This is a genomic window from Arthrobacter sp. N1 (assembly GCF_048288285.1).
In the GTDB taxonomy this organism is placed as follows: Bacteria; Actinomycetota; Actinomycetes; order Actinomycetales; family Micrococcaceae; genus Arthrobacter_D.
On sequence record NZ_CP102608.1, the window covers coordinates 1 to 57,489 of the forward strand.

A 57,489-nucleotide genomic window follows, 5' to 3' on the forward strand; every position below is an offset into this window, starting at 1 on the left:
GTGGGTACAGATGAGGTAAACGACGTCGGGAGTTCCTGGCGCAAAGTCATCCGGACCCTCGAGCAGGACGATCGTGTCACTCCCCGGCAGCGGGGCTTCATGGTGCTCGCCCAGGCCCAGGGGCTCATCGGCACCACCATGCTCATCGCTGTTCCGAACGAACTCACCCGTGAAGTCCTGCAGACGCAGTTGAAGAGTGCGCTCGACGAGGCCCTGCACGACGTCTTCCGTGAGGACATCCAGTGCGCCTTCGTCATCGATCCGGAGCTGACCCCCGTCAGGGAGGAGGAACCGGATCCCGAACCGGAGGAATCCTCCCCGGAACCCAAGGGCGAGACGAAGCCGTCACCGACGCCACCGAGCAACTCGCACGAGTTCGGCCGGCTGAACCCGAAATACATCTTCGACACCTTCGTCATCGGATCCTCCAACCGCTTCGCCCACGCTGCCGCCGTGGCCGTCGCCGAAGCACCGGCAAAGGCCTACAACCCCCTGTTCATCTATGGCGACTCGGGCCTCGGGAAGACACACCTCCTGCATGCCATCGGGCACTACGCCCGCCACCTGTACACGGGGATCAGGGTCAGGTACGTGAATTCGGAGGAGTTCACCAACGACTTCATCAACTCGATCCGGGACGACGAGGGGTCGAGCTTCAAGCAGACCTATCGCAACGTGGACATCCTCCTCATCGACGACATCCAGTTCCTCTCCGGCAAGGACCGGACGATGGAGGAGTTCTTCCACACCTTCAACGCGCTGCACAACCACAACAAGCAGGTCGTCATCACGTCGGACCTGCCGCCCAAGCAGCTGATCGGGTTCGAGGAGCGCATGCGGTCCCGCTTCGAATGGGGCCTGCTGACCGACATCCAGCCACCCGAGCTGGAGACCAGGATCGCGATCCTGCGGAAGAAAGCGATCAGCGACAGCCTGAGCGCACCCGACGACGTCCTCGAGTACATCGCCTCGAAGATCGCCACGAACATCCGGGAACTCGAGGGGGCCCTGATCCGGGTGACGGCGTTCGCCAGCCTGAACCGGCAGCAGGTCGACGTCAACCTGGCGGAGATCGTCCTCAAGGACCTCATCTCCGACGACGGCGCCCGGGAGATCACGTCGACGGTGATCATGGCGCAGACGGCTGATTACTTCCAGATCAGCCTGGAGGAACTGTGCAGCAAGTCGCGGACGCGCACCCTCGTCACGGCGCGGCAGATCGCGATGTACCTGTGTCGGGAGTTGACGGACATGTCGCTTCCGAAGATCGGTGCCGAACTCGGCGGTCGTGACCACACCACGGTCATCCATGCGGACCGGAAGATCCGTGAACTCATGGCCGAACGCCGTGCGATCTTCAATCAGGTCACGGAACTGACCAACCGGATCAAGCACAAACAACGCGAAGCCTGAGCACCGCGGACGAGTTCGGCCGCATCCCGTCGGTAATTAACAGGTGTGGACACAGCTGTGGATAAACCCCTCCCTCAGCACGGTCATCCTGAGGACAAACCCCCCTCGCCCTGTGGATCGCCGGAATCACGAGGATCTTGCCCACAGGGGACTCCTGCCGGCCGTTCCGCCGACCCACACCTTGTCCACAGGTCACTTCGGTGCAACCCCGCGGCCGCAGTGGGTTATCCACAGAATCCACAGCAGTTATTAACACTACGAACCTTAAACTTCAAAAGTTCTTCAGATAACATTCCACGTCCCGCTCCGCACCGATCCCCTAGACCTCCGCCCCGCTTCGCGGACCCGATGTCCGGCTAAGCTTTCACCCAGTAGGGTTGTAGTTCCCCGTGCCCGGGCACCTCCGTGGACGACGTTGGACCCATCACCCGCCGGCTCCGCCGGTGGCTGTTTTTTTGAAAGGCGGCACTGCTCCGTGAAATTCAGAGTTGAGCGGGATGTACTGGCAGAGGCTGTCTCCTGGACCGCACGCTCGCTGTCTCCACGGCCGCCGGTGCCCGTTCTCGCAGGACTGCTGATCAAGGCCGAGACAGGAACACTCAGTCTTGCGAGCTTCGACTACGAGATCTCCGCGCGTCTCGAGATCGCGGCCGATGTCCTGGAAGAAGGCACGATCCTCGTCTCAGGCCGACTCCTCGCCGACATCTGCCGTAGCCTTCCGTCCGCTCCCGTGGAAGTCGCCACCGACGGCTCCAAAGTCACCCTCACCTGCAGGAACAGCCGCTTCAATCTCGCCACCATGCCGGAGGGTGAGTACCCGGAGCTACCGAAACTCCCCGACGTCAGTGGTGTCGTCGACGGCGACGCGTTCGCCCAGGCCGTCTCCCAGGTGATCATCGCCGCCAGCCGTGATGACACCCTGCCCATCCTGACCGGCGTCCGCATGGAGATCGAGGACGATCTCATCACCCTGCTCGCAACGGACAGATACCGCCTGGCGCTCCGTGAAGTGTCCTGGAGACCGACCACTCCCGGAATCTCGACCAGCGCGCTCGTCAAGGCGAAGACACTCAACGAAGTAGCGAAGACACTCGGTGGGGCCGGAGACCTCAATATCGCCTTCTCTGCGGACTCGGAACTGATCGGCTTCGAGTCAGGCGGTCGACGGACCACCTCGCTGCTCGTGGATGGCGACTACCCGAAGATCCGTTCGCTCTTCCCGGAGAAGACCCCGATCCACGCGACGGTCCAGACCAGCACGCTGGTCGAGGCTGTACGTCGTGTCTCCCTCGTCGCCGAGCGGAACACCCCGGTCCGTCTCGCGTTCACCGATGGTCAGGTCACGCTCGACGCCGGCACCGGCGAGGACGCACAGGCATCCGAGGCCATCGAAGCGACGTTGGACGGCGATGACATCACCGTCGCCTTCAACCCGCATTACCTGAGTGAGGGTCTGGGTGCCTTCAGCAGCCCGTACGTGCGTTTCTCTTTTACCTCACCTCCGAAGCCTGCGGTCATGTCCGCCCAGGATGACGTCACGGGTGAGGACAGGGAAGACTACAGGTACCTGCTGATGCCCGTGCGGCTTCCCAACCAGTAGGCCGCCCCCAGGCACAGCGATCGGCCCCACCCTCGGCCGAACTCACCGTCAGAAGGAGAATCTCATGCATATCGGCCTCATCGGACTCGGAAAAATGGGTTTCAACATGAGAGGTCGGTTGCGGGAGAAGGGCGTCGAGGTCACCGGATTCGACCGGAGTCCGGACCGCACCGACGTGCCGAGCCTCGAGGAGCTCGTCGCGGTGCTCCCCACCCCGCGGATCATCTGGGTGATGGTTCCTGCGGGGCAGATCACCGATGCGGTGGTGAAGGACCTCTCCGAACTCCTGAGCCCGGGCGACCTGGTGATCGACGGCGGCAACTCGAAATTCACGGACGATCAGATCCACGCGACCCTGCTCGCGCAGAAGGGCGTCAGGTTCCTGGACTGCGGTGTGTCCGGCGGGGTGTGGGGCCTGGAGAACGGCTACGGACTCATGGCCGGAGGCACCCAGGAGGACATCGAGCTCGCCATGCCGATCTTCGATGCGCTGCGTCCCGAGGGTGAGCGTTCCGAGAGCTTCGTCCACGTCGGGGACGTCGGTGCCGGTCACTACGCCAAGATGGTCCACAACGGGATCGAGTACGGACTCATGCAGTCCTACGCCGAGGGCTACGAGCTGCTCGAGGCCAAGGACATCGTCAAGGACGTCCACGGCACCTTCGCCGCATGGCAGAAAGGGACCGTCGTACGGTCCTGGCTCCTGGACCTCCTCGTCAAGGCGCTGCAGGAGGACCCGGGACTGTCGAAGATCGCCGGCTACGTCGAGGATTCGGGCGAGGGACGCTGGACGGTCGAGGAAGCCATCGCCAACTCCGTCCCCGCACCCGCCATCACGGCCGCCCTCTTCGCCCGCTTCGCCTCACGGCAGGACGATGCACCGGCCATGAAAATGGTCGCAGCACTCCGCAACCAGTTCGGCGGCCACGCCGTGAAGCCCGCCCAGCCGACAGCGGAGTGAGAGGTGCCCGGTGTACGTTGAGCACCTCTCGCTCACCGGGTTCCGCAGCTACCCCCAGCTCGACGCGGAGATAGGCCCCGGGACGACGGTCTTCGTGGGACCGAACGGTGTCGGCAAGACCAACATCGTCGAGGCCGTAGGGTATCTGGCCTCGCTCTCCTCCCATCGGGTCAGTACCGACCGGCCCCTGATCTCCTTCGGCGAGGACAGGGCGATCATCCGCGGACGGCTGGTCCGTGGGGACCAGCGGACCACCGTCGAGGTGGAGATCAATGCCGAGACCGCGAACCGTGCCCGGATCAACCGTTCCAACCCGGTAAGGGCACGTGATGCCGCCGGGATCCTGAAGACCGTGCTCTTCGCACCGGAGGACCTCGCACTGGTGAAGGGAGACCCTTCCGGCCGACGACGGTATCTCGACGACGTCATGGTCTCCCTGCTTCCCCATCAGTCGGCCCTCCGCGCCGATTACGAGCGTGTCCTGAAACAGCGGAACGCCCTCCTGAAATCGGGCCGGACCGCCGGGCGGTTCTCGGCCGCCCACGAGTCGACCCTCGACGTCTGGGACCAGCACCTCGCCGAGGCGGGGGCACGCCTGCTGTCCGCGCGGCTGGTGCTCGTCGGGCAACTCCGACCGCTCGTCCAGCGGGCCTATGCGGAGTTGACGGACGGATCGAAGACCGCGGAGCTCGCCTATGCCTCGAGCGTCTCCGTCTCGCCGATGGGCGACTCCGGCGCCGACGACGACGTCCCGATCGCCGTACCCGGTGACGGAACGGAGAACACCCTGCGGGGGCTGGACGCCCCCGCACTGACCCAGCTGTTCGTGGATACCCTGCTGCGGCACCGGAAGAAGGAACTGGAGCGCGGACTCTCCCTCGTGGGACCGCATCGCGATGATCTCGGCCTGGTGCTCGGAGCCGTGCCCGCGAAGGGATACGCCTCCCATGGCGAGACCTGGTCCATGGCACTCGCCCTGAGGCTTGCCTCCTACTACCTGTTGTTGCAGGAGGACCGGACACCCGGGGGTGGTCCCGTCCTGATCCTCGACGACGTCTTCGCGGAGCTGGACGCCGAGCGGCGCCACAGGCTCGCATCGATCGTGGCGCCCGCCGAACAGGTGCTGGTGACCGCCGCCGTGGGCGACGACATCCCCGATGCACTGGTCGGTCGACAGATCCGCGTCGTGTCCGGCAGGATCGATGCAGGGGACGCCCGCCGTGCGTGACCCGGAGGCCGCTAACGATCCCGAGAACATATCGCCGTCGGCATATTCCGATACAGGCATGTCTCTCGGTGATCCCGGCGCTTCGGCCGATGTCGGTCCGGGCGTTGGATTCCCTGAACAGGATGCCCCCCAGGCACTGCTCAATCGCCTGCGGAACGCCTCCGCTTCGCGTGGTACTCCTCGCGAGCCCTCCACGCGGAAACCGGCGAAGACGGCCCGGAGGCGCTGGTCCCCGGACCCGGTCTACGGAGGGCGTGATCCGGAGGGACTGGGGAACGTCTTCTCCCGCATGCTCGCCGAGCGGGGGTGGAGGTCTCCGGTCGCCATCGGATCGGTCCTCTCACGCTGGGACGAGATCGTCGGTGCGGACATCGCGGCCCACTGCGTGCCGGAGAGTTTCGACGCGGACACGGTCCTCGTGAGATGCGATTCGACGGCCTGGGCCACACAGTTGCGCCTCATCACGCCGCAGGTCCTGCAGCGGTTCGAGGCGGAGCTGGGACCCGGGGTCGTCACGCGCCTCTCCGTCGTCGGGCCGGCAGCGCCCAGCTGGCGCAAGGGCGGGCGGACTGTGAAGGGCCGCGGCCCGCGCGACACCTACGGATGACACGCGGCGAGTTCTGCGTCCTCTGAGCGGGCTGTAGGGCAATCGGGGGTGCCTCACCGGTATCGGTCCTCACGGGACGACCCGCTGTTCGCTCTGACGCCCGTTCAGTGGCCGATGAGGGCCTGTTCGTGCGCGATTGTAGCCCTCCTGAGGGTAGAATGGGGTGAGATTGTTGTTGTCCACCCAGTTGAGGAGCCGTTTGCGCCTGTGGCACACGAGAACGAGTTGAACGCAAGTGATGTGGTGATCGGCGAGGGTGAGTCCCCGATCCTGGAGGCAGCGACGGAGCACGCGTACGGCGCGAGCGAGATCACGGTCCTCGAGGGCCTGGAAGCCGTGCGGAAGCGGCCTGGGATGTACATCGGCTCGACCGGTCCGCGGGGGCTCCACCACCTCGTGTACGAAGTGGTGGACAACTCCGTCGATGAGGCACTGGCCGGGTACTGCGACCACATCGAGGTCACCCTGCAGGCCGACGGCGGCGTGAAGGTCGTGGACAACGGCCGCGGGATTCCCGTGGATATGCACCCTACGGAGGGTCGTCCGACCGTCGAGGTCGTCATGACCATCCTGCACGCCGGCGGGAAGTTCGGCGGCGGCGGCTACGCCGTCTCCGGTGGTCTGCACGGCGTCGGCATCTCCGTGGTCAATGCGCTGTCGAAGCGCGTCGAGACCGAGGTCCGGCGCCAGGGACACGTCTGGCGCCAGACCTTCGCGGACGGTGGGAAGCCCGTCGGCGAGCTGCGCAAGGGCGAGGAGACGAACGAGACGGGGACCACGCAGACGTTCTACCCGGATGCTTCGATCTTCGAAACGACCGAGTTCGACTTCGAGACCCTCCGGGCGCGCTTCCAGCAGATGGCCTTCCTCAACAAGGGCCTCCGTATCACCCTCACGGACGAGCACGCCGACGAGGTCGAGGACGAGGTCACCGCCGAGACCGGCGAGGACGCCACGCCCAAGCACCGCGAGGTCCAGTACCTGTACGAGAACGGCCTACTCGACTACGTGCAGCACCTGAACTCGTCGAAGCGCGTCGAGGTGGTCCACCCCGATGTGATCGCGTTCGACACGGAGACCGCTGACCGCACCATGTCCGTGGAGATCGCTCTCCAGTGGACCTCGGCGTATTCCGAGAGCGTCCACACGTACGCCAACACGATCAACACGCACGAGGGCGGGACGCACGAAGAGGGCTTCCGTGCTGCCATGACCACCCTGATCAACCGGTATGCGCGCGAGAAGAACATCATCAAGGAGAAGGAAGACAACCTCACGGGTGACGACATCCGCGAGGGCCTGACGGCCGTCATCTCCGTCAAGCTCTCCGAGCCCCAGTTCGAGGGCCAGACCAAGACCAAGCTCGGGAACTCCGAGGTGAAGGGGTTCGTCCAGCGCGTGGTCACGGATCAGCTCGGGGACTGGCTGGAGCGCAACCCCGGCCCGGCCCGCGACGTCATCCGCAAGTCGATCCAGGCTTCCCAGGCACGGCTCGCTGCCCGGAAGGCACGGGAGTCCACACGCCGGAAGGGGCTCCTCGAGTCCGGCGGGATGCCGGGCAAGCTCAAGGACTGCCAGTCCAAGGACCCGTCGCGGTCCGAGATCTACATCGTGGAGGGTGACTCGGCAGGCGGTTCCGCGGTCCGGGGGCGCAATCCCGAGACCCAGGCCATCCTGCCGTTGCGCGGGAAGATCCTCAACGTCGAGCGTGCGCGCCTCGACAGGGCGCTCGGCAACAGTGAGGTCCAGGCGATGATCACCGCGTTCGGCGCCGGTATCGGTGAGGACTTCGATGTCGCGAAGGCCAGATACCACAAGATCGTGCTCATGGCGGATGCCGATGTCGACGGGCAGCACATCACCACCCTGCTCCTCACCCTGCTGTTCCGCTACATGCGCCCGTTGATCGAGAACGGATTCGTCTACCTCGCGCAGCCGCCCCTGTACCGGATCAAATGGTCCAACGCGAAGCACGACTATGTCTTCAGCGACCGGGAGCGCGACGAGGTCATCAAGATGGGCCTGGCGCGGAACCAGCGTCTCCCGAAGGACAACGGGATCCAGCGGTACAAGGGTCTCGGCGAGATGGACTACACAGAACTGTGGGACACCACCATGGATCCTGATCACCGGACGCTGCTGCAGGTGACCATGGACGACGCCGCCGCAGCCGACCAGGTGTTCTCGGTGCTCATGGGCGAGGACGTCGAATCGCGACGCAACTTCATCCAGCAGAACGCCAAGGACGTGCGTTTCCTCGATATCTGACGGGTCGCACCGGCGTTCTGCCGGCGCAACGACCTTCGCTCGTTCCTCGCGAAGATCACAGCGCCTCCACGGAACGCCGGGCCACCCTCGCTCGGATTCGCCAGTACTGCGGGTAAAACATGACGAACGGAACTGATTCATGAGTGACGACATCACCGGCAACGGACCGGACGAGCCCATCGAGGGTGAGGTCCTGACGGACCGCGTGGAGCAGGTCGACCTGCAGACGGAGATGCAGCGGTCCTACCTGGACTACGCCATGGCCGTCATCGTCGGCCGGGCCCTGCCCGACGTCCGGGACGGACTCAAGCCCGTCCACCGTCGCGTGCTCTACGCGATGTTCGACGGTGGCTACCGGCCGGACCGTTCGTTCAACAAGTGTGCCCGCGTGGTCGGTGAGGTCATGGGGCAGTACCACCCCCATGGCGACTCCGCGATCTACGACGCCCTCGTCCGGCTCATCCAGGACTGGACCATGCGCTATCCGTTGGCGCTCGGGCAGGGCAACTTCGGTTCGCCGGGCAACGACGGCGCCGCCGCGCCGCGGTACACCGAGACGAAGATGGCGCCGCTCGCCATGGAGATGGTCCGCGACATCGACGAGGAGACCGTCGACTTCCAGGACAACTACGACGGCAAGAACCAGGAACCGACGATCCTCCCGTCACGGTTCCCGAACCTGCTCGTCAACGGGTCCTCGGGGATCGCCGTCGGCATGGCCACCAACATCCCGCCGCACAACCTGCGCGAGGTCGCGGATGGCGTGCAGTGGTATCTGGAGAACCCCGAGGCATCGAAGGAGGAACTGCTCGAAGCGCTGATCGCCCGGATCAAGGGCCCCGATTTCCCGACCGGTGCGCAGATCCTCGGTCACAAGGGCATCGAGGACGCCTACCGGACCGGCCGCGGCTCCATCACGATGCGCGCCGTCGTCAATGTCGAGGAGATCCAGAACCGCACCTGCCTCGTCGTCACGGAACTCCCCTACCAGGCCAACCCGGACAATCTCGCCATCAAGATCGCCGAGCTGGTCAAGGACGGTAAGGTCAGCGGGATCGCGGACCTGCGGGACGAGACGTCGGGCCGTACGGGGCAGCGCCTCGTGATCGTGCTCAAGCGCGACGCCGTGGCGAAGGTGGTCCTGAACAACCTCTACAAGCACACGCAGCTGCAGGACAACTTCAGCGCCAACATGCTGGCCATCGTCGATGATGTGCCGCGCACGCTGAGCCTCGACGCCTTCATCCGGCACTGGGTGACGCACCAGCTCGAGGTCATCGTCCGTCGCACGCGGTACAGGCTGCGCAAGGCCGAGGAGGAGGCGCACATCCTCCGCGGGCTGCTCAAGGCACTCGATGCGCTGGACGAGGTCATCGCCTTGATCCGTGCGTCGTCGACCACCGAGGAGGCCAGGGACGGACTCATGGGTCTGCTCTCGATCGACGAGCTCCAGGCCACGGCGATCCTGAACATGCAGCTCCGCCGCCTCGCGGCCCTGGAACGGCAGAAGATCCAGGACCGCCATGCGGAACTCGAACAGATGATCACCGAGTTCAACCGGATCCTCGCCTCCGAGGACGTCCAGCGCGGGATCGTCAGCACCGAGCTGTCGGAGATCGTCGTCAAGTTCGGCGACGACCGCCGCACGGAGATCCTCATGGGCTATGACGGTGACATGAGCATGGAGGACCTGATCCCCGAGGAGGAGATGGTCGTCACCATCACCCGCGGTGGATACGTCAAGCGCACGCGCAGCGACAACTACCGTCAGCAGGCGCGCGGCGGCAAGGGGATCAGGGGAGCCCAGCTGCGAGGTGACGACGTCGTCGAGCACTTCTTCGTCACCACGACGCACCACTGGCTCCTGTTCTTCACCAACCTCGGCCGCGTCTACCGCGCCAAGGCGTACGAACTGGTCGAGGCCGCGCGGGATGCCAAGGGTCAGCACGTGGCGAACCTCCTGGCCTTCCAGCCCGACGAGACGATCGCGCAGGTGCTGGACCTCCGGGACTACCAGCAGTCGCCCTACCTGGTGCTGGCCACCAAGCGCGGACTCGTCAAGAAGACGCGGCTCGAGGACTACGACACCAACCGGACGGCCGGAGTGATCGCCATCAACCTCCGGGACAACGACGAACTCGTCTCGGCGCAGCTCGTCTCCGGGGACGATGACATCATGCTGGTTTCCCGCAAGGGTCAGTCGCTGCGGTTCACGGCGGACGACGACGCCCTGCGGCCCATGGGACGTGCCACCTCCGGAGTGACCGGCATGAAGTTCCGCGATGACGACGACCTGCTCGCAGCCAACGTCGTGAGCGACGACTCCTTCGTGTTCATCGTGACCGAGGGAGGATTCGCCAAGCGGACGAAGGTCGAGGACTACCGCGTGCAGGGCCGCGGAGGCCTCGGGATCAAGGTCGCCAAGCTGGCCGAGGAGCGCGGTGACCTCGTCGGTGCCCTCGTCGTCCAGGAGGAGGACGAGGTCCTCGTGGTCATGGGTGGCGGCAAGGTGGTGCGTTCGGCCGTGGCGGGTGTTCCCGCGAAGGGCCGCGACACCATGGGGGTCATCTTTGCGAAGCCGGACAAGACCGACCGCATCATCGCCGTCGCGAGGAACAGTGAGCGGAGCGTCGCGGTGGAGGAAGGGTTGGTTGACGATCCGTCCGAGGCGAGTCCCGATGTCGACGTGATCGATACGGTGACGCCCCAGGAGGAACCTGCGCAGTTCACAGCCGATGAAGTACGGTTGTCGACAGAGGAAACGGCTGAGCCTGACGCTGAGTCGCCCGAACACGGAGGTAGCGAGTGAGCTCGGCCAACACCAACCCGCGCTCGTCGAGCGGACAAGTCCGCACGTCCGGGGCGCCGCCACGGGTGAACGCCCCGGCGCGTCCGACACAGCGTCCAGCCTCCGCAGGCAGCCAGCAGAGCAGGCCGCCGCAGCGTACCGGGTTGGTCAGGCCGGCCCCGAAGGCCAAGGCCCGCAAGGCTCGGCTCCTCGTCAGCAAGGTGGATCCCTGGTCCGTCCTCAAGATGTCCTTCCTGCTCTCGGTCGCGCTCGGTATCGTCACCGTCGTGGCGTCCTTCGTGATCTGGACCGTCCTCGACCTGACCGGGATCTTCGACGGCGTGAACGAGTTGCTGCGTGAGATCGCCGGCTCGGAGAGCGGTGGGTTCGATCTGCGGCAGTTCGCTTCGCTACCCCAGGTGCTGTCCTTCGCGACCATCATCGCGGTGGTGAACGTGGTGCTCCTGACGGCACTCGCCATGCTCTCGGCCGTGCTCTACAACATCTCCTCGACGCTGGTCGGTGGCATCGGTGTGACCCTGACCGACGACTGAAGTACCGGCCTCTTCGGACCCCCGGGTGCGATTTGAAGAATGCCGAGACACTACTGTAAAGTCGTATCTCGGCCCGAAGAGGTATCGGGGCGTATAGCTCAGGCGGTTAGAGCGCTTCGCTGATAACGAAGAGGTCCCAGGTTCAAGTCCTGGTACGCCCACGGATCCACCACTCGCAGGGAACTGCAAGGAGATTGTCGTGAAGAAGGTGCTGATCGCAGCAGCAGCTGCAGCCGGTCTTCTCGTGTACAAGCGCTGGCAGGATTCGGAAAAGAGCAAGAGTGTCTGGAGCAACGCGACGGACGATGTGATGTAGAACCGCCGGAGGGCGCGACCGTAGAGGTCCACACTCCGATTCGGGGGCATGGCGCAATTGGTAGCGCACCTGCTTTGCAAGCAGGGGGTTCGGGGTTCGAGTCCCCGTGCCTCCACCGAAGGAAAGTCCCGGTCCATGACCGGGACTTTCTGCGTGGAGGGGTCAGGAGCGACGGAGCATGCGGTCATCGGAGCACGTCCGGTGCCATAGTGTTGCCGGGTGATCATCTTCCTCTCGATCCTGGGCGTGATCGGTGTGTCCGCATCCGGCCCGATCATGGCCGCTACGGCGGCGCCCGTCCTCGCCATCGCGTTCTGGCGGAACCTGATCGGCGCGGTCCTCATGGGTGGCCCTGCTGCCGTCTCGAAGCGGGCGGAGTTCGCCGCACTACGGGGTCCCGACGTGCGTCGGCTCACGATCGCAGCTGTCGCCCTCGCTCTCCACTTCGTCTGCTTCATCTCCGCCCTCAAGCTCACCTCGGTAGCGGCCGCGACCGCCCTCGTGTGCCTACAGGTCGCATGGATAGCCCTGTTCAACGCCCTGCTCGGCTCCCGGCCGCAGGGCGCCGTCGTCGCCGGGCTGGGCGTCGCATTCCTCGGCGTCGTGATCATCACCGGCTTCGATCTCTCCCTGTCTCGGGACGCCCTGCTGGGTGACCTCCTGGCGCTGGCAGGAGGAGCACTCGCAGCCGTCTACCAGATGGCCGGCGCAGCAGCCCGGAAGACCATGTCCACGGGAACCTACACCAGCCTCTGCTATGGTGCCTGCGCCGTGATCCTCCTGGTCCTGTGCGCAGTCACGGCGCAGCCGGTCACAGGGTTCAGTCCAGCTGCGTGGGCGGGAATCCTGGGGGTGACCCTCATGGCGCAGATCATGGGTCACTCGGTCTTCAACCACTTGCTGGCCGTGATGAGTCCCCTGGTCGTCTCCATGATCATCCTGCTCGAGATTCCCGGTGCCGCCTTCCTCGCCGCTGTATTCCTGGACGAGAAACTACCCGCAGGGACGTATGGCGGGCTCGTCCTGATCCTCGTGGGGTTGGCGGTGGTCATCAGAGGTCAGCAACGACGCCGGGGGCGTCGTCCGGTCTCCGGATCGACCATCGAGACGCAGCCTCCCGCACTCGGCGGTGATTAGTGTCCGACCTATTTATGTCCAAGAAGGAATGTAACGGAAGGGCACGAAAAAGCCCCCGGGTCTGACCGGGGGCTTCTGCGTGGTGGGGTCTGGATCAGGCCTTGGGCTCATCCGTCGACTTCGCCGCATGCTTGGCAGACTCGGTGACGTCCTTCGCCTTGTCGGCGACCTTCTCGGCGGCTGCTGCCGTGCCGGTCGTCGCCTTCGCCGTCGCGTCCGAGCTCGCGGCACGGTCAGCGGCTTCCTTGATGGTCGCGACGACCTCCTTGGCCTCCTGCGACTTCTGGCTGGAGACGGGAGCGGGAGTTGCCTTGATCGGAGCAGGTGTCTTCCATGGATCCTCGACCGGCTTGGACGCGCGCCACGCGGCTACTCCGGCCACGACGGCGGCTGCGAGGATGCCGAAGATGAGCCAGCCCTTACCCGACCTGCGGGACTGGTTCTTCCTGAGCTCCTTCGATGCCTGGAGAGTGGCGGCCGCGAGTCGCTTCTGGGCCTTCTTCACCGCCTTCTTGTCGCCGGTCACCTTGGTGACGGCCTTTTCCACGACGGGGGGCACGGAAGCGGCCGCGAGGGACCGGGAGGCTGTATCCGCAGCCTCACCGAGACGGTGGGAGAGGGCCGGCAGGTAGCCGTCGACGACCTTCTCCTTCGCCGAGGTGAGTGCAGGGGCTGCCTTGTCCAGCGTTCCCTGAATCTTCGGCGTGGTGTCGTCGATGACCTGCGTGATGCGTGGTCCGACCTTGTCGAGTCCGTCCTGGATCTTCGGGGTCACCACGGCGATGCCGCCCGAGATCCCCTCCGCGGCCTTACGGTAGGTGTCCTGAAGAGCGGGACCAGCGGTCTCCACACCCTTCTCCCAGCGGGGCTTCGCCCAGTCGTAGGCGTGGGCGACGTGGGGAGTGGCCCAGTCGCGGGCGGCCGCTACTCCCGCAGCGACATTCTCCTCGAGCTCGTGGGTGACGCGTTCGTTCTTCTTCACAAAAACCTCCAGGGGATGGTTACTCGTTTTCCTCAGCCTACGTTGCGTGGCGCGGCGGATGCCATCCACGGGCTCGGCACGGGCCGGTTTGACCGCGCGTTTCACTGTGCGCGGAATGCGTCTCCCCCAGCTTATTGTCAGTACCCGCGTGGAAGAATGACGAGATGACTGCAATTCCGACCGCAAAAGCGACCATCCACACCAACCAGGGCGACATCGAGGTGAACCTCTTCGGTAACCATGCTCCGAAGACGGTGAAGAACTTCGTCGGTCTCGCCACGGGCGAGATCGCCTGGACCCACCCCCAGACGGGTGAGGAGTCGAACTCGCCCCTGTACAGCGGCACCATCTTCCACCGCATCATCAAGGACTTCATGATCCAGGGTGGGGATCCCCTCGGCCAGGGGATCGGTGGGCCGGGCTACAAGTTCGACGACGAGATCAACCCCGACCTCTCCTTCACCGAGCCGTACAAGCTGGCCATGGCCAATGCCGGCCTGCAGGGCGGCCGTGGGACCAACGGATCCCAGTTCTTCATCACCTCGGTCCCCACCACCTGGCTCCAGGGCAAGCACACCATCTTCGGTGACGTCACGGACGAGGAATCCCGCAAGGTCGTCGACAAGCTGAACTCGATCCCGACCGACATGAGGGACAAGCCCCTCGACGACGTCGTCATCGAGAGCATCACCGTGGAACAGCTCTAACCGGATGTCCTACGGAGTCCCCGCGCCCGACGCCGGCAGCCAGCAGGCGCCGGTGTGTCCCCGCCATCCTGATCGCATCAGCTACGTGCGGTGCCAGCGGTGCGGACGACCGGCGTGCGCCGATTGCCAGAGGCCTGCACCCGTAGGCTTCCAGTGCGTCGACTGCATCCGCGAACAGGCAGCCAATGGTCCTGTCCGCAGGAATGCTTTCGGAGGCATCGCGCGCGGGGGCTCACCCATCGTGACCTACACCCTGATCGGTGTCTGTCTGGTGGTCTTCCTCCTCCAGCTCGTCGTTCCGGGCGTCACCCGGGCCTTCTCCTACGCGCCGATCTACACCGCGGGGGCCGGCGGGATCATCCCCGCGGAACCCTGGCGCATGGTGACCGCCGCATTCCTCCACTCGCCGTCCTCCCTCCTGCACGTCGCCTTCAACATGTACGCGCTGTACATCCTCGGGAAGGTGCTCGAGCCATCGATGGGGCGGGCGAGGTTCCTTGCGCTCTACCTCGTCTCGGCCGTCGGCGGTTCCGTCGGGGTCCTGCTGCTCAGCAATGTCCAGCAGTCGGTGGTCGGGGCCTCCGGGGCCGTCTTCGGTCTCTTCGGGGCCCTGTTCATCGTCCAGCGCAAGCGCGGCGGTGACGTACGCCAGATCGTCGTCCTGGTCGCCCTCAACGGCGTCCTGGGGTTCGTGGTGCCCGGCATCGCCTGGCAGGCACACCTGGGCGGGCTCCTCACGGGCGCTGCCTGTGCCGCTGTCATCGCCTATGCCCCGAAGGGCGCCCGGCAGGCGGGGCTCCAATGGGCGGGCCTGGCGGGTGTCGTGGTACTCCTGGGCGTCCTGACCTTTGTAGGGGTCACGCTTCTTCCCGCGTGAGGACAGCAGGACGAGGAAGGGCCGATGCTGCAGCATCGGCCCTTCCTCCTTGTCCACAGGACTTATCCACAGCGGGGATAACTTACACACATGTAATTCCACAGCTGTGGATAAGCGTGGCCCGGATTTCCGGGCTCTTCCGTGAATCATCAACAATTCTGTGCACACCTGTGGATAACGTCATGCACACCGTGTGTACAGCCGCCGGAGATCTCGGACGGCAGGTCAGCTGTGGGTGGAGCAGACGGGATCTGCCCCTCGTCGACGGGGGAGGGCCAGGGAACAGCGGCGATCGCGATCGCCCCCTGACGCAGCATCGCCGCGGACCCGGGTCCGCGGCGATGCTGCTCTGCCCGATGATCGCGGGCCACTGCTCCTCCTGGGTGTCAGCGCCACCTGGTGGTCATCAGGAACCCGATGATCGCGATGCCGAACCCGACCAGGATGTTCAACGAACCCCAGGCCTCCACGGGCAGGGTGGACTCGGAGATGTAGAACGTGATGATCCAGAGCAGGCCGACGATCATCAGGCCGAACATGACGTACTTGTACCAGGCCGGATTCGGCTTGGGCTGCGAGGACTTCGCGGCAGGCGCCGTGGTGCTGGCTCTCTTGCGGGGCTTCGACTCGGGCACGGCTTCTCCTCGACGGGGCGCAGCCGCGGATCAGCTGCACCGATGGTCTCGCTGGCCGCCCGAAGGTGCCGGGCCCCGCAGGATACCCTGAGGGAGCAGCGACACCCGGCGGCCCGGTTCTCCGACGATTCTAGCCAAGAACCGTGGCCGATCAGTGCATCCCGAGCGGCAGGAGCGGCAGTGGCCAGGTCTACGCTCGACGCCGCTCCCGTGGCCCGTACCGATCGCGGATCCGTGCGCCGTCGTCGTTCGCCCGTGCAGCTGGTCGTCCAGATCGTCGGTGAGCTGCTCATCACGGCCGGGCTGGTGCTGCTGCTGTTCGTCGCCTGGGAGGTGTGGTGGACGAACATCGACGCGGACATCAAACAGGACCAGGCGCTCGAGGAGTTCTTCTCGGAAATCCCGGTCCCGCCCGCATCGAGCGGACCTGCCCCGTCGACCGGTTCCGTGCCTCCGACCGGTGAGGACTTCGGGGAGCCCGCCGTGCTCGAGCCGGACGCCCTCACGGGGACGTTCGGCGTGGCCTACATCCCCCGCTTCGGGGAGGACTATTCACGCCCCATCACCGCGGGCGTGGGGACGGATGTGCTCGACAACCTGGGATTGGGCCACTACCCGGGAACCGCCGCTCCCGGCCAGGTGGGTAACATCGCCCTTGCCGGGCATCGTCAGACGCACGGTCAGGTGCTCGACCAGATCCACACCCTCGTCCCCGGGGACCGCATCTACCTGCAGACCCGTGCCGGGTACTACACCTACGTGTTCCGCAACACCGAGATCGTCCTCCCGGACCAGGTCGACGTGATCGCCCCGGTACCGACGGAGCCGGGCGCCGAGCCGGTGGACCGGATCCTCACGCTGACCAGCTGCAATCCGCGTTTCGGGGCGCAGGAGCGTATCATTGCCTACTCGGTGATGGAGTCCTGGCGTCCGACGGAGGCAGGTCCCCCGCCCGAGATCGCGGAGCAGGTCACCCGCACCGCAGGACGTGGATAGGGCTCATGTACGGACTGATCTTCCGGGCACTCCCCGGACCGCTGTGGATGCGCATCCTGCTGTCGGTGATCCTCGTGGTGGCGGCTGTCGCCGCACTCATGGTCTTCGTCTTCCCCTGGTTCTCGCAGTTCAACCCGCTCACGGATTCAACGATTGGTTCCCCGTAACTCATGGCTGACACCACCCGCATCCTCGTCGTCGACAACTACGACAGCTTCGTCTACACGCTGGTCGGCTACCTCCAGGAACTGGGCGCCGAGACCACCGTGGTCAGGAACGACGACGTCACCCTGGCGGAAGCCGAGGACATGGCGGCCTCACGTGATGGCGTGCTCATCTCGCCGGGCCCCGGCACGCCGTCCGAGGCGGGCGTCTGCGTTGACCTCATCCGCTGGTGCGGCGAGCAGGCGAAGCCGATGCTCGGCGTCTGCCTGGGCCATCAGGCACTCGCGGAGGCGTACGGAGGCCGGGTCACCCATGCGCCCGAGCTCATGCACGGGAAGACGTCGCTGGTCGAGCACGACGGTACGAGCGTGTTCCGCGGCCTGCCGTCGCCGGTCACGGCTACGAGGTACCACTCCCTCGCTGCCGTCAGTGACGACGTCCCGGCGGACCTCGCCGTCACGGCCCGGACCGCCAGCGGCATCATCATGGGCCTCGAGCACCGGACAGCTCCCCTGACGGGTGTGCAGTTCCACCCCGAGTCCGTCCTCACGGAGGGGGGCTACCAGATGCTGGGAACCTGGCTGGAGTCCCTCGGTCTCGAGGGCGCCGCCACCCGGGCCGCAGGGCTCAGTCCGCTCATCGCCCGTTAGGGGCGCAGCGGTCTAGGTGCCGTCCTCCGTGCGGCGGGTCTCGGATCCGCCGTCGTCCGGCCCCTCCGTGGGTTGCCCGCTGGGCTGATCCGTCGGAGTGGGACGCGGTTCCGTCGGTTCCGTCGGTTCCGCCGTCGGGGCGGGGGGCGCCGTGGCAACGGTCAGGATGATCTCCGTCCCCTGGTCCACCTGCGACCGGGCCTCGGCGGACTGCTCCGTGACGATGCCCGGCGCCACCACGCTGTTCTCGGCCTCACGGACGGTGAACGGCAGCTGGACAGCCGGATCCGCCAGAAGGGCCTCCGCCTGCTGCACGGTCAGGTCGGTGAGGAGCGGCACCACCACCTTGCCGTTGGAGAGCACCAGGTCCACGGCACTACCTGCCGGTACCATCTGTCCGGCCTGCGGACTCGTGGTGAGGACCCGGCCCTGCGCGACCTCCGCGCTCGTCTCCTCCGTCACAGTGCCACCCCGCAGGCCGAGCTCCTCGAGCTGGTCACGGGCGGAGGCTTCGGTCAGTCCGGCGAGCGAGTCGGGTACCGCGATGTTCGCGGGTCCCTGGGAGACCGTGATGTTCACGCGTGACTCCGGATCCACGGAGGCGCCCCCGGACGGATCGGACGAGATCACGGTGCCGGCCTCCACCGTGGCGTTGTACTGCTCGTCCGAGGAGGGCACCAGCCCGGCATCGACGATGGCGTCCGTCGCGTCCTCCTCCGTCATCCCGACGAGATCGGGCACGACGACGGTGGTGGCAGTCGGTTCTGTGCGATTCTCCGAGATCGTGGTGAGCAGGGCGTAACCGCCGGCGAGCACCAGCAGCACGGCGACGAAGAATACGGTGAACCACGCGGCCCGGGAGGACCGACGTCGGCGGTCCCCGTGGCGGTCGGGGTCGTTCCCCCGGTCCAGGACGTCGAAGTGATCGTCCTCGGAGTCCTCCACGGTCGCGGTGCGGTCGGGAAGGCCGCGCTCGGCGGGAATGCGGTGCAGGGTCCGGGTCCGCGGGTCAGGGGTGGCCGCCGATGCACCCGCGAGCGACGCTGCGCCGGGACCGGCGGCGGTCGCCGTTCGTCGGGTGACGTCGAGGGCTTCGGTCCGCAGAGTGCCGGTCGCCGCGAGGACGATCCCCCGGCCGGCGTCCAGCAAGGCCCTGCGGAAGGCGGCGGCATCCTGGAACCGGTCCTCCCGGTTCTTCTGCAGTGCCTTCGCCAGGACGGAGTCGAGGGCAGGCGTGAGAGCGGGGTTGAAACTGCTCGCCGCGGGTGCCTCCTCACGGACGTGCTGGTACGCCACGGAGACCGGACTGTCACCGACGAACGGTGGCCGTCCCGTGAGCATCTCGAAGAGCAGGCACCCCGCCGAGTACAGGTCGCTCCGCGTGTCGACGATCTCCCCGCGAGCCTGTTCGGGTGAGAGGTACTGGGCGGTCCCGAGGACCGCCTGGGTCTGCGTCATGGTGGCCTGGGAATCAGCCATCGCACGGGCGATCCCGAAGTCCATGACCTTCACGTCGCCATCGGGCGTGATCATGACGTTGGCCGGCTTGATGTCGCGATGCACGATGCCGGCCTTGTGGCTGTACTGCAGTGCGCCGAGCACACCGGCGAGATACGTGATGCTGTCCTCGGGCGTGAGGTCGCCGGCCTTCACATGGTCGCGGAGGGTCCGGCCCTGCACGTACTCCATGACGATGAACGGCACCCGGACCTCGTGCTGCGGTCGGTCCGGGATCTCCTCCTCGCCGGTGTCGTACACGGCGACGATGCTCGGGTTGTTCAACCCGGCGACCGCCTGCGCCTCCCGACGGAACCGCGACTGGAACAGCGGATCCCGCGCGAGGTCCTTGCGGAGCACCTTGATCGCGACGGACCGCCCGAGCCGCAGGTCGCGGCCGAGGTGGACGTCGGCCATGCCGCCGCGGCCGATCAGCTCGAGCACCTCGTAGCGCCCGTTCAGGATCCGGTGATCGGTCATGAGCCGCCGTCCTCCCGGCGACGGTCCGCGGAACAGGTCATGATCCCGAGGCCGCCGTCTCCGTCGGAGCCGGCGTCGAGGTGCCCGGCGCCGGTGTCGTCGGAGCGGGTTCCGGCGCGGCCGGGGGGCCGTCCGAGACCACGTAGTCGACCTGCGTACCCGGATCGAGGGCGGCTCCCGCGCCCGGATCCAGGCGGAGCACGGTACCCGCCGGCTGCTGCGATTCCTCGCTGCCGACGTTGACGGGCCTCAGCCCGAGCTCGACGAGGATGCTCTCGACCTCCGCGGAAGGACGACCCTGCAGGCCACCGGGGACAGTCACCTGTTCGACCGGCTCAGGACCTCGGGAGACGGTCAGGGTGATGTCCGTCCCGGGTCGCTGGAGACCACTGGGGTTGATGGCGATGACGGTACCGGGGTCCTGGTCGGCAAATTCCTCCTCGACATTGACGCCGAATCCGAGAGCGATGAGGCGCTGTGTGGCGTCCTGCTGGGATCGTCCGAGGAACTCGCTCGGCGAGATGGTCACCGCTTCGTCGGCCTCGGCCGTACTGGGAGAAGGGGACGCAGAGGTGGTGCTCGGTGTCGCCGACGGGGACCTGCTCGGCGTCCGCGCGGGCGTGGCGCTCGCCGACGTACTGGTGGTCTCGGCGGGGACGTTCTCGGCATCGTCCCCGGCCAGGATGGGCTGCAGGACGAGGAACGCGATCGCTGCAAGGGCGAGCAGCAGCAGGACGATGAGCGGGATCAGCCAGGGGCTGCGCCGGTTCTCCTCCTCGCGGTAGGCCGGGACGGGGTCGACGACGTCCGGGTCCTCCTCCGACCAGTCCTTCGACGCCGCGAGCGCTGCGGCTGTGCCGGCAGCGGCGGGGGCGGCGACGGTGGGCAGGGCCGAGGTCGTGGGCGGCGGGACCGCCGTCGTCGCCCGGGTGTCCTGCCGCGGTACCGCGGCGGTCGGGGTGTCCGTGCCGGCCGCGAAGGCGAGCATGCCGGGTACGGCCGTCTCGGCGGCCCGGACGTCACCGGACCGGATGGCGTCCACGGCGCGCGCCAGCGATTCGGCATCACGCGGCCGGTCGGCGGGATCCTTGGCGAGCATCGAACCGATCAGGGCACGGACGGGCCGCGGGATCGATTCGGGCAGGGGCGGCGGGGCGTCGTTGACCTGCGCGAGGGCGATCGCGATCTGCGACTCGCCGGAGAACGGCCGGCGCCCGGCCAGCAGCTCGTAGCCGATGACGCCGAGCGCGTAGATGTCGGACGACCCCGTGGCCGGCTGTCCCGTGGCCTGCTCGGGAGCGAGGTACTGCGCCGTGCCCATGACCTGGCCGGTCGCGGTCAGAGGGACCTGGTCCGCCAGGCGGGCGATGCCGAAGTCGGTGATCTTCACCCGGCCGTCGGGCATGACGAGGATGTTCCCGGGCTTCACATCGCGGTGGACGAGGCCCTGGCGGTGGGCGACGGCGAGGGCCAGGGCGGTCTGCCCCACGATGGAGAGTGTCCGGTCCGGTGAGAGCACCTGCTCCTTCTCGATGACCGCGGACAGCGGCTGCCCGGGGACGAGCTCCATGACGAGGTAGGCCGACCCGCCCTCCTCGCCGTAGTCGAAGACGTTCGCGATCCCCTCGTGGTTCAGCAGCGCCGTATGGCGTGCTTCGGCGCGGAAGCGGTTGAGGAAGGCGGGATCCCCGGAGTACTCCTCCTTGAGGATCTTGATGGCGACGACGCGGCCGAGGATCTGGTCGCGCGCCTTCCAGACCTCGCCCATGCCGCCGATGGCGATGCGATCGGTCAGCTCGAACCTGCCGCCCAGGGTGATTCCTGTGGTGGGCCTCATCTGTTCAACACCGCCTCTATGAGTCTCTTGGCACTGGGTGAGGTCAATTGCTGACCAGTGGGGATGTCCACGTTCTCCATCACGATCGATATGGCCACCTGCGGATCGTCCGCGGGAGCGAAGCCTGTGAACCATGCGTTGTCCCCGACGTCGGAGAACTCTGCCGTTCCTGTCTTGCCGGCGACGGCGACACCGGGGACCTGGGCCCCGGTCGCGGTGCCGTTGTCCACGACGTTGACCATCCAGTCGGTGAGCTGGTCCGCCGTCTCCTGGCTGACCGACTGCTGCATGAGCTCCGGTTGCGGGGACTCGATGAGCTCGAGGTCCGCCGCGCGGATGGACTTCACGAGCTGCGGCTTCATGAGTTGGCCGTCGTTCGCGATGGCTGCCGCGACCATGGCCATCTGCAGGGGCGTCACACGCGTGTCGAACTGTCCGACGGCGGACTGCGCGAGCTCCGGTTCGGAGAGGTCCGACGGGAAGCTGCTCGCCACCACGTCGGTCGGGATGGCGAACGTCTCGCCGAAGCCGAACCGAGCAGCCTGTTCCTGGATGGCCTCCTCGCCGAGATCCAGGGCGATCTGCGCGAACGCCGTGTTGCAGGACTGCTCGAGTGCGAACTCCAGGTCCGCCGTCGGCCTGCTCGCACAACCACCAGCGACGAAGTTCGGCAGGGAGTACTCGATGCCCGGGAACTCGAGGGCGGGCGGATTCGGGATCTGGGACTCCGCGTCGTAGCGGCCCGATTCCAGGGCAGCTGCGGCGTCGATCAGCTTGAACACCGAACCGGGAGACACGAGGGACTGCGTTGCAGGATTGGTGTAGAAGGACAGTCCGGGCTGTTCGGACAGTGCCGCGGCGTTCTCCGCGATGACGCCCGTGTCGTGACCGGCGAGCAGGTTCGGGTCGTACGTCGGCTTGGAGGCCATCGCGAGGATGTTGCCGGTCGACGGTTCGAGGACCACGATCGACCCACGTTGGCCCTCGGGGATGAGATCGAAGGCGAGCCGCTGGATCTCGGGGTCGATCGTCAGCTCCACGTTCGCGCCCTGGGCATCCACACCGGAGAACAGGCGCACCACGCGGTCGTAGAAGAGGGAGCTGTCCGTCCCGGAGAGGATCTCGGTCTCCGCCAGTTCGAGCTGCGACGACCCGAGCGAGAGCGAGTAGTAGCCCGTGAGGTGTGCGTACAGATCCGGTTCGTTGTACACGCGCTGATAGTTGAACTGGTCGTTGGACGGGACGGACTCCGCGATCGCCCGACCGTCCACCAGGAGGGCGCCGCGCTGGCGGCCGAACTCCTGGTAGAGCTGGCGGCTGTTCCACGGATTTTCCGTCAGATCCTCGGCCTGGAAGAACTGCACGAAGGTCAGGGACCCGAGCACGAGGGCGAACATGCCGATCGCCACGACCCATGCACTGCGGATGGCCTGGTTCATCGGGTGGTCTCCTTCGCCGACTTCTTGGGCTTGCCGCTGACACCGAGCGCCTCGGGGAACGAGTCCTTCATCGGGGCGCTGGGTGCGGGCCGGCGTGCTGTCTCGGAGATGAGCAGGATCAGCGCCACGATCAGCCAGTTGGCCAGCAGCGAGGAACCACCCGCGGACATGAAGGGCGTCGTGAGCCCGGTGAGGGGGATCAGTCGCGTGATGCCGCCGATCACGACGAAGCACTGCAGGGCGATCGTGAAGGACAGGCCGCAGGCGAGCAGTTTGCCGAATCCGTCCTTGGTGCCGAGGGCGGCGCGGATGCCACGTGAGACGAGCAGCACGTAGAGCATGACGATCGCGACCACGCCGATCAGCCCGAGCTCCTCGCCTAGAGCTGCGATGATCATGTCGCTGTTGGCATATGTCACCAGGTCCGGGCGTCCTGCCCCCAGTCCGGTGCCGATCAGTCCGCCGTTCGCGAGGCCGAACAAGCCCTGCACCACCTGGGCGCTGCCGCCGGGAGCCCGGTCGTAGACCTCGGGTGCGAAGGCGTTGATCCAGGAGTCGAAGCGGAGGGCCACATGGCTGAAGAGTTCGAGGGCGACGAAGACTCCGACGCCGATCATCGCCAGGCCGATGAGTACCCAGCTGACGCGGCTCGTGGCGACGTAGATCATCACCATGAAGAGTCCGAAGAAGAGGATCGAGGAACCGAGGTCGCGCTGGAAGATCAGCACGCCGATGCTCACGAGCCAGGCGGCCGCCATGGGGGCCAGGTCGCGGAAGCGGGGCAGCTGGAGGGGCCCGATCTTCTTGCCGGCCAGCAGGATCAGATCACGATTGGTCGAGAGGTACCCGGCGAAGAAGATGGCGAGGGTGATCTTCGCGATCTCACCCGGCTGGAACGTCCCGAATCCGACGGAGATCCAGATCCGGGCACCGTTGATCTCGAGGCCGAGCGGGGTCAGCGGCAGCAGCAGCAGGATGGCACTGACGATCAGGGAGATGTAGGTGAACCTGCGCAGGATCCTGTGGTCGCGCAGGACGATCAGCAGGATCGCTGCCGAGCCCATCGCCACGGCGGTCCAGAGCACCTGCTGCGGTGCAACCTGGACGAAGTCGGGGTTCACCTGCGCGGCCGAGAGATCGAGGCGATGGATCATCGCCAGGCCCACCCCGTTGAGGGCGACGACGATGGGAAGGATCACCGGATCGGCATACTTCGCCTTGACCCGCAGGATCAGGTGGATGAACAGGCTCATGACGCCCAGCGTGATGGCCTGCGACCAGAAATAGTCACCGAGCGGTTCCTCGCGCCCGATACCCGCGAGGTAGTTGGCGCCGACGGCGACCGCGAGGGCCAGGAGCAGCAGGAAGAGCTCGACGGTCCGCCGGGACCTCGGGACGGTCAGGACATCACTCATTGGCTGCACCTCCGCAGTCGACGGGGGCCGGAGCCGCGCCCGCGGAGGCGCCGGGGGAAGGGGTCGCGGCAGTGCTCGGGGACGTACTCGGGGACGCGCCCGCGCTGCCGCCCGCGGTTGCGGTGGCGGAGGGAACCGGCGACGCACCCTGGGAACGCGGCCCGGAGGACGGCGAGGCCGTCGCCGTGGGCCGCGGACCAGCAGGTTCGGACGGCGTCGTGGCTGCCGATCCCGACGGGGAGGGGACGGGCGCCGATCCCGACGGGGAGGGGGCCGGGGTCGAGGGCGATGCCGTACCTGTGCCGGCGGGATCGCAGGACACGGCGCGAAGTTCTCCGCGGAGATCGCCGATGATCCGCTGGGCCTCCTCGAGGCCCGCGGCCGGAAGGGTGTTGGCGACCTGGGACCGCTGGTACTCGGGGAGGTTCGAGACCGGGATGTCCGTCGTCTCGTAGAGCGTGCTGAGGCTGATGGGACCGATCCGCTGGGGGACGCCGGTGAAGATGGCCACGCGGTTGTCCGCCTCGGCGACGTAGTACCGCGTCTGCGTCCAGGTGTAGCCGAGGCCGAGGACCGCGACGAGGATCAGGGTCATCAGGGACAGGAAGGCCGGGACGAGCCAGCGCCGCTTCCGTACCGGCTGCTCGTCCTCGTCCTCCTCCACGGCGGCACTTCCGGCACCGTGGGTCAGCATCATCGCGGCCCGGCGTTCGGTGGACCGCTGCGTCACGATCGGGATCTGGCCGGTCTCGGTCGCCAGGGCCGCTGACCCGACGAGGACGTGCGGCCTCGTGAGGAGGTCCTGGCGGATGACGTCGGCCCGGATGGCCGTTCCCGGCAGGTCTCCCTGCGCGTCGATCGCGCGCGAGGCAGCAGCGGAGGAGCCGTCCCGCTCGCCCGCTGCCTGGCGTGCGGGCGGGATGGAGGTGGGCGGCGCGACGTCGCCGTCCGCCTCTGCCACCTCGATGACGGCAATGGTGATGTTGTCCGGGGAGCCACCCGCGAGGGTGAGTTCGACCAGCGTGTCGACGCAGTCGCGGAGGTCGGTGGTCTCCCGCATCACCTGCTCGACGACGCGATCCGAGAGGACGGCGTTCAGCCCGTCCGAGCAGAGCAGCCACCGCTCGCCGGGCTCGGCGTCGAACGCGTGGAGGTCCAGTTCCGGGCTCGCATCGACGTCACCGAGGACCCGCATCAGCACGTTCTTGTGCGGATGGACATCGGCTTCCTCGGGCCTGAGGCGGCCCTCGTCGATCAGCCGCTGGACGAAGGTATGGTCCGTGGTGATCTGCTCGAAGACGCCGTTCTTCAGGCGGTAGGCGCGGGAGTCACCGATGTGCGCCAGGTTCAGCGTGCGGTCCTCGAGGAGGACGGCCGTCACCGTGGTGCCCATGCCGGCCAGCTGTGGATTGGTCGCCACGAGTTCGGAGAGCAGCGAGTTCGCGGTCTGGATCTCGTCCGCGAGGTGCGTCCCGGCGTCGCCGTCGTGGCTGCCGTGATCGAGGTGGACGAGATCCAGGACGGTGGACGCGGACGCGACGTTGCCACCTGCGTGCCCGCCCATGCCGTCGGCGACGACGGCGAGGTAGCGGCCCGCGTAGGCCGAATCATCGTTCTTCGCCCGCACCATGCCCACGTCGGAGCGGGCAGCGAACCTCAGGGCAAGCCGCACTCCTACGGCCTCAATTCGATGACCGTCTTGCCGATCCGGATGGGGACGCCCGGTTCGACGGGCAGCGCACGCGTGAGCTGGGCACCGCCGAGGTACGTCCCGTTGGTGGATCCGAGGTCTTCGATGAACCAGCGGCTGCCCTGCGGGAACAGTCGTGCATGGCGGCCGGATGCGTAGTCGTCCTCGAGGACGAGCGTCGCCTCCTGCGCCCTACCGAGCAGGATGGGGCTTGCGGCGAGGTCGAGGGTGGTTCCCGTGAGCGGTCCCTCGGTGACGACCAGTCGATGGGCGGCGGCCCGCGCGGGTGGAGGTTCCTCGACGAGCTCCGGGTTCTTGCGGATCTCCCGAGCGGTGGGCGTACCGACCTTGTTGCGTCGGCCCACCACGAGATCCCGCCGCAGGGCGCCGACCGTACTGAGGACCAGGATCCAGAGGAGGATGAGGAACCCGAAGCGCAGGAGCGTGACGGTGAGCTCGCCGGCTTCGCTCATCGCTGGCCGCCCTCGCTCTGTGCCTGGACGAGCCGGAAGGTCAGACGCGACCGCCCCACGGTGATCATGGAGCCATCCGTCAGTTCGGCCTGGCCGTCGACGCGCTGGCCGTTGACGTAGCTGCCGTTCGTGGATCCGAGGTCGACGGCGTAGGTGCGGCCTCCCTGGCTGCGGATCTCGAGGTGGCGCCGGGACACACCGGTGTCGTCGACGAGGATGTCCGCCTCTGACGAACGTCCGAGCACGATCGACGGGGAGTTGAGGGAGTAGCGCCGGCCGTCGACGTCGAGGACGGCCTGGTATCGGGTGGGCTGGCGCCGCGGCGCGGCCGGAGCGGACGGGGCGATAGGCCGCCGCGCAGCCGCCTCCTTCTCCATGGAGGAATCGATCTCGAAGACGCCCGCCTTCAGATCCTGGTCGTGCTCGAACGAGACGCGGACCGGACCCTGCAGCGTGTACTGCTGACCGTTGACGTGCGCGATCACGACGTCGCACAGTTCCTCGGCCAGGGCCGAGCCCCACTGCTGTGCGCGTTCGAAGTCGGAGTCGGAGAGGCGCGCGGTGAAGACGTTGGGAGCCAGTGTTCGGCCCTGCGCGAGAACGAGGGAGCGGGTGTCCAGTTCCTTGCGGAGCGCACTCGCGATCTCGAGGGGCTGGACCTGGGACTTGGAACCCGTGGCGAAGGCACCGCGGACCAGCTTTTCGAGCCCGCGCTCCACGTTGTCCAGAATGCCCATCGTCCGCCTCCTCCCCTGTGCCGCCCTGTGGCCTCGGCCCTGCCAGCGGTCTGCTGGGGGCTTCACCCGGTCCTTCTGACGGCAGTGTCCAGCCGGGCATGTTCCCTCCGATACTACTGGGAGCCTCCGGGAATGGGCTCCAGGGTGGCGGTGCCCGGATCACTTTGTCCTAACGATCGCCCGGCGCGCGCTCGGGCCCGGTGTCGCCGTGGTTCTCCCTGCTCCGTGCGGTTTAGGTGATTGCGGTGGCGCTCGGCTATGCTTGTCTCTGCTGTTCACAACACCTGCGCCTGGCGCACGGAGTTGGAATCTCGAATTGCGCGAGTGGCGGAACGGCAGACGCGCTGGCTTCAGGTGCCAGTATCCGAAAGGGTGTGGGGGTTCAAATCCCCCCTCGCGCACAGTGCAGTGGTACATCGGGAAGGGCCTCCGCTCAGCGGGGGCCCTTCCTGCGTTCGGGCCAGTGGCCGAAGTCGGCGCCAAGTTGATTGACACAAGCAACGGTCGGTTGTTCACTGAGTGCATCGCACCCACTCAGGAGGAGCTCGATCATGAAGACATCCAGAACAGTCGCCGCCCTGTCGCTCGCAGCGTTGCTTGCGTCCGGAGCTGCCGCCGCTCCGGCGGTAGCCGTCGGTGAAGGCCCGAACTACGGTGGCAACGAGACGATCAACACGTCGATCCTGCGCACGTACGACGAGATGGTCGCGGAACTGAAGAAACAGGATGCACGCCAGCCGGCCATGGAGCTGGAGGTGATCGGGCAGTCGGTCAAGGGACGCGATCTCTATCTCGCGAAGTACATCTCCGACCCGGACAATCCCACCATCCTCTACCTGACCCAGCAGCACGGGAACGAGCAGCTGACCATGGAGGGGGCGCTCGAATACATCAAGCACCTCGGGACCGGCAAGACGAAGGGCGTGCTCGACGGCGTCAACATCCTCGTCGTCCCGATGCTCAACCCGGACGGGGCGATGGGAGACGTCGACTTCCCCCTCGACGGGTACATCGCCGACGGTGGCAGGACCCTGACCCGCGCCAACGCGACCGGGACGGACCTCAACCGCGACCACGTGGCGAAGATCCAGCCGGAGACGCAGGCGCTGCACGAGAACGTGATGGGCGTCTACGGCATCGACTACATGATCGACCTGCACCACCAGGGCACGCAGAGCGAGCGCGACGGCGAGCTGGTCTCGGGGTCGATCCTCTTCCCCACGACGCCGAATGCCGATCCCGACGTGGTCGAGGGGTCGAAGCGTCTGGGCGCCGTCGTGTTCGATGCCGTGGATTCGACGGGCTGGGGCCACCTCGGCCGCTACGTGGGCGGTTCGGCCGAGACGATCAGCCGCAACGGCATCGCCGTCGAGTACGGCATCTCGACGCTGCTGTTCGAGATGCGCGGCATGTCCGACAACACGAACGAGTCCGCGGTCCTCGGGCAGAAGAGCAACGGCTACCTCATCAAGCAGACGGTGACCACGCTCGATGCCACGGCGCGGGCCATCGCTGACGGCTCGATCGACACGGCGGACACCTCGTTCTGGGACACGCTCGCCGAGCAGACCACGCGCGACACCGAGTAGCGGTCCTGCCCCGCGGCTTCCGCCGACCTGCACCGGTCAGCGGAAGTCGCGGGACTTCGTGGTCGCCTTCAGCTGCAGCACCTCGATGCGGTCCGCCACGATGTTGACGATCCCCTCCGAGGACCGCTCGAGCACGCCGCGCACGATCACGCTGCTCGCCTCACGGGCCACCCTGCGGTGCCGCTGCCAGACACCGACCGAGCAGATGACGTTGACCAGGCCGGTCTCGTCCTCGAGATTCATGAAGGTGATGCCGCTCGCCGTCGCGGGGCGCTGCCGGTGCGTGACGACACCCGCCACCTCGACCCGCCGTCCCGACTCGGAGGTCTTCAGTTCGACGGCGGTCAGGGCACCCCGGCGCTTCAGCCGTTCCCTGGCATGGCGTACGGGGTGGTCGTCAGGAGTGATGCCCGTGGACCAGAGATCCGACCCGACTTTGTCGATGTCCGAGAGCTCGGGCATCAGCGGGGGCTGGATGTAGACCGCCGTCCCCTTGATCTGGCCCTCACGTTCCGTGGAGGCGGGTCCGGCGTTCCAGAGCGCCTCCCGGCGGGTCAGACCCATCGAATCGAAGGCGCCCGAGGCAGCAAGGGCCTCGAGCTGGCCCGCATCCGCCCCGGTCCGCCGCGCGAGATCCGGCATGTCCTCGTAGGGCCCGTTGAGCTCCCGTTCGGCGACGATCTTCTCTGCCAGCTTCAGCCCGAGCGTCTCCACGCTCGCGAGCCCCAGGCGGACCGCGTAGTTGCCGTCACGGCGGTGCGGGGTCGAGTCGAAGGGCGTGTCACGGTCGAAGTACCCGACCGGGGGCTGCTCGTCCTCCGTGCAGCAGTCCATGCCGGTGGTCCGCTCCCGGGGGTCCTCCGGCGGCTCGTACCCTTCCAGCGGCTCGAGGTCGGCGTGGACGCCCGAGTGCAGGATGTCCGGGCGCAGGACGACGGCACCGTGCCTCCGCGCATCCGCCACGAGGGTCTGGGGTGAGTAGAACCCCATGGGCTGTGCACGCAGGAGCGCTGCGAGGAAAGCCCCCGGGTAGTGGAGCCGGAGCCAGGCGCTGACGTAGACCAGCAGGGCGAAGCTGATCGAGTGGCTCTCCGCGAAGCCGAAGTTCGCGAAGGCGTGGATCTTGTTGTAGATGGCATCGGCGACGGGGCCGGTGATGCCGTTGGACTCCATGCCCTCGTACAGCTTGGCCTTCAGGGAATCGATCCGCTCCTCGCCGCGCTTGGACCCCATGGCCCGGCGCAGGAGATCGGCGTCCGCTCCGGAGCAGCCACCCACCACCATGGCCATCTGCATGAGTTGCTCCTGGAAGAGGGGAACCCCGAGCGTCCGTTCGAGCACGGGCTTGAGGTCGGGATGGATGTACCGGACCTCCTCCTCGCCCATCTTCCGCTTGATGTAGGGGTGCACGGCACCGCCCTGAATGGGTCCGGGCCGTACGAGTGCCACCTCGATCACGAGGTCGTAGAACTGGCGTGGCAGCAGGCGCGGGAGCATCCCCATCTGGGCGCGGCTCTCCACCTGGAACACCCCGACGGAATCCGCGAAGCACAGCATGTCGTACACGCCCTGCTCCTCCTTGGGGATGGTGTGCAGCTCCCACGTCTCACCGAAGTGCTGCTCCACGAGGTCGAAGTTGTACTGGATCGCAGCGAGGATCCCGAGGCCCAGCAGGTCGAACTTCACGAGTCCCATCCAGGCGCAGTCGTCCTTGTCCCACTGCAGGACGGTCCGGCCCTCCATGCGCCCATGCTCGATAGGGCATACTTCTCCCACCGGTCGATCGGTCAGGACCATCCCGCCCGAGTGGATGCCCATGTGGCGCGGGAATCTGAGGACCTCCTGGGCCAGGCCCACCACCGACTCCGGGATGTCGTGGTCGTCGCTCGAAACGAGCCCGCCCCAACGCTCGATCTGCTTGGACCATGCGTCCTGCTGGCCCGGGCTGTGCCCCAGGGCCTTGGCCATGTCGCGGACCGCGAACTTGGGACGGTAGGTGATGACGTTGGCCACCTGTGCGGCGTTGAACCGTCCGTACTTCCGGTAGACGTACTGGATGACCTCCTCGCGGCGGTCCGAATCGAAGTCGACGTCGATGTCCGGTTCCTCGTCCCGCATGCTGGAGAGGAACCGTTCGAACGGGAGCTGGTACTTGATGGAATCGACAGCCGTGATCTCGAGCAGGTAGCAGACCGCCGAATTGGCGGCCGACCCCCGTCCCTGGCAGAGGATCCCGTTGCGACGCGCGTAGTGCACGAGGTCGTGGACGATCAGGAAGTACCCGGGGAAGTTCTTGTCCTCGATCACCTCGAGCTCGCGCTCGATCCGTTCCCGGACATCCGCACGGTTCCCGTAGAGCTTGTCCGCCCCCTGCCAGACGAGCTCGCGCAGGTAGCTCATCTGGGTATGGCCCTCCGGCAGGTCGATGTTCGGCAGACCGGGTTTCACGCTGCGGAGCGTGAAGGAGAGATCGGCGGCGATCTCCACGGTGCGCTCCACCGCGCCGGGATAGGCCCTGAAGCGGCGCGCCATCTCGACCCCGCTGCGCAGGTGGGCGGCCCCTGCTGCGGGAAGCCAGCCGTCCATCTGGTCCAGGCTCCGCCGTGCGCGGACCGCGGCGAGGGCCGAGGCAAGACGGTGCTGCTTCGGCGTGGCGTAGTGCACGTTGTTGGTGGCCACGGTGGGCAGTGACAGCCGGGCGGCCATCGAGGCCAGCACGTCATTGTGGGCCGTGTCCAGCGGATTGCCCTGATCGGTCAGTTCCACGGCGACGGACTCCTTCCCGAACAGGTCCACGAGCAGCCGGAGCTCCGCTTCTGCTGCGGATTCCCCCGCCGCGACGAGGGCTGAACGCACGGTCCCCTTCCTGCACCCCGTGAGGATCATCCATTGGCCGGCGGCATGGCCCGCAAGGCTCTCCAGGTCGTAGCGGGGCTTGCCCTTCTCCGCATCGGTGGCGAGCTGTGCCTCCGTGATGGCCGTGGACAGGCGGTGGTAGCCCGCGGATCCCCGGGCCAGGACCAGCAGGTGGCGTCCTTCGGGATCGGCCTCCCCGTTCTGCGGCCTGGACAGTTCGAGGGAGAGTTCCGTCCCGTACATGGTGGAGAACCCGGGATACTTCTCGGCGGCCTCGGCGAAGTGGACAGCGCCGTACAGGCCGTCGTGGTCGGTCAGCGCCATGCCGGACAGGCCGAGCCGCTGCGCCTCCTCCGCGAGGTGTTCCGGGCTGGACGCACCGTCGAGGAAGCTGAAGTTGGAGTGGACGTGCAGTTCCGCGTAAGGCACCACGGGACCCTCGGGAGCGGAGGCCTCCACCGGTGCGGTGTAGGGCTGGCGTTTGCGGGACCAGGCGGGGCTGTCACCGCCGTCGGCCCCGAGGGGTGGAGCTCCCGGACGCGTGTCGGACAGGTTCCGCTCGAAGTCCGACCACGGGATGGGTGGGTTGTTCCAGCCCATGGCGTCCCCCTGTCCCGGCTGTGCGTGCTGTGCGTGCTGCGTGGTGTTCTTCGTTGTGGTGCCCCGCCATGCTCCCGCTGGTGTCCGAGGCAGGGCGGGCCGTCAGTCGTAGCCGGCCTCGACCCACCAGGCATGGTCCTCGAGGAGCAGCAGCCAGGCAGATCCTGACTGGTCCACCAACTGGAACCGGTCGAGCACCCGGCCTTTCCGGTCCCACCAGCGTTCGTTGATGGGCCACGGTCCGGCCCAGGAGTGCACCGCGTGCCGGCCGCCGTCCGGACCTGTGCTGAAGAAGGCGGGGTCGGCGCTCAGGAGTCCGCGGGCGTCCACGTCCACCGGGTTGCCGCGGGAGTCGACGACGACCGCGGGAACCGGCTCGGCGTGCACGGTGGCGGGGGCGGGCCCTGGAAGACGGCCGGGCCAGGGCTGATTCCGATCCTTCAGGGGGACTGCGGCCGCCTGCTGCTGACCGGCGGGTGCATCCCCCCAGGGGACGAAGACCCGGCGGTCGGCCAGGAGACGCCCGCCGGCGACGATCGCGGTGAGCACGGCACCATGGCCCAGCATGCTCTGCACCCGGGCCAGGCCGTGATGGATCCCCTCGTCCGGGCCCGTACCCCAGAGCCCGTCGGCGTGGTCGCTGAGGTTCTCCACGATCTCGGGGACGACCTGCACGCGGGTGATGCCGGAGGTGAGGCCGTGGTCGGAGGCATTGGTCCCCTGGAGCTGCCAGCGCACGCGGTCCACGACGTCGTCGGCATCGAACCAGCGCGGGTGCTGCCAGCGGCGCTCGGAAGCCTCACCGGATTCGGTGTGCAGCGAGACGTGCAGCGCGGTGCAGACGAGCCCGGCCTCGCGGAGGGTGTCGACGAACTCGCCCGCCCGTGACCGGAAGGCGAAGGCGAGCTGGTCGATCCGGGCGAGGGGCGGCTCGAAATCAGCGACGGTGTCCAGGTGGGGAGGTGGTGTGCGGGCCACGACACTGCGGTGGTCGAGCCCACTGGCCTGGTGGTGCGCGAGGGCTCCCTCGATGCCGAAGCGGTTGCGGACGTCGGAGGCCCTGAGGGCCGCGAAGTCACCGAGCGAACGGATGCCGAGGCGTTTGAGCAGCACGGTGAGCTTGGGCTGTTCGAGGATCTCCAGCGGGTAGCTGCCGAGGAACCAGGCCGAGCGGCCCGCTGGAATGACGACGAGCTGCTCGACGTCGTCGTCCAGCTGATCGGTGGCCTTGGCCGCCTGTTCGGCAGCGAACGGCCCGTCGGCGATCCCGATCCGCACGTCGGTGAGTCCCATGGCGGCGAGGGTCCGGAAGACCACGCGTGCAGCCTCGGACTCGCTGCCGTAGTACCGCGACGGGCCCTTGGCCCTGACGGCGCAGAGTCCCGGGCGGACGACCTGGACGCCGGGCATGATCGTTTCCACCGCCGTGGTCACGGGTTCGAAGGTGCGTTCATCGAGCGAGGGGTCATAGGGCAGGGGGACGAGGTTCGTGCTGCGGGCCTGGGCCTCCCTGATACGCAGTCCCCGTTTCACGCCGTCCTGCCGCGCCGCAGGGGAACATGCGAACACCTCACCACGGTCCACGAGGGCGAGGGGCGTCTCGGCGGGCAGGGCGTGTTCACGCAGGGCCGCGGTGATGGGCCAGTCGGGGCACCAGAACATCAGGGTCCGGGTGGCGTGGGCCGAACCGGCGGGCAGGGCTGGGAGGGCCGATGTCACGAGGACCTCACCAGCTGGGGTTCGAAGAGGGTGTGGGTGCCGGAGTCCGGTGCTCCCGGTGCTCCCGGTGCTTCCGGTGCTCCCGGTGTGTACGCGGCCGAGGGCGCGGATCCGCCCGTCGGAGTGCCCTGCAGGTCGGCCAGCCCCACATAGGCGTGGCGCAGCCGGCCCGAGGGCTGTGTCGCGGTGATCTTCATGCGCCGCGACCTCAGGTGTCCCGTCCCCGAGCCCAGGCCCTCCCAGGCACTCTCCGCCACGCCGAGTGTCGAATCGCTCTGCTTCCAGGACCCCAGGGTGATCAGTGCTGCGCCTCGCTGGCGGAGCCGTGCCTTCAGCCTGGCCCATTCGGTGGGGGCGAGGTGTTCCGGCGCCCTGGTCAGGACGATCGAGACGACGTCGACGAGGGCAGCCGTGACGGTGAGCCACTGTGATCCCGGGTCCGGCACCAGGATGAGGCGTTCGAGGTTGATGCCGAAGCCCTGGGCCGCCTCGACGCTGAAGTCAGGCAGGCCGATGACGCTGCACCAGGCGCCCGTCGCGGACGGGCCTGCGAGCAGGGCCATGGCGAGGGAGGTGGAGTTGCGGACGGCGTAGGAGCCTCCGGACTGGAGACCTCCGCCCGGCAGGATCCGGGCGAGGGCAGGAACCGTGGGCAGCCGCCGGGAATCGAGCGTGACGGCCTGCATGCTGTTGATGCGGGACTGGAGCCCGAGGGCGATCTCGGCCGCGGACCCACCCTGACGGCCGGTGGGTTCCGGACGTGACGGTCCCCCGAGGTCGGGTGAGGGCTCATCCCATTCGAGGGCATGGCCGGCAGGTGGAGGCGTCACCCGTTAATATTCGAATACGTGTTCGATTAAGTCAATCGGCGCGCCTCCATGGGAATGTGCCTCTCCTATGGTAAGCGCGACTCTCCTCGGGAACGGGTCGGGCCTCCTCGGCAGGGAGGTCCGCAGCGGTTCGGCGGAGAACTCGATGGTAGGAAGGGCCTCTGACGATCCTGCGTCGGCGGCACCCGGGAAGGCCATGGCGACCGTCCGGAGCCGCAGGACAGCCGGAGGAGCAGGACGCGCTCATGGGGCTTCCACTTCCGGAGGCAGAGGGCAAGCAGTCGGGCACGCAGACAGGCAAGCGGCACGAGGTGAAGCGGACAGGCGCCCGGGCTCGTAGACAGGCAAGTGGCACGCGGGCAGGCACGAAGGGCAGGCAGGCAAGCGGCACGAGGCCAGGCGGACAAGCGCCCGGGCAGGTACGAGGGCACGCAGATGAGCGGGCGAGCAGGAGTCAATGGGCGTCAGCCGACCTGCACCCGATGGCTGGCAGCCATGCAGGCTGGGCAGCCGGGCGGCGTTCGATCCTCACTCCTGGGACACGCCAGGGTCAGGCAGGGCCGCGGTGGTCCCCGCAGGAGGGTCAGGCGTCGGAGGCCGTGCGCGCGGCGTCGCGCTCCTTGACCCGTGCCGCCTCCGCACGCACCGCCGCCTGCGTGGACCGCTCCGAGACCAGCCAGGCCGGCGGCTCCTGCAGCAGGGTGGTGATCTCCTCGCTCGTCAGGGGGTCGGTGATGCCGCCCCGGGCGAGTCCCCCGATCGAGATGCCGAGCTTCTGGGCGACGACGGGGCGCGGATGCGGCCCGGTGCGGCGCAGTTCGGCCAGCCATTCAGGGGGTGTCTGCTGGAGCTCGTTGAACTCCGCGCGCGTCAGCTCGGTCTCCTGGAAGTCCTGGGGCGCGGCGGGCAGGTAGATTCCCAGTTTCTTGGCCGCGGTGGCGGGCTTCAGGGTCTGGGGCGTCTTCGCGGGAGTCATGGATCCAGCTTAACGGTCGTGCGGCAGGCAGCCATGATCGGCCGCTCCCGCCACGCGCTACTGTGATCAGGTGTCCACCGATCAGCCCCGAAACCTCTCCGTGGGCTTCGTGCCGGGCGTCACGCCGGGCAAGTGGGTGGCCCGCTGGCGTGAGCGGCACCCGGCCGTCCCCCTAGACCTGCACCAGCACGACGACGACGCCCTGGTGGCACTGCGGGAGGGGGCCGACGACGTCGTGTTCGTCCGCCTGCCCGTGGACAGGGAGGGGATCCACCTGATCCCCCTGTATGAGGAACAGCCCGTTGCCGTGATGTCCCGGGAGAACGAGCTGTCCCTCTACGAGGACATCCCCGCCGGGGAGCTCGACGGGGAGACCCTGCTCGACGTCGCGGAGTGCGGCGGTCCGAGGACGGCGGTGGAGGTCGCGGCCTCGGGCGCCGGCGTCGTGATCCTCCCGATGTCCCTCGCCCGCCTCCACGCGCGGAAGGACGCCGTGCACCGCCCGGTGGAGGGCGTCGCGACCACCACGATCGGGATCGCGTGGCGTGTGGAGGACGAGTCCGACGATGTCGAGGAGTTCATCGGGATCGTCCGCGGCAGGACGGCCCGCAGTTCCCGCCAGCCATCCCAGCGGGAGGCGCCGAAGAAGTCGGCGTCCAAGAAGGCCGCTGAGAAGTCGGCGAAGAACGCCGGCACCGCCTCGAAGACCACCGGAGGGGGAACGGCGCGGAAGGGCGGGTCCGTGCAGAAGGGCGGCAGGACACCGCAGAACAAGCAGTCCCGGCCATCGGGCTCCCGGGGGAAGCGCCGCTAGCAGGCGGGTCCGCCCCGCTCCCGGTCAGGCCTGCGCGGGCTGTCCGTTGCTGGCCATGGTGCCGCCGTCCACCGGGAGGACGACGCCGGTGATGAACCGGGCGTCGTCACTCGCGAGGAAGGTGATGGCTGCTGCCACCTCGTCAGGGAGCCCTCCGCGCCCGAGGGCGATGCGTCGGGCGAATTCGTCGTCGAGCTCGTGCGGCTCGCCGTCCTCGCTGGTGAGCTCCGTCCAGACGAAGCCGGGGGCCACGGCATTGACGCGGACGCCGTCGCGCCCGTGGTCGAGGGCCACGGCGCGCGTGAAATTGCTGACGCCTCCCTTGGCGGCGTTGTAGGCGCTCATGCGCCAGTCGGCCGCGAGTCCGGACACGGAGGAGACGTTCACGATGCAGCCCCTGCTGTCGAGCAGGTGGGCCAAAGCCGCCTTCGTCCCGTAGAACACGCCGGAGAGGTCGGTACCGAGCACGCGGTGCCAGTCCTCGACGCTCGTGTCCTGCACCGTGCCCTGCGTGATGGTCCCTGCGTTGTTGACGAGGACGTCGAGCTGTCCGAAGCGATCCACGGTGGCCTGCACCATGGCCGCGACCTGGTCGTAGTCCGAGGAGTCCGCGGGAAGTGACACCGCCCGGCCCTCGGGCAGCGAGGCCACGACGGCGTCGATCTTCTCGGCGACCGAATCGGTGAGCACCACCCGGGCGCCCTCGGCGACGAACCGCCGTGCCGTCGCCTCGCCGATGCCGGATCCGGCCCCGGTCACGATGACCACCCTGTCCTCGAACCGCTGCATCGCGGCTCCTGCCCCCGGTGCATCCATGGGTCATCCACTCCTCGTCCGCTCGTCACGCATCGGCCACCGGTCCGCCGTCGGGATCGCTCCCGCCCGGACCGTACGGGTCCTGATGACCCGTCATCGACGGTGACATCCGTCCGTCCACGCGCACAAGGCGTCGATCCGTCCCCCGATCCGCGGTATCACCTGCTACGCGGACGGCACGACGAGGTGACAGGGGCCCGCCCGCAGGTCGCGGACGGGCCCCTGTCGACGTCGTTCGCGCGTCAGCCGAGGGAGGCGAGGGAGAAGACCGCTGCAGCGATGGCGAAGCCCATGACGCCGATGGTCGTCTCCATCACCGTCCAGGTCTTCAGGGTGGTCTTGACGTCCATGTTGAGGAAGCGGCCCACGAGCCAGAAACCGGAGTCGTTGACGTGGCTCGCCACGACCGACCCGCCGGCCACGGCGACCACGAGGGCTGCGAGTTGCAGCGCGTTGTAGTCGCCGGCGAGGATCGCGGGCGAGATCAGTCCTGCCGCCGTGGTCAGGGCCACGGTCGCGGAGCCCTGGGCGATGCGGAGGATGGCGGCGATGAGGAACCCGGCGACGATCAACGGGATGCCGAGGTCCCCGAGGACGTCGGCGAGGGCGTCACCGATACCGCTCGTCCGGAGTACTCCACCGAACATGCCGCCGGCCCCGGTGATGAGGATGACGGAGCAGACGGGACCGAGTGCGGCCTCGAGCGTGCTCTCGAGCACCGTCTTGTCGATCCCGCGCCTGCGCCCGAGGACGTAGGAGGCGACCAGCAGCGAGATGAGCAGGGCCACGGGGGTCTCCCCGATGGTACGGAGGACCTGGAACCAGGCCTGGTCGGTGAGGCTCTCGTCGAAGGCGCCGGAGCGGGCCGCCGTATTGAGTCCCGTGTTGAGGAAGATCAGGACGAGTGGGAGCAGGAGGATCCCCACGACGGTGCCGAACTTCGGGGGGTTCGCCTCGGCGTGCTCGTCCGCGGTGCCGAGGAGCTCGGGCACGGGGAGCACGTACTTCTTCCCGGCCCAGATCCCGTAGAGGTAGGAGGTGACGTACCAGGTCGGGATGGCCGCGACGAGGCCCACCATGATCACGATGCCCACGTTCGCTCCGAAGAACTCGGACGCCGCGACCGGTCCCGGGTGCGGCGGCACGAAGATGTGCATCACGGAGAAGGCACCCGCTGCGGGCAGGCCGTACCGCAGGACACCCCCGCCGAGCCGGCGTGCGACGGAGAAGACGATGGGCAGCATGACCACGAGCCCGGCGTCGAAGAAGATGGGGAAGCCGAAGATCAGGGAGGCGACGCCGAGCGCGAAGGGCGCACGATTCTCGCCGAAGACGCGGATCAGGTAGTCCGCGAGGACCTTCGCCCCGCCACTGGTCTCGACGAGGCGGCCGAGCATGGCGCCGAGTCCCACGAGGAGCGCGACGGCGCCCAGGGTCGAGCCGAAGCTCCCCACGAGGACGGTGACGATCTGCGAGGTGGGGATCCCGGTCGCGAAGGCCGTCACGAGGCTGATGATGATCAGCGAGACGAACGCGTGGATCCGGAGCTTGATGATCAGGAACAGCAGGACGACGATCGCGGCTGCGGCGATCAGGAGGAGTGGACCGGCGGTGAGGCTCTGGGTCCAGCCTTCGATGGGCATGGTGGTTCTCCGTCGAACGGGGTGGGTGGGGGACTAGGTGCTGTGCAGGTCGAGCCGGGTGATGACCTCGGCGACGACCTCGGCGGGCGTGCCGGTGTTCTCGATGCGCACGCCCTGCTCGTCGGGCTCCAAGGGCTCGAGGGTGCTGATCTGCGAGGGCAGGAGCGACTCGGGCATGAAATGGCCGCTCCGCGTCTTCATCCGATCCAGGATCAGGTCGGTGTCGCCGAGGAGGTGCACGAAGCGGACGTCGCCGTCCGCCCCGGTGAGGACGTCACGGTAGGACCGTCGGAGGGCCGAACAGGTCACGACGGTGCTCAGCCCCGCGTGTGCCTGCTCCGTCAGCCATGCCCGAATCGACTCGAGCCACGGCCAGCGGTCCTCGTCGGTGAGCGCGATGCCCGACGTCATCTTCGTGATGTTCGCTGGTGGGTGGAAATCATCCGCCTCGGCGAAGACCCAGCCGAGCTGTTCGGCCATCCGGGTGGCGATGGTCGTCTTGCCGGATCCGGAGATCCCCATCACGACCACGTGGTGTGGGTGCGCGTCCATACTGACTCCCTCGTCGATGCGATGCGGTGCGGTGCGGTGCGGTGACCTGCTGTGCGGCTCCGCCGCGGCGAACCCTGGCGAGCCGTGTGCGGCAGGTCACGGCTCCGCGTGGTGCACAGCAAAGGTAACACCTTTGGGCGAGCAAAGGTACTACTTTTGTTCGGTCGTGCGCTCTAGAGTGGGACGACCGGCGGAGCCGCCGGAGCACATCGAGGAGGACCATGACGGCGCAGCCGGTTCCGGCCGGGAGGAACGCGGGTGCGGCGACCGTCCTCACCACCCACATCATCGACGCGCTCGGACAGGACATCACCGACGGCGTGCTGGCCGAGGGCGCCCGACTGACCATCGAGGGTCTCCAGCAGCGGTTCGGCGTCTCCCGCACCGTCGTGCGCGACTGCATGCGGGTCCTGGAATCGATGCACCTGATCGTGCCGAAGCGACGGCTCGGACTCGTGGTCCAGGCTCCGGCGAGCTGGAACGTCTACGACGCCAGGGTGATCCGGTGGCGCCTGAACGGGCCGGGCCGCGCCGGCCAGTTCCGCTCGCTGACGCATCTTCGCCGCGCCGTCGAACCCGTGGCGGCAGCGCTCGCGGCAGAGCATGCCTCGTCCGACCAGCGGCTGCGACTCCTGGACCTCGGACGCGACCTGCGCCGCCTCGGCGAGAACGGCGACCTCGAGGAGTTCCTGGCCGTGGACATCGAGTTCCACACGCTCATCCTGGAATCCAGTGGCAACGAGATGTTCCTCGCCCTCCAGGGGGTGATCGCGGAGGTGCTCTCCGGCCGGACGCATCAGGGACTCATGCCGCACCATCCCAAGGAACATGCCCTCCGGACTCACGAGCAGGTGGCCGAGGCGATCAGCAGCGGTCATCCGACCGCGGCTGAGACGGGAATGGCGTCGCTCCTGGCCGAAGTGCGCAGCGCCATCGAGTAGGGCGTCGATCGGGGTCGATTCCGATCGAGGCCGATGCGGGCACGAGGTCCGGACAAAAGGACGCCGGACGGGCCTCGGACGGCGGACACTCACGGGTCGAAGTGGGTCTCCGGTTCCACCTGCCCGATCGAGGCGACCACCGAGGCGGCGATGTCCCGGACCTTCTGGTTGCGGCTGCTGGACACCGTCGTCAGGATGGCGAAGGCCTCCGCCTGGCTGCACCGGTTCTGGGCCATGATGATGCCGGTCGCGATGTCGATCGCCGTGCGGGACTTCATCGCGGACTTCAGGTCGGACACGGAATCGGCGTGCTGCGCGAGCCGCACCGCGAGTGTCAGCGCCTTCGAGGTCTGGGCGACGAAGGCCTCGGCCGTCGCGACGTCCTCGGCTGCGAAGCCGCCCCGGTCCGCCGCGTACACGTTCAGCGCGGCACGAGCACCGGATCGGAGGGTGAAGGGCACGGCCAGGATCGAACCGACGCCCCGCCCTGCGGCCTGCGCGAGATAGTCGCTCCACCGTTCGTCGGTGCTGGTATCGGCGACCAGGACGGTCCGCTGCTCCTCGCAGGCCGTGAGGCAGGGCCCTTCACTGAACGAGGCCTGGAGTTCGTCGAGTTCCCGGGCCTGCGCGTTGCTGCTCGCGACGGTGCCGGCATGCTTGTTGCGCAGCAGCGTGATGCCGCACGGGGTCTCGGCGGCTCCTTCGAACAGTCGGGATGCCGCGAACCGCGTGAACTCGCTCAGGAACTCCTCGACGTCGTCGCTGACGAGGAGGAGGTCCTGGAGGTGATCGGTGAGGTTCTGCCCGGCGACCTGGTCGGCCATGGATTCTGATCCCGTTTCGTCCAGCCACCGGGCGGCATGTGCATCGCACCCGTCGAGGGCGTCCGGACGTCCTCTGGAACCGAGACACAGCCCCAGGGCATGTGTGATCGGCCTTCTGCTAGACCATTAGTCAGCCTACATAGTACAAGAGGCAGGCCCCCGCGCCCCGACAGGGGAGGGGAGGCACCGATGGGTGCCTCCCCTCCTGACGGGACCGGGTCCTGCGGGTCAGACCGTGGCGTGATCCGTACCGACCGGCGTGACGACCTCGGCGGTGGGTTCCATGTTCTCGGCGTCGACCATCCACGCATACTGCTCGAGCTTGGCGATGAAGCCGTGCAGCAGGTCCGCGGTGGTGGGATCCTCCTCGTCGATCTGGTCGTGCACGTCGCGCATCGTCTTCACGGAGGCGTTCAGCATGCGCACCACGAGACCCACGGTGTCCTTCGTGGAGACGAGGCCGGCCGGGAAGGGATCGATCTTGGTACCCTCGGCGACGGCGACGCTGCGTCCGTCGGGAACGGCGTGCAGCGCACGCATGCGCTCCGCCATCTCGTCGGCGAAGGCGCGGGCGTCGTCGATGATCTCGTCCAGCTGCAGGTGGAGGTCGCGGAAGTTCTTGCCGACCACGTTCCAGTGGGCCTGCTTGCCCTGCAGGTGGAGCTCGATGAGGTCGACCAGGACAGCCTGCATGTTGTCTGTGAGGGTGGGTGAAGCCTTCATGAATCCTCCAGTGCTAGAGAAATATCCGCCTCCCGCAGGCGCATCGGACGTGCCGATTCCTGCCGGGTGGACTCCTTTCACACTAGCCCCGCGCGTTGGCCAAATCCAACCGATCTGCCTACGCTAAGGGAACTTACGGTTCGGCCGTGCGCTGTACCCGGAAACGGGTTATGCACGGCCCCCGGAGTCTACGAAGGAGGAACGCTTTGGCTTCAGTGCAGGAATCTATCGACGTAGCAGTACCGGTCAGCACGGCCTACAACCAGTGGACGCAGTTCGAGAGCTTCCCGCAGTTCATGGGGGGCGTCGATTCCATCACGCAGACCTCGGACACCCACACCCACTGGGTGACGAGCATCGGCGGCGTCAAGCGCGAGTTCGACGCGGAGATCACCGAGCAGCACCCGGACGAGCGCGTGGCGTGGAAGAGCACCGACGGCGAGTCCCATGCGGGTGTGGTGACCTTCCACCGCCTCGACGAGAACACCACACGCCTCATGGTGCAGATCGACTGGCACCCGGAGACCTTCACCGAGAAGATCGGTGCGGTGGTCAACGCCGACACCGCGCAGGTGAAGGGTGATCTCAAGCGCTTCAAGGAGTTCATCGAGAAGAGCGGCGGCGAGACCGGCGCATGGCGCGGGGACGTCGAGGCTCCGCCCACCGGCGGGACCACGGACGCGATCCCGGCGAACAGCACGCTGCCGGACACGTCCACGAACGACCCGGATTCGGGCGGCCCGCGCGTCGGCTGATCCGGGAGGACGGCCGCAGGAACTGCGGTGCTGCACGGCGAAAGGGCGGATCCCCCCGGGGGTCCGCCCTTTCGTGCGGCTAGGGGATCTCCCCGACCTCGATCGTGGCGATGGCCTCGGTGGCCTGCCGCGACAGCTCGGCCGAGAGCGGGGAGCTCTTCGCGGCCTCGGCGGCCTCGGCCTGGCCCTCCGGACTGACGGCGTACGTCCCGAAGGCGCGCACGACATCGGCGGTGGCCTGGTTCTCGTAGCGGCTGCAGTACACGTGGTACGAGACCAGGACGAGCGGGTAGACACCCGCGGCGGTGGTGGTGCGGTCGAGGTCGAGGGCGACATCGTGGTCGGCCCGGCCCGGGACGCGTGCGGCGAGGTCGACGGCGGCGGCCGCGCCTTCCGCACTCACGGGGACGTAGTCGTCGCCGACCTTCAGCGCCACTCGGCCGAGCGGAGCACCGACGGAGGAGTCGTCGGCGTAGGTCACTGCACCGACGGTACCGGCGACGGTGCTGACCACGCCGGCGTTGCCCTTGGCGTTCTCGTTGTCGAGTCCCGAGGGCCAGGCGCCGTCCGGCTCGTCGGTCCAGATCTTGGGCACCACGGCGTGCAGGTAGTCCGTGAAGTTCTCGGTGGTCCCGGAGTCGTCGGACCTGCTGACGGCGGAGATCGGCAGGGACGGGAGGGCGACGTCGTTCTGCGCGGCGATCGCCGGATCGTCCCAGGTGGTGATCTCCCCCCGGAAGATCCGTGCCACTGTGTCGGCGTCGAGGTCCAGCTGGGTGATGCCGGGCAGGTTGAAGCCGATGCTGATCGGGGAGACGTAGGCGGGGATGTTGAAGGCTCCTTCCGGACCGCACGCCTCCACGGAGTCCGCGAGCTCCTCGTCGCTCAGGTAGGCGTCGGAGCCGGCGAAGCCGACGGCCCCCGCGAGCAGTGCACCGCGGCCCGCACCCGAGCCGTCCGGGGAGTACTGCACCTGTGCCTTCGGGTAGAGCGTGGCGAAGCCCGAGCGCCAGGCGTCCATCGCCGGTCCCTGCGCGGAGGACCCGGAGGCGGTCACGGCGCCCTGCAGGCTCGCATCCCCACGCTGCGCCGCTGCTTCCTGCTCCGCACCCAGCGGGTAGTCGGAACCGCAGGCGGCCGATCCGACGACGACGGCGACGGCGACGATGGGCAGGGACATGGCGCGGCTTCTCACCGGAGCTACGTTACAGGTGGCGGGAAGGTTGCCCCAAGGTGGACGGCAGGTGGACGGGGAGGTCGACCTGCGGCCTTCCGGGGCGTCAGCCCCGGTGCAGCCGGTAGCCGTCGGCCCGGTGAACGAGTCGTCTTCCGGCGCCGTCATTGAGGTGGATCCAGACGATGGAGGCGTCGTCGGTCCGCATGTCCAGGACGCCGCGGAGCTGGGTGCCCGCCGGGTGGTGCAGGGTGATGCGTTCACCTCGCCTGAAGCCGGACCAGTCCTGGGCCTCGGGCTCGGTGGCGGGGATGGGCGAAGTGTCCATGGCGTGGCCTTTCGGGTGGCGGGATCCCCACGGTAGCCAGGGCCGCTGAACGCGGCATGAACGCACCCTGAAAGTTCTTCCTCCACCTGCCCCTGCGTGGTCAGAGCGTGCGCCACTCCCCGCTGGTGAGGTGTGAACCGGCCTGCGGTCCCATGAGGAGCATCCCGCCGTCCACGACGAACGAGGCGCCGTTGACGTAGCTGGAGGCGCCCGATGCGAGGAAGGCGACGACGTCGGCGATCTCCTCGGGCGCTCCGGGCCGGCCGAGCGGGATACCCGGGCGATCCATGGTGCGGGGGTCCTGGTCCTCGGAATCGTTCATGGGGGTGTTGATCTCGCCCGGCAGCACGGCGTTGGCGGTGATGCCGCGGTCGGCGAGTTCGAGGGCGATGGTCCGGATGAGGCCACCGAGGCCGTGCTTGGAGGCGTCGTACGCGGCTGATCCGACGCGGGGCTGCTCCTGGTGCACGCTCGTGACGGCGATGATGCGCCCGCCCCGCCCGCCGTCGATCATGTGCCGGGCGGCCCGCTGGATGCAGACGAAGGCTCCGTCCAGGTTCGCGCCGAGGGTGCCGCGCCAGGTGTCCCAGTCGGTCTCCATGAACAGGGTGCCGCCGTTGACGCCGGCATTATTGACGAAGACGTCGAGGCCGCCGAGCTCTCGCGCCAGCTGGTCGACGACGTCCCCGCAGGCAGGTGCATCGGTGGTGTCCAGCTGCGCGACGGCGGCCGTGACGCCCTGCGCCCGGACGAGCCGCGCGGTCTCCTCGGCGCCTTCCTGGTCGGAGTGCCAGGTGACGCCGACGTTGCATCCCGCCGTCGCGAGGGCGACGGCGGTGGCGCGGCCGATCCCCGAGTCGGAGCCGGTGACGATTGCTGAGCTGGGTGTGAAGTTCATGCTCCATCCTCCGCACGGCTGCGGAGAGCCCGCAAGGAGAATCTCCGGGGCGCGGCAGGACACCCGGAACGGTTGCCCGGGGGTCCTGGGGTGGGGACAGCGAGGTGTTCGCCGGGGACGAACGGGGGTGGATACGCGGAAGACCCGCACCGACGGATCGGTACGGGCCTTCTGCTGGATGTCCTCGTGCCTGCGCGGGGCCTCGATCCCCGGGCCTTCCGCGTGTGAAGCGGATGCTCTACCAGACTGAGCTACACAGGCAATTGGTTCTCCAACAGCTTAGGGCATCGCGGCGTGGCGCCAAATTCCGCCCGGCCCGGCCGCGGCGGCCCGGCGGATGCTGGTCATCGTTCCGGGCCGTCAGTAGCCTGAACAAAGGGCCGGCCGTGCCGGCGCTCCGACCACGAAAGGACTTCACCATGGACGACCAGGACATCCTCCAGCGCATCCAGGCACTCGTGCAGGAGGAGCACGAGCTCCGCGACCAGCCCCAGGACGCCGGTGACGGCGCAGCGCACCAGGACCACGCGACGCGGCTGAAGAAGGTCGAGGAGGACCTGGACCAGTGCTGGGACCTCCTCCGGCAGCGGCGCGCCAAGGCCGACGCCGGGGAGAACCCCGCCGACGCCGATGCCCGGCCCGTCAGCCAGGTGGAGGGGTACCGCCAGTAATGGCCCTGCCCCTCGTGCTGTTCGACGTCAACGGGACCCTCTCCGACATGGGCCGGATGACCCAGCACGTCGAGGAGATCGGAGCGCCGCCGCAGCTGGCGGGGCTGTGGTTCGCCACCGTCCTCCGTGACGGGTTCGCGCTCACGGCGGCGGGGGAGAACCCCGCCTTCCGTGCTGTCGCGGAGGGCGCCCTGCGGGTGGTGCTCGCGGATCAGGTGCTCAACCGGGACGTCGACGACGCCGTGGCCCACATCCTGACCGCGATGCAGCAGCTGCCCGTCCACCCCGACGTCGTCGAGGGCATCCGCGGTCTCGAGGAGGCCGGTCTCGAGCTCGCCACCCTGACCAACGGTGCGGCGGCGACGGCGTCGAACCTGCTCGGGCGCGCCGGTGTCCGGGACGCCTTCTCGGCGGTCCTGTCCGTCGAGGACGGGCCGGGCTGGAAGCCTGCCGCGGGCGCCTACACCCATGCCCTCGCCGCCCTGGGACGGCGCGCGGACGAGGTCGTCCTCGTCGCCGCGCACCCCTGGGACATCGACGGCGCCTCGCGCGCCGGCCTCCGGACCGCCTGGCTGAACCGCGATGCCGCGCCCTACCCCTCCGCCATGGTGCCCCCGGATCACGAGGTGACGCAGCTCGCCGATCTGCTGTCGGCCCTCCGCACCTGACACCGGCCTCCCCGCCCGTGGCCGACGCAGCGGCTCGGACCCGGTCCGCATCCTTCGAAGGAGAACCATGAGCGACCTCACCGCATTCGCCCTCGTCTGCAGCCTCACCCCGTCTCCCGAGCCGTCGAGCTCCGACCTCATGGCCCAGCACATCCTGGACCAGTTCGCGGCCCGCGGCATCGGGACCTCGAGCGCCAGGGTGGTCGACCACCACGTGGCGCCGGGAGTCCTGAAGGACATGGGCGACGGCGACGAGTGGCCGGTGCTGCGGGAGAAGATCCTCGCCGCGGACATCCTCGTGCTGTCCACGCCCATCTGGGTGGGGCACCCCTCCAGCCTCGCGCAGCGCGTCATGGAGCGGCTCGATGCGGACATCGCCGAGACGGACGAGGAGGGCCGGCCCGTCATGGCCGGGAAGGTGGCCGTCGTCGCGGTCGTGGGCAACGAGGACGGCGCCCACAAGACGATCGCCGACATGATGCAGGGCCTCAACGACATCGGGTTCTCGCTCCCGTCGCAGGGTTCGACGTACTGGGTGGGCGAGGCGATGCAGGCCGTCGACTTCAAGGACCTCGCACAGGTGCCCGATGCCGTCGCCATCACGACGGCGGGCGTGGTGCGCAACGCCCAACACCTCGCCACCCTGCTGCGCCGGGAGAACTTCCCGCTCGAGTAGGCGGTATCAAGAACGCGTAAAGAGGCGGGCCGGAGGGACCCGCGTCGGGTTGACTGGGCGACTGGTGCGGAACGTCCGCGGCAGTCCCATGAACCCGGAAGGCCCGAGTATCCCGTGAGGTCGAGCAGAGAGATCCTCAGGGACGCCGCCGCAGTGGTCGCCTCGGGTGCCCGCCCCTTCCTTCGGGGTGCCGCTGCCCGGGCCGCGCAGCTCGCCCCCCGTCATCCGGCCCAGGTGATCGTGCTCGGGTTCGCCGGCGCCGTCCTCGTCGGCACCCTGCTGCTGATGCTGCCTACGTCGAAGGGGGGCGCCGGCGGTGCCACGTTCCTCGAGGCCCTGTTCACCGCGACGTCGGCGGTGTGCGTGACCGGCCTGATCGTCGTGGACACGCCCGTGTACTGGACCGGCGCCGGACACGTCATCATCCTCGCCCTCATCCAGCTGGGCGGTTTCGGCATCATGTCCTTCGCCTCGCTCCTCGGCGTCCTCCTGGCCCGCCGCATGGGTCTCCGGTCCCGGGTGTCTGCGGCTGCGGAGACCCGGAGCGTCGGCTTCGGCGACGTCCGGAACGTGCTCCTCGGCGTCCTGCGCATCACCCTGCTGGTCGAGTTCGTCACCGCCGTGGTGCTCGCCGTGCGGTTCGCGCTCCGCTACGGATACGGCCCGGCCGAGGCGGCGTGGCTGGGGGTCTTCCACTCGGTCTCGGCCTTCAACAACGCCGGGTTCGCCCTCTTCAGCGACAACCTCGTCGGCTATGCCGGGGACCCCTGGATCTGCCTGCCCGTCTGCGCTGCCGTCATCATCGGCGGACTCGGGTTCCCGGTGCTCTTCGAGCTGCGCCGTCACATCAGGTACCCGCGGAGGTGGCACACCACCACCAAGCTCGTCCTGGGCGGCACGGTGATCCTGCTGGTGGTCGGCACCGTCTTCATCACCGCCGTCGAGTGGTCGAATCCGGATACCCTCGGCGCCCTCCGACCCGAGGAACGTCTCCTCGCAGGCTTCTTCCAGTCCACCATGACGCGCACCGCGGGCTTCAACAGCGTGGACTTCGCGCAGCTGAACCCGGTCACGCTGCTCGCGATGGACGTGCTGATGTTCATCGGCGGAGGACCGGCGGGTACGGCCGGTGGCCTGAAGATCACCACCTTCGGCGTGCTGTTCTTCATCCTCTACACCGAGATCAGCGGGGGGACGGCCGTCAACGTGTTCGGCAAGCGCCTGCCACGGTCCACCCACCGCCAGGCCATCTCGATCGTCCTGCTCGCCGTCGGGCTGGTCATCACCGCAACCATGTTCCTCATGCTCACCACCGATTTCGGGTTGGACAGGGTCCTCTTCGAGGTCGTCTCGGCCTTCGCGACGGTGGGCCTGTCGACCGGCATCACCGCGGCCATCCCGCCGGCCGGGCAGGTGGTGCTGATCCTCGTGATGTTCGCCGGCCGCCTCGGGCCGGTCACCCTCGCGTCGGCGCTCGCGCTCCGCTCCAAGCCGCTCTACTTCGAATACCCCAAGGAAAGGCCGCTCATTGGCTAGGCAACGCATCTTCTCCTCCCGGCCCATCGAGGCGATCGCCGCGGCAGAATCCGTCGCCGTGATCGGGCTCGGTCGCTTCGGGGGTGCACTGGCGCTCGAGCTCGAGGCAGCCGGCACCGAGGTCCTCGGAATCGACGTCGACGAGGACGTGGTGCAGTCCTTCAACGGTCTCCTGACGCACGTGGTGCGGGCGGACACCACCAAGGAGGAGGCGTTGCGCCAGCTCTCCCTGCCGGAGTTCGACCGCGTGGTCGTCGGGATCGGCAGCGACCTCGAGGCGAGCATCCTGACGACGTCGATCCTCCTGCGCTTCGACCGCCCCACCCTGTGGGCGAAGGCCATCAGCGAACCGCACGCGCAGATCCTCTCGCAGCTCGGGGTGGAGCGGGTCATCCGGCCCGAGCACGACATGGGGAAGCGCGTTGCACACCTGGTGCGCGGCACGATGCTCGACTACGTGGAGTTCGAGGACAACTTCGCGATGGTCAAGACCCGTCCGCCGCGGGAGTACTGGGACCGTGAGCTCGGGACCACGGGACTGCGGGCGAAGTACGGCATCACGGTCGTCGCCGTGAAGCGCAAGGGCGGGGCGTGGGACCACACGACGGCGCAGACCACCCTGTACGACGACGACGAGATCATCGTGGCGGGGCCCACGCGCAAGGCGGAACTCTTCAGCGCGCTCCTCTGAGGCGCGGCATCGGGGCCCCGGGCATCCGGCCTCCGGCGGTGACCGGGTGGGCGGTCGGACGAACAACCCGATAGGCTGGTAGCTCTGGTGAGCCGGGAAGTCTGGTCGGCGCTCCCAGGAGCGTGCCCGATCGAAGGACCCCCGGTGAACGACCAGCCAGCTTCCCCGCAGCATCCGGCGCCGCCCGGCAGCCACGTCTTCTCCCGCAGCAGCTACCCGGAACACCTGCGCATCTCGACGATCCTGCGCAAGGAGACGGTCGGCGGGGCACTCCTGCTCCTGGCCACCGTCCTGGCACTGATCCTCGCCAATTCGCCTGCCGCGGACACCTACTTCTCGGTGCGCGACTACAGCTTCGGCTACGAACCCTGGCACCTCCGGCTCAGCGTCGGCACCTGGGCGGCGGACGGCCTGCTCGCGATCTTCTTCTTCCTGGCAGGGCTCGAACTGAAGCGCGAGTTCGTCGCCGGCGACCTCCGGAAGTTCGACCGCGCGATCGTCCCGGTCGCGGCCGCCGCGGGCGGCGTCATCGTCCCCGCACTCGTCTACGTGGCCATCACCGCCACCGCCGGCCCCGAAGCCCTGCGCGGCTGGGCCATCCCCACCGCGACGGACATCGCGTTCGCCGTCGCGGTGCTCGCCGTCGTCGGCTCGTTCCTGCCGAGCTCGCTGCGGATCTTCCTCCTCACGCTCGCCGTCGTGGACGACCTCCTGGCGATCAGCATCATCGCGTTCTTCTACTCGGAGGACATCCAGGCTCCTCCGTTGCTCATCGCCATCGTCCCGCTGGCCCTCTACGCCTTCCTCGCGCAGCGCTTTCCGACGTTCTTCCAGCGCAGGGCCTGGGCGCCCTGGCTCATCCTCCTGCCCCTCGGCTTCGTGGTGTGGGCGCTCGTGCACGAGTCCGGCGTGCACGCCACCGTGGCCGGTGTGCTCCTCGGGTTCGCCATCCCCGTCCTGCCGAAGGGGGCCGGGGTCGGCACGGCCGGAGCGCACGGCGGGGACGCCGTCGAGGTGCGCCCGCTGGCCGGGCACGACGACGACGGGCCGCTCCAGGCGCACGACGTCGCACCGGACGGTCTCGCGGACACCCTCGAGCACCGCATCCGGCCCCTGTCAGCGGGGTTCGCCGTGCCGGTCTTCGCGTTCTTCAGTGCAGGAGTGGCCATCGGGGGCATGGAGGGTCTGGTCAGCGCGATCACGGATCCCATCGCCGTCGGCATCATGGTGGCCCTGGTGATCGGCAAGCCGGTGGGCATCCTGCTCGCCACCGTCGCCGTCACGAAGACCACGAAGGCCAGCCTCGACCCGGACCTGGCGTGGGTGGACATCATCGGCGTCGCGCTCCTCGCGGGCGTCGGCTTCACCGTCTCGCTGCTCATCAGCGAACTGGGGTTCGGGCAGGGCACGCCGGAGGACGACCACGCGAAGGTCGCCATCCTGGCCGGATCCCTCGTCGCGGCGCTCACGGCGGCCGTCCTGCTGCGACGACGGAACGCCAGATACCGCGAGATCGAGGAGCAGGACAGGATCGACGCCGATCAGGACGGCGTGCCGGATGTCTACGAGGGGCGCTAGCAGTCCCTGAGCGGCCTCAGGGCTTCCGCCACAGCCAGGACAGCGTCAGGGCACCTGCGCTGCGACGGAAGCCACTCTGCCCGGACACGACCTCGAGGACCGCCCACACCGCGAGGCAGACGGCGCTCGCCGTGCGCAGGCGCTCGCGGTTCTGCTCCTCGAGTGCCATGAACGACGCCGCTCCCAGCAGGGCCCAGCCGAGGATCGGCGCGTTCGGCTTCTGGGCGATGGTCTGGCGTCCGAGGCTGTCGGTGAAGAATCCCATCACGCGCCCTTCTTCCTCGTGGCGGACGCCTTCTTGGCGTCGGCCTTCTTCTCGCGGTTCTTCTCGACGCTGCGGCGGAGGGCTTCCATGAGGTCGAGGACGTTGTCGCCGTCGTCCTCCTCCTCGCTCCTGCCGAAGGTCTCCTCGGTGTCGAGGGTGTCACCCTTCTCGATCTTCGCGTCGATCAGGGTGCGCAACTGGACCTGGTAGTCGTCGGTGAAGTTCTCCGGATCGAAGTCGGTGGAGAAGGAGTCGACGAGTGCTGCGGACATCTCCTTCTCCTTGGCCGAGATGCGGACCTTCTCCTCGAGGGCCGGGAAGGACGCCTCACGCACCTCGTCGTCCCACAGCAGGGTCTGCAGCATCAGGACGTCGCCGCGCACGCGCAGGGCCGCGAGGCGGCTCTTCTGCCGGAGCGAGAACTGCACGATCGCCGTCCGGTCCGTCTCCTGGAGGGTGCGGCGCAGCAGGACGTAGGCCTTGGTGGAGGTGCTGTCGGGCTCGAGGTAGTAGGCGCGGTCCAGCATGATCGGATCGACCTGGTCGCTCGGTACGAACTCCACGACCTCGATCTCACGGCTGCGCTCCACCGGCAGGGACGCGAGGTCCTCGTCGGTCAGCACGACGGTGTGCTCGCCGTCGTCGTACGCCTTGTCGATGTGCTTGAAGTCGACCACCTCGCCGCAGACCTCGCAGCGCCGCTGGTAGCGGATCCGCCCGCCGTCCTTGTCATGCACCTGGTGCAGGGAGATGTCGTGGTCCTCGGTGGCGCTGTACACCTTCACCGGCACGTTGACGAGGCCGAACGCGACCGCACCCTTCCAGATGGCTCTCATGGTCCAAGTGAACACCAAGCAGGCTTACCGGACCAGACCGTGCGGCCCGCCCCCCTCTAGACTTGTGGGGTGACCGAGACCGTAGAGCCCATCGTCAGCAAGACCACCACGGACGACGGCGGGACGGTGCTGCGGCTGGAGTTCCAGTTCGCGTTCCCGCCGACCGTCCTGTGGAAGCACCTGACGGACGAGGGCAAGTTGAAGTACTGGTTCCCCTGCGAGATGGAGTTCGAGCCGAAGAAGGACGAGGAGATCCTCTTCCGGTACGCGGACCAGAAGCCGCTGCGCGGGACGGTGCTGGAAGCCGAACGGCCCTCCGTCCTCGCCTACACGTGGGAGCGGGACACGCTGCGCTGGGAGCTCGCCCGCACCGGCGACAACGGGGCGCAGCTCGTGCTCCTGCTGACTCCGGGCAGCCCCCGCCATGCCGCGACCATGGCCGCCGGCTGGCACCTGACCATCGCCGGGCTCGACGATTTCCTGAACAAGCGCAACCTCGGACAGAACCCGGCGCTGTGGGACGTCTACGTGGAGCGGTACCGCGAGCAGTTCGCGTGACGGACAGGCGTGCGGGGTCCTGCCTGCCCCGTGCTGCTGATTGGTAGTGGAATACCACGGGCATCCGGTCAAGACTGGGTGAATGGCTCCTCCACGCTCCGCACGGCAGCAGACCGTCACCGTGGAAGGGCGCACCCTCCGGCTCTCCAACCTCGACAAGGTGCTCTACCCGGCAACGGGCACCACGAAGGCGGACGTCCTCGCGTACTACGCGGCGGTCGCCCCGCAGGTCATCCATCACGCCGGCCATCGACCGGTCACCCGCAAGCGCTGGGTGCACGGTGTGGGCACTCCCGAGGAACCCGGCCAGGTCTTCTTCCAGAAGAACATCGACGACAACGCGCCCGCCTGGGTGCCGCGGAACGCCATCCAGCACAAGGATCACGTCAACGTCTATCCGATGGTGGACGACCTCGCGACGCTGACCTGGCTGGGACAGATCGCGGCGATCGAGATCCATGTCCCGCAGTGGCGTTTCGGGCCCGACGGCGGGAAGGGCAACGCCGACCGCCTGGTCCTGGACCTCGACCCCGGCCCCGGTGCCGGACTCGCCGAGTGCGCCGAGGTGGCGCTCATGGCCCGCACCATCCTGCAGGACATGGGGCTCGAGCCCTTCCCGGTCACGAGCGGCTCCAAGGGCATCCACCTCTACTGTGCGCTCGACGGACGGCAGACCTCCGAGCAGGTGTCCGCCGTCGCCCACGAACTGGCGCGTGCACTGGAGGCCGACCATCCGGACCTCGCGGTCAGCGACATGAAGAAGGCGCTGCGCGCGGGCAAGGTCCTCGTGGACTGGAGCCAGAACAACGCGAACAAGACCACCGTGAGCCCCTACTCCCTGCGGGGACGGTTCGAGCCGACGGTCGCAGCACCCCGCACCTGGGACGAGATCGAGGGAGCGGGCCTGGACCAGCTGGACTACCGCGAGGTCATGGAGCGCGTCGCGCGGCTGGGCGATGTCCTCGCCCCGGCCACCACCGCGCTGCCGGCGCCCGGCGGTGGTGCCGCCGCGCCGCCGTCCGACCGCCTGTCCACCTACCGCGCCATGCGGGACGCCACGAAGACGCCCGAGCCCGTGCCGGACACCGTTGCGCCGGCGGGCGGGAACAGCTTCGTCATCCAGGAGCACCATGCGCGGCGCCTGCACTACGACGTCCGGCTCGAGCGCGACGGCGTCCTGGTCTCCTGGGCCGTCCCGAAGGGACCGCCCCTGACGCCCAGCAGGAACCACCTCGCCGTCCAGACGGAGGACCATCCGCTGGACTACGGCTCCTTCGAGGGGACTATTCCGAAGGGGGAATACGGTGGCGGAGAAGTCACCATCTGGGATGCGGGCACCTACGACCTGGAGAAATGGCGCGACGGCAAGGAGGTCATCTGCACCCTGTACGGCAGGCCGGACGGCGGCCTGGCGCGCGGAGGCACCGCCATCCGCCGGTACGCCCTGATCAACACCGGCGGCGGGGCGAACGGCAAGAGCACCTGGCTCATGCACCTCATGAAGGAGCAGCCCGAGGACGTCCACGCAGCCGCGGAGCGCGGACCGGCGGGCAGTGGCGATGCCGGCGGTCCCGCGGAGCCTGCCGGGTCCACCGGATCCACCGAGTCCACCGGGGCCACCGGGGCCGCCCTGGTCCGGCCGATGCTCGCCACCCTCGGCTCGGAGCACTCGATCCCCGAGCCGGACCAGTGGGCGTACGAGATGAAGTGGGACGGCGTCCGGTGCATCGCCACGATCAGCGGCGGGACCGTCACGCTCACGAGCCGCAACGGCATCGACACGACGGCCACCTACCCGGAACTCGCTGACCTCCCGGAGCTCCTGAGCGCCGGGGATGCGGTGCTCGACGGCGAGATCGTCGCGCTGGACGCCAGGGGCAGGCCCGATTTCGGGCTGCTGCAGACGCGCATGAAACTCACGCGCCGGGCCGAGATCGACGCGGTGCGCACCCGGACCCCCGTGCGGTTCATGCTCTTCGACCTGCTCCGGCTCGACGGCAACGACCTCACCGGACTGCAGTACTGCCAGCGGCGCGAACTGCTCGAGAAGGCCGTCGACGCGGCGGACGACGGCCACGTGCAGGTGCCGCCCGCGATCGACGCCACCCTCGAGGAGGCGGTCGGGGCGAGCCGCCGGCTCGGCCTCGAGGGCATCATGGCCAAGCGCCTCACGAGCGACTACCAGCCCGGGGCACGATCGTCGTCGTGGGTCAAGATCAAGCACCTGCACACGCAGGAGGTCGTCGTGGTGGGCTGGCGGCCGGGCAAGGGCAATCGCGCGTCGAAGGTCGGCTCGCTCCTCGTCGCCGTGCCCGACGGCGTGGACCTGCGCTATGTCGGCCGGGTCGGTTCCGGCCTGACCGAGCGGGACCTCGCGGAGGTCGGTGCACGCCTGAAGAAGCTCGCGCGGAAGACCGCACCGCTGGGCGACGTCCCCGGTGCGGACGCGTCCGACGCCCACTGGGTCCGGCCGTCGCTGGTCGGCGAGGTGCAGTACAGCGAGCACACGGGCACGGGGCGCCTGCGGCACCCCGTGTGGCGTGGCTGGCGACCGGACAAGACGCCGTCCGACGTCGTCGTCGAACTGTGAGGGACCGGGACATGAACGGCCAGGACATGGACAACCAGGGAGGCATACATGGCACATCTTGATATCGGCGGACTGGACGCCTGGTGGCGGGCCGCCAACTACGTCTCGGTGGGTCAGATCTACCTCCGGGACAACGCCCTGCTCACGCGCCCGCTCGTGGGTGAGGACGTCAAGGCGCGGCTGCTGGGCCACTGGGGCACCACCCCCGGACTGAACTTCGTCTACGCGCACCTCAACCGGGTCATCGCGGAGCGGCGGCAGGAGATGCTGTTCGTCACCGGCCCGGGCCACGGCGGACCCGCCAATGTCGCGAACGCGTGGCTCGAGGGGACCTACTCCGAGATCTACAGCACCATCGGCAGCGACGGCGCGGGCCTGAACGCGCTCTTCAAGCAGTTCAGCTATCCCGGCGGCATCCCCTCGCACGCGGCGCCCGAGACCCCCGGCTCCATCCACGAGGGCGGCGAACTCGGGTACAGCCTGGCACACGCCTACGGGGCCGTGTTCGACAACCCCTCGCTGATCGCGGCGGCGGTGGTGGGCGACGGCGAGGCCGAGACGGGACCCCTCGCGACGAGCTGGCACTCGACCAGCTTCGTGGACCCGGCCGTCGACGGGGCCGTCCTGCCGATCCTGCACCTCAACGGGTACAAGATCGCCAACCCCACGGTCCTGGCCCGCATGCCCGAGGAGCAGCTGCGGCAGCTGATGTACGGCTACGGGTACGACCCGCACTTCGTCACGGTCTCTGATCCGCGGGCCACCGAGGCGGCCCACCGCGACTTCGCCGCGGTCCTCGACAGGTGCATCGACGAGATCCACGACATCCAGGAGCGGGCACGGACCTCGCCCGCGGGAAGCGGCGCCGGGGCGGCGCGCTGGCCCATGATCGTGCTGCGCTCGCCGAAGGGCTGGACCGGCCCGGCGGAGGTGGACGGCAAGCCCGTCGAGGGGACGTGGCGGGCGCACCAGGTGCCCCTGTCGGAGATCCACGACAACGAGGAGCATCTGCACCAGCTCGAGGAATGGCTGCGGTCCTACGACCCGGGATCCCTGTTCACGGACGAGGGCGGGCTCCGGCCCGAGATCGCCCGCCTGGCTCCGGACGGTGACCTGCGGATGAGCGCGACACCCTACGCGAACGGCGGACGCCTGCTCCGCGACCTCGTGCTGCCCGCCTACGCGGAGCACGCCGTGGAAGTCGCGCACCCCGGTTCCGAGAAGGTGAGCCCCATGATCACGGCGGGGGGCTACCTCCGCGACATCATCGAGCGCAATCCGCACAACTTCCGCCTGTTCGGGCCGGACGAGACGGCGTCGAACCGGTTGTCGGCGGTCTACGAGGTGACGGACAAGGTGTGGCAGCCGCGGATCGAGGACGTCGACGAGCATCTGGCCCGCTCCGGTCGTGTCATGGAGGTCCTCAGCGAGCACCTCTGCCAGGGCTGGCTGGAGGGATACCTCCTCACCGGGCGGCACGGCGTCTTCAACTGCTACGAGGCCTTCGTGCACATCGTCGACTCGATGTTCAACCAGTACGCGAAATGGCTGGAGATCCACAGGAAGCTCCCCTGGCGGCAGCCCATCGCGTCCTTCACCTACATGCTCTCGAGCCATGTCTGGCAACAGGACCACAACGGGTTCTCCCACCAGGATCCGGGTTTCATCGACCACGTGGTGAACAAGAAAGCGGATGTCATCCGCGTCTACCTGCCACCGGACGCGAACACCATGCTCGCGGTCACAGATCACTGCCTGCAGGCCCGGGACACCATCAACGTGATCGTGACGGGAAAACAGCCCACGCCGACCTGGTTCGGGCCGGAGGAGGCGCGCCTGCACGTGACGCGGGGCATCGGCGTGCTGGACTTCGCGGGCTCGGAGGAGTCCGGGGTGGAGCCCGACATCGTGCTCGGCTGTGCCGGGGACG

At 68.1% G+C, this 57,489-nt stretch carries 51 protein-coding genes and 4 tRNA genes (1 of these 55 only partly in view); 31 read left to right on the plus strand and 24 right to left on the minus strand.

The annotated features are described in order from the left end of the window. The 12 genes from dnaA (at window position 1) to NVV32_RS00060 (ending at window position 12,872) form a co-directional block, all read left to right on the plus strand. Window positions 1-1,413: a chromosomal replication initiator protein DnaA gene (gene dnaA / locus NVV32_RS00005; RefSeq protein ID WP_055766176.1), complete on the plus strand. Its 1,413-nt coding sequence runs from the start codon at window positions 1-3 to the stop codon at window positions 1,411-1,413. Between the two features lie 475 nt (window positions 1,414-1,888). Beyond that, window positions 1,889-3,013, plus strand: coding sequence for a DNA polymerase III subunit beta (gene dnaN, locus NVV32_RS00010; protein WP_422390939.1), 1,125 nt, complete (start codon window positions 1,889-1,891; stop codon window positions 3,011-3,013). A 64-nt stretch (window positions 3,014-3,077) separates the two neighbouring features. Beyond that, window positions 3,078-3,974, plus strand: coding sequence for a phosphogluconate dehydrogenase (NAD(+)-dependent, decarboxylating) (gene gnd / locus NVV32_RS00015; protein ID WP_422390940.1), 897 nt, complete (start codon window positions 3,078-3,080; stop codon window positions 3,972-3,974). A 10-nt stretch (window positions 3,975-3,984) separates the two neighbouring features. Then, window positions 3,985-5,202, plus strand: coding sequence for a DNA replication/repair protein RecF (gene recF, locus NVV32_RS00020; RefSeq protein WP_422390941.1), 1,218 nt, complete (start codon window positions 3,985-3,987; stop codon window positions 5,200-5,202). Window positions 5,203-5,260: 58 nt separating this feature from the next. Continuing rightward, window positions 5,261-5,809, plus strand: coding sequence for a DUF721 domain-containing protein (locus tag NVV32_RS00025; RefSeq protein ID WP_422390942.1), 549 nt, complete (start codon window positions 5,261-5,263; stop codon window positions 5,807-5,809). Between the two features lie 240 nt (window positions 5,810-6,049). Then, window positions 6,050-8,077 (plus strand): DNA topoisomerase (ATP-hydrolyzing) subunit B, encoded by a 2,028-nt coding sequence (gene gyrB, locus NVV32_RS00030; RefSeq protein WP_422392070.1) that lies wholly within the window; start codon window positions 6,050-6,052, stop codon window positions 8,075-8,077. A gap of 139 nt (window positions 8,078-8,216) precedes the next feature. Next, on the plus strand, window positions 8,217-10,886 hold the full coding sequence (gene gyrA / locus NVV32_RS00035; protein ID WP_422390943.1) for a DNA gyrase subunit A: 2,670 nt from the start codon (window positions 8,217-8,219) through the stop codon (window positions 10,884-10,886). After that, window positions 10,883-11,419, plus strand: coding sequence for a DUF3566 domain-containing protein (locus NVV32_RS00040; protein WP_422390944.1), 537 nt, complete (start codon window positions 10,883-10,885; stop codon window positions 11,417-11,419). The genes gyrA and NVV32_RS00040 overlap by 4 nt, the downstream gene beginning before the upstream one ends. Window positions 11,420-11,506: 87 nt before the next feature. Further along, window positions 11,507-11,580 (plus strand) — tRNA-Ile (locus tag NVV32_RS00045). A 38-nt stretch (window positions 11,581-11,618) separates the two neighbouring features. Continuing rightward, on the plus strand, window positions 11,619-11,735 hold the full coding sequence (locus NVV32_RS00050; protein ID WP_235498625.1) for a DLW-39 family protein: 117 nt from the start codon (window positions 11,619-11,621) through the stop codon (window positions 11,733-11,735). 42 nt (window positions 11,736-11,777) lie between these two features. Then, window positions 11,778-11,850 (plus strand) — tRNA-Ala (locus NVV32_RS00055). A gap of 104 nt (window positions 11,851-11,954) precedes the next feature. Continuing rightward, complete coding sequence (locus tag NVV32_RS00060; RefSeq protein WP_422390945.1) at window positions 11,955-12,872, plus strand: DMT family transporter; 918 nt, start codon at window positions 11,955-11,957, stop codon at window positions 12,870-12,872. A 94-nt stretch (window positions 12,873-12,966) separates the two neighbouring features. Here the strand turns inward: NVV32_RS00060 and NVV32_RS00065 are convergent, their stop codons facing one another. Next, complete coding sequence (locus NVV32_RS00065; RefSeq protein WP_055766148.1) at window positions 12,967-13,854, minus strand: hypothetical protein; 888 nt, start codon at window positions 13,852-13,854, stop codon at window positions 12,967-12,969. Window positions 13,855-14,018: 164 nt separating this feature from the next. On the opposite strand from NVV32_RS00065, the gene NVV32_RS00070 reads away from it, so the two are divergent. After that, on the plus strand, window positions 14,019-14,561 hold the full coding sequence (locus NVV32_RS00070) for a peptidylprolyl isomerase (RefSeq protein ID WP_055766145.1): 543 nt from the start codon (window positions 14,019-14,021) through the stop codon (window positions 14,559-14,561). A gap of 241 nt (window positions 14,562-14,802) precedes the next feature. Further along, a complete protein-coding gene (locus NVV32_RS00075) occupies window positions 14,803-15,438 on the plus strand; it encodes a rhomboid family intramembrane serine protease (protein ID WP_422390946.1) in 636 nt (211 codons plus the stop codon). Window positions 15,439-15,824: 386 nt separating this feature from the next. Here NVV32_RS00075 and NVV32_RS00080 read toward each other — a convergent pair whose 3' ends face one another. Beyond that, on the minus strand, window positions 15,825-16,073 hold the full coding sequence (locus NVV32_RS00080; RefSeq protein ID WP_055766139.1) for a cell division protein CrgA: 249 nt from the start codon (window positions 16,071-16,073) through the stop codon (window positions 15,825-15,827). A gap of 180 nt (window positions 16,074-16,253) precedes the next feature. On the opposite strand from NVV32_RS00080, the gene NVV32_RS00085 reads away from it, so the two are divergent. From NVV32_RS00085 to NVV32_RS00095, 3 genes are read left to right on the plus strand one after another with little or no spacing between them, the layout of a single operon-like run. Next, window positions 16,254-17,069, plus strand: coding sequence for a class E sortase (locus NVV32_RS00085; RefSeq protein WP_422390947.1), 816 nt, complete (start codon window positions 16,254-16,256; stop codon window positions 17,067-17,069). Window positions 17,070-17,074: 5 nt separating this feature from the next. Continuing rightward, a complete protein-coding gene (locus NVV32_RS00090; protein WP_200914763.1) occupies window positions 17,075-17,236 on the plus strand; it encodes a hypothetical protein in 162 nt (53 codons plus the stop codon). Window positions 17,237-17,239: 3 nt separating this feature from the next. After that, window positions 17,240-17,884, plus strand: a complete 645-nt coding sequence (locus tag NVV32_RS00095; RefSeq protein WP_422390948.1) for an aminodeoxychorismate/anthranilate synthase component II — start codon at window positions 17,240-17,242, stop codon at window positions 17,882-17,884. A 12-nt stretch (window positions 17,885-17,896) separates the two neighbouring features. Here the strand turns inward: NVV32_RS00095 and pknB are convergent, their stop codons facing one another. Genes pknB through NVV32_RS00130 form a run of 7 tightly spaced genes read right to left on the minus strand, consistent with a single transcriptional unit; the run spans window position 17,897 to window position 27,452 of the window. Further along, window positions 17,897-19,861, minus strand: a complete 1,965-nt coding sequence (gene pknB / locus NVV32_RS00100) for a Stk1 family PASTA domain-containing Ser/Thr kinase (RefSeq protein WP_422390949.1) — start codon at window positions 19,859-19,861, stop codon at window positions 17,897-17,899. A 37-nt stretch (window positions 19,862-19,898) separates the two neighbouring features. Continuing rightward, window positions 19,899-21,698: a protein kinase domain-containing protein gene (locus NVV32_RS00105; RefSeq protein ID WP_422390950.1), complete on the minus strand. Its 1,800-nt coding sequence runs from the start codon at window positions 21,696-21,698 to the stop codon at window positions 19,899-19,901. Further along, entirely contained in the window at window positions 21,695-23,137 is a 1,443-nt protein-coding gene (locus NVV32_RS00110) for a peptidoglycan D,D-transpeptidase FtsI family protein (RefSeq protein WP_422390951.1), read from the minus strand. Before NVV32_RS00110 ends, NVV32_RS00105 begins: the two co-directional genes overlap by 4 nt. Next, on the minus strand, window positions 23,134-24,552 hold the full coding sequence (locus NVV32_RS00115) for an FtsW/RodA/SpoVE family cell cycle protein (protein ID WP_422390952.1): 1,419 nt from the start codon (window positions 24,550-24,552) through the stop codon (window positions 23,134-23,136). Before NVV32_RS00115 ends, NVV32_RS00110 begins: the two co-directional genes overlap by 4 nt. Beyond that, window positions 24,545-26,182 (minus strand): protein phosphatase 2C domain-containing protein, encoded by a 1,638-nt coding sequence (locus tag NVV32_RS00120; protein WP_422392071.1) that lies wholly within the window; start codon window positions 26,180-26,182, stop codon window positions 24,545-24,547. The genes NVV32_RS00115 and NVV32_RS00120 overlap by 8 nt, the downstream gene beginning before the upstream one ends. A 44-nt stretch (window positions 26,183-26,226) precedes the next feature. Beyond that, complete coding sequence (locus NVV32_RS00125) at window positions 26,227-26,715, minus strand: FHA domain-containing protein FhaB/FipA (protein ID WP_055766116.1); 489 nt, start codon at window positions 26,713-26,715, stop codon at window positions 26,227-26,229. Further along, window positions 26,712-27,452, minus strand: a complete 741-nt coding sequence (locus NVV32_RS00130) for an FhaA domain-containing protein (protein ID WP_422390953.1) — start codon at window positions 27,450-27,452, stop codon at window positions 26,712-26,714. Before NVV32_RS00130 ends, NVV32_RS00125 begins: the two co-directional genes overlap by 4 nt. A gap of 318 nt (window positions 27,453-27,770) precedes the next feature. On the opposite strand from NVV32_RS00130, the gene NVV32_RS00135 reads away from it, so the two are divergent. Together NVV32_RS00135 and NVV32_RS00140 are read left to right on the plus strand one after the other, a co-directional pair. Beyond that, window positions 27,771-27,853: transfer RNA gene (locus tag NVV32_RS00135), tRNA-Leu, on the plus strand. 150 nt (window positions 27,854-28,003) lie between these two features. Further along, entirely contained in the window at window positions 28,004-29,041 is a 1,038-nt protein-coding gene (locus NVV32_RS00140; RefSeq protein WP_422390954.1) for a M14 family zinc carboxypeptidase, read from the plus strand. Window positions 29,042-29,077: 36 nt separating this feature from the next. Here NVV32_RS00140 and NVV32_RS00145 read toward each other — a convergent pair whose 3' ends face one another. The 4 genes from NVV32_RS00145 to NVV32_RS00160 form a co-directional block, all read right to left on the minus strand. After that, window positions 29,078-32,497: an error-prone DNA polymerase gene (locus NVV32_RS00145; protein WP_055766108.1), complete on the minus strand. Its 3,420-nt coding sequence runs from the start codon at window positions 32,495-32,497 to the stop codon at window positions 29,078-29,080. Window positions 32,498-32,599: 102 nt separating this feature from the next. After that, entirely contained in the window at window positions 32,600-34,216 is a 1,617-nt protein-coding gene (locus NVV32_RS00150) for a DNA polymerase Y family protein (protein WP_422390955.1), read from the minus strand. Further along, window positions 34,213-35,046 carry a hypothetical protein gene (locus NVV32_RS00155; protein WP_422390956.1) on the minus strand — a complete coding sequence of 278 codons (834 nt, stop codon included), beginning with the start codon at window positions 35,044-35,046 and terminating at the stop codon, window positions 34,213-34,215. The genes NVV32_RS00150 and NVV32_RS00155 overlap by 4 nt, the downstream gene beginning before the upstream one ends. Before the next feature lie 583 nt (window positions 35,047-35,629). Beyond that, window positions 35,630-36,022, minus strand: a complete 393-nt coding sequence (locus NVV32_RS00160; protein WP_152813616.1) for a DUF5997 family protein — start codon at window positions 36,020-36,022, stop codon at window positions 35,630-35,632. A 70-nt stretch (window positions 36,023-36,092) separates the two neighbouring features. Here NVV32_RS00160 and NVV32_RS00165 point away from each other — a divergent pair, with 70 nt between their 5' ends. After that, on the plus strand, window positions 36,093-36,836 hold the full coding sequence (locus NVV32_RS00165; protein ID WP_422390957.1) for a LysR family transcriptional regulator substrate-binding protein: 744 nt from the start codon (window positions 36,093-36,095) through the stop codon (window positions 36,834-36,836). A gap of 24 nt (window positions 36,837-36,860) precedes the next feature. On the opposite strand, the gene NVV32_RS00170 is transcribed toward NVV32_RS00165, so the two are convergent. The 3 genes from NVV32_RS00170 to NVV32_RS00180 form a co-directional block, all read right to left on the minus strand. After that, complete coding sequence (locus NVV32_RS00170; RefSeq protein ID WP_422390958.1) at window positions 36,861-37,652, minus strand: SDR family NAD(P)-dependent oxidoreductase; 792 nt, start codon at window positions 37,650-37,652, stop codon at window positions 36,861-36,863. A 242-nt stretch (window positions 37,653-37,894) separates the two neighbouring features. Beyond that, on the minus strand, window positions 37,895-39,295 hold the full coding sequence (locus NVV32_RS00175) for a GntP family permease (RefSeq protein WP_055766091.1): 1,401 nt from the start codon (window positions 39,293-39,295) through the stop codon (window positions 37,895-37,897). Window positions 39,296-39,328: 33 nt separating this feature from the next. Next, window positions 39,329-39,847: a gluconokinase gene (locus tag NVV32_RS00180; protein ID WP_422390959.1), complete on the minus strand. Its 519-nt coding sequence runs from the start codon at window positions 39,845-39,847 to the stop codon at window positions 39,329-39,331. A gap of 221 nt (window positions 39,848-40,068) precedes the next feature. On the opposite strand from NVV32_RS00180, the gene NVV32_RS00185 reads away from it, so the two are divergent. After that, window positions 40,069-40,788 (plus strand): FadR/GntR family transcriptional regulator, encoded by a 720-nt coding sequence (locus tag NVV32_RS00185; RefSeq protein WP_055766085.1) that lies wholly within the window; start codon window positions 40,069-40,071, stop codon window positions 40,786-40,788. Window positions 40,789-40,877: 89 nt separating this feature from the next. On the opposite strand, the gene NVV32_RS00190 is transcribed toward NVV32_RS00185, so the two are convergent. Both NVV32_RS00190 and NVV32_RS00195 read right to left on the minus strand, forming a co-directional pair. Next, window positions 40,878-41,612: an ANTAR domain-containing protein gene (locus NVV32_RS00190; RefSeq protein WP_422390960.1), complete on the minus strand. Its 735-nt coding sequence runs from the start codon at window positions 41,610-41,612 to the stop codon at window positions 40,878-40,880. A gap of 228 nt (window positions 41,613-41,840) precedes the next feature. Further along, window positions 41,841-42,335 carry a Dps family protein gene (locus NVV32_RS00195; protein WP_055766079.1) on the minus strand — a complete coding sequence of 165 codons (495 nt, stop codon included), beginning with the start codon at window positions 42,333-42,335 and terminating at the stop codon, window positions 41,841-41,843. Window positions 42,336-42,550: 215 nt separating this feature from the next. Here NVV32_RS00195 and NVV32_RS00200 point away from each other — a divergent pair, with 215 nt between their 5' ends. Next, a complete protein-coding gene (locus NVV32_RS00200; protein WP_321166889.1) occupies window positions 42,551-43,090 on the plus strand; it encodes an SRPBCC family protein in 540 nt (179 codons plus the stop codon). Between the two features lie 79 nt (window positions 43,091-43,169). Here the strand turns inward: NVV32_RS00200 and pstS are convergent, their stop codons facing one another. The 4 genes from pstS to NVV32_RS00220 all read right to left on the minus strand — a co-directional run bounded on the left by pstS (window position 43,170) and on the right by NVV32_RS00220 (window position 45,751). After that, window positions 43,170-44,270, minus strand: coding sequence for a phosphate ABC transporter substrate-binding protein PstS (pstS, locus tag NVV32_RS00205; protein WP_422390961.1), 1,101 nt, complete (start codon window positions 44,268-44,270; stop codon window positions 43,170-43,172). Between the two features lie 100 nt (window positions 44,271-44,370). Beyond that, window positions 44,371-44,592 (minus strand): hypothetical protein, encoded by a 222-nt coding sequence (locus NVV32_RS00210; RefSeq protein ID WP_055766069.1) that lies wholly within the window; start codon window positions 44,590-44,592, stop codon window positions 44,371-44,373. 100 nt (window positions 44,593-44,692) lie between these two features. Next, the gene (locus NVV32_RS00215; protein ID WP_055766065.1) at window positions 44,693-45,490 is read right to left on the minus strand and encodes an SDR family oxidoreductase; all 798 of its coding nucleotides are present in this window, start codon (window positions 45,488-45,490) and stop codon (window positions 44,693-44,695) included. Between the two features lie 187 nt (window positions 45,491-45,677). After that, window positions 45,678-45,751: transfer RNA gene (locus tag NVV32_RS00220), tRNA-Val, on the minus strand. A 158-nt stretch (window positions 45,752-45,909) separates the two neighbouring features. Between NVV32_RS00220 and NVV32_RS00225 the strand changes: the two genes are divergently transcribed. From NVV32_RS00225 to nhaA, 6 genes are all read left to right on the plus strand, one after another. After that, window positions 45,910-46,161 (plus strand): DUF2630 family protein, encoded by a 252-nt coding sequence (locus NVV32_RS00225; RefSeq protein WP_055766063.1) that lies wholly within the window; start codon window positions 45,910-45,912, stop codon window positions 46,159-46,161. After that, the gene (locus NVV32_RS00230) at window positions 46,161-46,829 is read left to right on the plus strand and encodes a haloacid dehalogenase type II (protein ID WP_055766059.1); all 669 of its coding nucleotides are present in this window, start codon (window positions 46,161-46,163) and stop codon (window positions 46,827-46,829) included. Before NVV32_RS00225 ends, NVV32_RS00230 begins: the two co-directional genes overlap by 1 nt. Before the next feature lie 67 nt (window positions 46,830-46,896). Continuing rightward, entirely contained in the window at window positions 46,897-47,505 is a 609-nt protein-coding gene (locus NVV32_RS00235) for a flavodoxin family protein (protein WP_055766057.1), read from the plus strand. Between the two features lie 153 nt (window positions 47,506-47,658). Next, a complete protein-coding gene (locus NVV32_RS00240) occupies window positions 47,659-49,041 on the plus strand; it encodes a TrkH family potassium uptake protein (RefSeq protein ID WP_055766054.1) in 1,383 nt (460 codons plus the stop codon). Beyond that, on the plus strand, window positions 49,034-49,732 hold the full coding sequence (locus NVV32_RS00245) for a potassium channel family protein (protein WP_235498623.1): 699 nt from the start codon (window positions 49,034-49,036) through the stop codon (window positions 49,730-49,732). The genes NVV32_RS00240 and NVV32_RS00245 overlap by 8 nt, the downstream gene beginning before the upstream one ends. Before the next feature lie 144 nt (window positions 49,733-49,876). Further along, entirely contained in the window at window positions 49,877-51,310 is a 1,434-nt protein-coding gene (nhaA, locus tag NVV32_RS00250) for a Na+/H+ antiporter NhaA (RefSeq protein ID WP_422390962.1), read from the plus strand. A 16-nt stretch (window positions 51,311-51,326) separates the two neighbouring features. On the opposite strand, the gene NVV32_RS00255 is transcribed toward nhaA, so the two are convergent. Both NVV32_RS00255 and NVV32_RS00260 read right to left on the minus strand, forming a co-directional pair. Continuing rightward, a complete protein-coding gene (locus NVV32_RS00255) occupies window positions 51,327-51,575 on the minus strand; it encodes a hypothetical protein (RefSeq protein ID WP_055766047.1) in 249 nt (82 codons plus the stop codon). Then, window positions 51,575-52,411 carry a Ku protein gene (locus NVV32_RS00260; RefSeq protein ID WP_055766044.1) on the minus strand — a complete coding sequence of 279 codons (837 nt, stop codon included), beginning with the start codon at window positions 52,409-52,411 and terminating at the stop codon, window positions 51,575-51,577. The genes NVV32_RS00255 and NVV32_RS00260 overlap by 1 nt, the downstream gene beginning before the upstream one ends. A 69-nt stretch (window positions 52,412-52,480) precedes the next feature. On the opposite strand from NVV32_RS00260, the gene NVV32_RS00265 reads away from it, so the two are divergent. The 3 genes from NVV32_RS00265 to NVV32_RS00275 form a co-directional block, all read left to right on the plus strand. Then, the gene (locus NVV32_RS00265) at window positions 52,481-52,969 is read left to right on the plus strand and encodes an SRPBCC domain-containing protein (RefSeq protein ID WP_055766042.1); all 489 of its coding nucleotides are present in this window, start codon (window positions 52,481-52,483) and stop codon (window positions 52,967-52,969) included. 82 nt (window positions 52,970-53,051) lie between these two features. Next, on the plus strand, window positions 53,052-55,559 hold the full coding sequence (locus NVV32_RS00270; protein ID WP_422390963.1) for an ATP-dependent DNA ligase: 2,508 nt from the start codon (window positions 53,052-53,054) through the stop codon (window positions 55,557-55,559). Window positions 55,560-55,607: 48 nt separating this feature from the next. Beyond that, window positions 55,608-57,489, plus strand: partial view of a phosphoketolase family protein gene (locus NVV32_RS00275; protein ID WP_422390964.1) — the 5' portion only. It continues 503 nt past the right edge of the window; the window shows 1,882 of its 2,385 coding nt (coding positions 1-1,882); it begins with the start codon at window positions 55,608-55,610; its stop codon lies beyond the right edge, outside the window.

What these genes read in the sequence shown, in the direction of transcription:
- gnd (WP_422390940.1), top strand. Translation starts at nt 3,078, where the DNA reads ATGCATATCGGCCTCATCGGACTCGGAAAAATGGGTTTCAACATGAGA.
- NVV32_RS00025 (WP_422390942.1), top strand. Translation starts at nt 5,261, where the DNA reads ATGTCTCTCGGTGATCCCGGCGCTTCGGCCGATGTCGGTCCGGGCGTT.
- gyrA (WP_422390943.1), top strand. Translation starts at nt 8,217, where the DNA reads ATGAGTGACGACATCACCGGCAACGGACCGGACGAGCCCATCGAGGGT.
- NVV32_RS00070 (WP_055766145.1), top strand. Translation starts at nt 14,019, where the DNA reads ATGACTGCAATTCCGACCGCAAAAGCGACCATCCACACCAACCAGGGC.
- NVV32_RS00090 (WP_200914763.1), top strand. Translation starts at nt 17,075, where the DNA reads ATGTACGGACTGATCTTCCGGGCACTCCCCGGACCGCTGTGGATGCGC.
- NVV32_RS00095 (WP_422390948.1), top strand. Translation starts at nt 17,240, where the DNA reads ATGGCTGACACCACCCGCATCCTCGTCGTCGACAACTACGACAGCTTC.
- pknB (WP_422390949.1), bottom strand. Translation starts at nt 19,861, where the DNA reads ATGACCGATCACCGGATCCTGAACGGGCGCTACGAGGTGCTCGAGCTG.
- NVV32_RS00105 (WP_422390950.1), bottom strand. Translation starts at nt 21,698, where the DNA reads ATGAGGCCCACCACAGGAATCACCCTGGGCGGCAGGTTCGAGCTGACC.
- NVV32_RS00110 (WP_422390951.1), bottom strand. Translation starts at nt 23,137, where the DNA reads ATGAACCAGGCCATCCGCAGTGCATGGGTCGTGGCGATCGGCATGTTC.
- NVV32_RS00115 (WP_422390952.1), bottom strand. Translation starts at nt 24,552, where the DNA reads ATGAGTGATGTCCTGACCGTCCCGAGGTCCCGGCGGACCGTCGAGCTC.
- NVV32_RS00120 (WP_422392071.1), bottom strand. Translation starts at nt 26,182, where the DNA reads ATGGTGCGGGCGAAGAACGATGATTCGGCCTACGCGGGCCGCTACCTC.
- NVV32_RS00125 (WP_055766116.1), bottom strand. Translation starts at nt 26,715, where the DNA reads ATGAGCGAAGCCGGCGAGCTCACCGTCACGCTCCTGCGCTTCGGGTTC.
- NVV32_RS00130 (WP_422390953.1), bottom strand. Translation starts at nt 27,452, where the DNA reads ATGGGCATTCTGGACAACGTGGAGCGCGGGCTCGAAAAGCTGGTCCGC.
- NVV32_RS00140 (WP_422390954.1), top strand. Translation starts at nt 28,004, where the DNA reads ATGAAGACATCCAGAACAGTCGCCGCCCTGTCGCTCGCAGCGTTGCTT.
- NVV32_RS00145 (WP_055766108.1), bottom strand. Translation starts at nt 32,497, where the DNA reads ATGGGCTGGAACAACCCACCCATCCCGTGGTCGGACTTCGAGCGGAAC.
- NVV32_RS00160 (WP_152813616.1), bottom strand. Translation starts at nt 36,022, where the DNA reads ATGACTCCCGCGAAGACGCCCCAGACCCTGAAGCCCGCCACCGCGGCC.
- NVV32_RS00170 (WP_422390958.1), bottom strand. Translation starts at nt 37,652, where the DNA reads ATGGATGCACCGGGGGCAGGAGCCGCGATGCAGCGGTTCGAGGACAGG.
- NVV32_RS00175 (WP_055766091.1), bottom strand. Translation starts at nt 39,295, where the DNA reads ATGCCCATCGAAGGCTGGACCCAGAGCCTCACCGCCGGTCCACTCCTC.
- NVV32_RS00180 (WP_422390959.1), bottom strand. Translation starts at nt 39,847, where the DNA reads ATGGACGCGCACCCACACCACGTGGTCGTGATGGGGATCTCCGGATCC.
- NVV32_RS00185 (WP_055766085.1), top strand. Translation starts at nt 40,069, where the DNA reads ATGACGGCGCAGCCGGTTCCGGCCGGGAGGAACGCGGGTGCGGCGACC.
- NVV32_RS00190 (WP_422390960.1), bottom strand. Translation starts at nt 41,612, where the DNA reads ATGGCCGACCAGGTCGCCGGGCAGAACCTCACCGATCACCTCCAGGAC.
- NVV32_RS00195 (WP_055766079.1), bottom strand. Translation starts at nt 42,335, where the DNA reads ATGAAGGCTTCACCCACCCTCACAGACAACATGCAGGCTGTCCTGGTC.
- pstS (WP_422390961.1), bottom strand. Translation starts at nt 44,270, where the DNA reads ATGTCCCTGCCCATCGTCGCCGTCGCCGTCGTCGTCGGATCGGCCGCC.
- NVV32_RS00210 (WP_055766069.1), bottom strand. Translation starts at nt 44,592, where the DNA reads ATGGACACTTCGCCCATCCCCGCCACCGAGCCCGAGGCCCAGGACTGG.
- NVV32_RS00215 (WP_055766065.1), bottom strand. Translation starts at nt 45,490, where the DNA reads ATGAACTTCACACCCAGCTCAGCAATCGTCACCGGCTCCGACTCGGGG.
- NVV32_RS00225 (WP_055766063.1), top strand. Translation starts at nt 45,910, where the DNA reads ATGGACGACCAGGACATCCTCCAGCGCATCCAGGCACTCGTGCAGGAG.
- NVV32_RS00230 (WP_055766059.1), top strand. Translation starts at nt 46,161, where the DNA reads ATGGCCCTGCCCCTCGTGCTGTTCGACGTCAACGGGACCCTCTCCGAC.
- NVV32_RS00235 (WP_055766057.1), top strand. Translation starts at nt 46,897, where the DNA reads ATGAGCGACCTCACCGCATTCGCCCTCGTCTGCAGCCTCACCCCGTCT.
- NVV32_RS00255 (WP_055766047.1), bottom strand. Translation starts at nt 51,575, where the DNA reads ATGGGATTCTTCACCGACAGCCTCGGACGCCAGACCATCGCCCAGAAG.
- NVV32_RS00260 (WP_055766044.1), bottom strand. Translation starts at nt 52,411, where the DNA reads ATGAGAGCCATCTGGAAGGGTGCGGTCGCGTTCGGCCTCGTCAACGTG.
- NVV32_RS00270 (WP_422390963.1), top strand. Translation starts at nt 53,052, where the DNA reads ATGGCTCCTCCACGCTCCGCACGGCAGCAGACCGTCACCGTGGAAGGG.